The following is a 57,671-nucleotide window of genomic DNA, read 5'->3' on the forward strand; positions in this document are numbered from 1 at the left end:
AAATGATGAACGGACGTGGGATGTGGATACCGCGCGCCGCAAGCAAGCGTGTCACTTTGACTTGTGCCCAATCGAACCAGGAGAGACGCATCTCACCGTCTTTGAACTGGACCTCATCCTCAGCCAGATCTCCGCTGAGAGCTTTTAAGACCGTAATCCGCGATCCATTAATGACAGGCGCAAGACCTGCGATCAATGGAACGAAAAGCCCTACGCCAATTTGAACAATAAACGCTATTGGCACAATACGATACCCCAACAGGCTAAAACTTAACTTGGTTGCAATGAACTCGGCTAGTGCATATGCGCCTCGTCCACCCAAGGGAACGGCGATCAACAAAGCCAGAATACCGAACGCCATGATAAGCGTAAGATACATGCGGAAGACTTGCTTCCGTTGTCCGCCTACCAGCTTGATCACACCAATGTGGCGCAAATGTTGATTCAACAATGCGCTCAACGTATTGGCGATCAACGAACTGGACAACAAAACGATCAAAACACCCAGCGCCAGCAAAATACCCAACACAGCGTTGATCGTGCTTCCCAATGGGTGTTTATGTGTCTCAGAAAATCGAGAGCGGATAACATCGATGTCGCCTCCCTCGATCTTATCCTTTACCTCTCCGCCCACTTCACGAATGTAATGTGGATTGTCGCCGTCTCTTGGGACAGTCACAGGAGCGCTGTTGTACAGTTTTAGTTGCTCCAAGAAACGCAAGACACCTTTCATTATGTAGGCAAATGGGTCGGTGCTGAAATCGCCCACGCTCTCTTCACGGATGGGCTGTAGATCGTCGCCACCGTATGAGACAGTTACAAGGGCGCGGTTATATAACTTTGGCTGGCCCAAGTATTGCAAGGTATCAGTTGAGATATAGGCGAATGGATCGGCGAGAAAGTCGCCCGCACCAGCCGCCGTATCCTGCACGATGCCGACAACCGGCAAGGTCTTTGTGGAGCCATCGGGGAGCTGGAATTCCAGCAAATCGCCTACATTCACTTTCAGGGCTTCGAACGCGTCCTTTTCCAACAGGATTTCGCGCTTGCCAGGCATGGCGGCGCCTTCGATGGGTTTCAACAGATTAATGGTGTTGTCTTCAAAACTTTCGAAAGCGATCACATCGAACGTCGTCCATTTTTCCGTGCCGGGCAGACGCACACGCATATTGAACACACGCCGCGCCTCGGCATCTTCAACATCTCTCTGGTTTCGAATGGACGACAACACATCATCATCGAAATTGGACATGCGCATTTCAATATTTGCAGGGTTATTTGATGCATATGAAATACCCATGTCGTTCGAGATGATCTGGTAGGCACCTGCGATCACACCAATAGAGAACACACCCACTGCAATGGAAAAGACAACCAGCAGTGTGCGTCCCTTATTATCAATGAGATCGTGTAAAACTTTTCGCCAACGAGGTTTCATAATACTTGCCAGACCCAACAAGCCACCGGGCTTGCTGAATAGAATCCTTTACTGTAAGAGTTCAGTTATTTCTGCGCCAGAGTACGGCTTCAACATAACATCCTTGACACCACCGCGCAGGAATTGTGTAACCCGTTCCGGGTTGATCGCGGATGTGAGGATAACTGTCTTCGATGCAAGTCCAGCCGCTGAAAGCGCAGACAGGATATCGGTCAGGGAAAGAGACGCGATGTTTTCATCCACGAGGATCAGGTCAGCAGACGGGAATTTCTTTAGGTCAGTCGATTGAGTCAATTTGACCTTCGTCCCTTTGAGCAGTTCGGTAAAGAGCTTCGCCCAGTCATCGTTATCATCGATCAAAAGAATATTCTTGACGCTTCCCGTTTGAGGTGCTTCCATGTCAACATGAGTTGCGGGCATGACTATGGAAACCGTAGTACCTTTGCCTTCAATGCTGACAAGCCCGATACGTCCCTGTGATTGGGAGATAACGTGCATGGCGGCGGGCAGGCCGAGACCATGATGAGGAAGCCCACGCGTGGAGAAGAATGGCGACCAGGCTTTTTCTGCAACATCCTGAGGCATGCCTGTACCATTATCTTCCACCACGATCTCCAACATGCCGCGCTCTGTTGTGGGACGTGCAGTCACCTTCACAGACTTGGCACCTGACTCAGCGGCATTCTGCAAGACATTGCCAATCGCACGCGTGAGTTGTGTACCGTCTGCGATGACATAAGCCACCGCATCATCGATCTCAACCTTGAGCAGGTTTTCAGGAATATCACGTTGATGTGCGGCTGTTTGTAGAATATCCGCGAACAACACAGGCCGCGGACGGGCTTCACGTACGGCACCGATCAATTGTTCCTTCACTTGGATGATCTGTGTGGCGCTTTCTGAGATCATATCCAGATCTTCGCGAAGCGATTCCACATCCACTTGCCCATCGGCAATCTCTTCACGCAGACGCGCAACGGTGAGCGAGATGGGAAGTGTCTTATTGCCGATCCAATGAATGGCTTCGGTGGTCGCAGTGGTCAACGCTTCGAACACTTTGTTACGCAAGATCTCGTTATGCGCTTCCTTTAGTTCATCAATAAGGCGAGCATTGTTAATGGCAACAGCAAGATGCTCGGCCATGGTCAACAACGTAGTGACATCGTCATCGCTAAAGGCGCGTTCTTCAGAACTTTGAATGGTCACCGCTCCGAGAGCTTTACCGCCATAAATCAATGGTAGTGCCATTTCAGAACGCGTGTGGGGCAAATGCGGATTTTTGAAATGGACACGTTCTTCCCCAACATCCAAGGCAATGCGCGCCTCACCCATCGCAATACAGGCACCAATCATCGAGACAGTGCCGATCTTAAGTTTGTGACCTTCGGCAATCATTGCCTTGCCAGCCTTGCCATACCCAGCACGCAGTACAGCGTATTCGCCAGTTTCATCCAGCAGGAACACACCCGCATAATACAACCCATATGCTTCACAAATAATATTTACGGTATGCGGAAGCAAGGTCTCAAGATCAAGAATGGATGTGACTTCTTTGCCAACGCGATTGGCCGCTTTCAACAAGCGAGAACGGCGCTCAGCTTGCCGATGCAGATTAGAATTTTGAATGGCGATCGCCAACTGGTCCGCCATGGTTTGCAGAGCGGCAATATCCTCATCGTGAAATGCGGCTTCTTCGGTTGACTGCACGGTCAATGCACCGATGACATCCTCGCCTACGATCAATGGAAGCGCCATTTCAGAGCGCGTCTTCGGGAGGTGGGGGTTCTCAAAGAAAAACGCTTCCTGCCCAACGTCCAGAGCGATGCGCCCTTCGCGTCTGGCAATGGCCGCGCCAATCATCGAGTTTCCACCAATGGCAAGCTTATGTCCTTCTGCGATCATTGCCTTGCCAGCATTGCCACGCCCAGATTTGAGAACGGCATACTGCTTTGCTTCGTCAACGAAAAACACACCCGCATAATAAAAATCAAACTCATCGCAGATGATATCCACTGTGCGCTGGAGTAATTCCTGAGGATCCAAGATGGTGGTGATGTTCTTGGCGGCGCTCGCGGCGGCCTTTAATAACGTAGCATGTCTTTGAATATCGCTTGTCATGGTTGCCTCTTTTACTTGTTGTATCTTACTTTTCACTCAAAATCTTTTGGATCAATTCCACCAGGCCCTGCTCACGCCCTTTGACAAAGAACGCGCTCGCGCCACGTGAAACCGCATCCTTTGCGCGGCTTACTTCATCATACGCAGTCAGGATCACAACCGGTAGGTCAGCTTTTTGTTTTTTGAGATCATCCAACAGGTCCAGCCCGGCACCGGTTTTGGGGATCCCATCGAAACCAGGCATATTCAAATCCAACACCGCGATGTTGATCTCATTCTTGCTTTGCGCAAAAGACTCGCTCCCGCTTTTGCAATCGGACGCGGTCAATACGTCGAAACCTGCACGCAAAAGTGTCTTTTCAAGACTGCGCAGGATCAACCTTTCATCATCGACTAAAAACACAGTGGTCATTCATCCTCCTTGGCTATTCTTTTCAACAGGCAAACGCACAGAAAATGTTGCGCCCATTCCAGTTTCACTTTCCAACATGATCTTACCGCCATGCTGGTTAACGATCTGCATCACAGAAGAGAGTCCAAGCCCGGTCCCACCGCTTCCACCTTTTGTAGTGAAAAACGAAACCCAGATTTTTTCCTGAATTTCTTTTGGGATACCAGGGCCGTTATCTTTTATGGTAACCAACACAAAGTCCGGGTCTTCATCACGTTGTCCGTTCACACAAATTTTCGGGTCAGGCGTATTCGTCAACGCCTCCCAAGCATTCTTAATCAGATTATTGAAAACCTGCTCCACCTGTCGTGCATCCACATAGGCGTGCGGCATATCTTCCGACCAATTCAATTCCACAACACCATTCGGCAATCCCATATTCTCCACGGTGTTTGTGATCATCTCACGCAACGAAATCGCCGCGTCATTTCTCTGCCGCGCAGGGCCGATCAAACCTTCTTTGATATCAAGGATCGTCTTCGCGCTATTCTCTGCGATATCCAAATCTTCGATCAAAGACTCGATACTGACTAAAGCTCTGAGACGATTCGGCTTCATCGCGGACATCTCATCGAGCACAGCTTTCAGATCGATACCGGCCATCTCCGCTTCTTCTTTGATCGTTTCAACTGCTTCGGCCAAAACAGCATTTCCCAACGCTGATTCATCCAACTGTCCGATCAAAGCCAGCAGGTAATTCAAATCTTCGCGCACACGTTTGATACTACCGGGAATGGGTGCGGCCTTGTTCCCCACCCAGTGGATGGCTTCACCAGTAGCCGTAGCAATCGCTTCGTAAGTCTTTGTCCGTAACAACTCTGCATTCGCAACTGCCAATTTGTCCATTAGTTGAGCATTGCTCAAGGCAATGGCGATATGGTCAGCCATCACCTGCAGAGACGTAATGTCCTCTTCAGAGAAAGCCTGCAATGAATCACTTTGCACGGTCAGTGCGCCAAGCGCTTCCGATTTAGCGATCAGGGGCAGAGCCATCTCAGAACGTGTATCAGGCAAAAATGGATTCTTGAAGCGCGATTCCTCTCCAGCCGCATCCGAAGCGATCTGCGCTTGTTGCTTCAAGATGGCATTTCCGATCATCGAGTGGTCATCCACCGGCAAGCGGTATTTTTCGTCCATCATCTTTCGTCCAGCAGTACCGTAACCTGCCCGAAGCACAGCCCATTTCGAATCGCTTGATAACAGAAAGATACCGGAATAATAAAAATTGAACTCACTGCAAATAATTTCGACCGTATATTTCAACAAATCATCCAGATCCAAAATGGATGTGACCAACTGCCCCACACGGGCGGCTGTTTCAAGGAGGCGATGCCTGCGTTCGAGCATCGTAAACATGGTCTGATTTTGTTGAAGCAAATATTTATTGCGGTCGACCGTAGAGGTTAATTGACGGATAGTCCCTTCGAACTTTTCAGCCAGTTCCTGTTGATAAGCTTGCAGATGTAATTCTGGCTGTTCAAGCTTTTCAACCTTGCCGTTCAAATATTCTCCAACTTGCATCTTAAAATCATCATCGATCGGTTTAGGGATGAAGCCTACAGCACCTGCCGCTAACGCACGCTCACGGGCACCGTTCGAGAGATCGCCAGAAATAATGACAATGGGCGTATTGGGCAAAATCTTACGAAGACGTGTTGCCGCTTCGTTGCCGGTGATCTGTGGAAGGTTGTTATCCAACAAGATCAAATTAGGGTTGGTCTCTTCAGCAAGTTGCAAACCATCCAATGGGTTCGCGGCTTCAAGCACCACATAGCTTGGGGAAAGCAAACGCCCCACCAGCGCACGGGATTCGTCGCTGTCGGCAATGTAAAGCACCTGAGGAAGTTTGCGTGGGTCCGTCATGGATATAACGATTACTATTTCTTCTTGAACAGAGAGAAGATACCGCGATCCGTTCGGCTATCAACGGCACGATGAGCTTCCAATCGCTCTTGTACGATCTTGCCAACTGCTTCAGCTGTGATCGGGGACTCATCCATCACACGCTTGAAGTCCTCGCGGTTGATGGTCAACAATTCGACAGGGCCGTCGGGCGCGGCTCGCACATTTGCAATGGACTTGCCGCCACGCATCAATTCGATCTCACCAAAAAATTCACCTGGTCCCAAACGAGAAACAACGGTCTCTTCCTTCTTGCGATCCTGCAAGATCACTTCCACTTCGCCTTTGTGGATCATAAAGAAATTTTCAACATGCTCGTCACGAGAAATGATCGTTGCCTTGGCGGGATAGATTTGCGTTTTTGCGATCTTTGAGAACTCCATCATGTGACGATGTCTGAGCCACGGTAGGGACTTCGCGACGGTTTCGTTGATCAGTTCCCCATCAGCAATGATGATGTTGCGTGTGGTGCGCGATGTAAGAGAAGGGTCGTGCGTCACCATGACGACTGTCTTGCCACGTTGTGCCAGTTCTTCGAAAAGGTCAATAATGATGTTCGCGGATTTCGTATCGAGGTTGCCTGTCGGCTCATCAGCAACCAACAACGGCGGGTCACAGGCTAGCGCACGCGCAATGGCAGCCAGTTGTTGCTGTCCTGTTGAGACCAACACAGGCAGTTTGTTGGCAAATTTTTCAAGGCCAACCATCTCGAGCATTTGCATGGCTCGTTTGGGGCGCTCATCGAAGTCATAGAGTTCAGCGTAATCCATCGGGAGCATCACGTTCTCAAGCAATGTGAGCATCGGCATTAACTGGAAGAACTGAAACACGATTCCCAGGTTGCGTCCACGCCACTTCGAGCGTTGGCTTTCTGTAACATTCGTATAAATATCCGTACCACCGATGACCACACGTCCTTCAGTGGGATGGTCAATGCCTGTGATCATATTCAGCAGTGTGGATTTGCCGCTCCCAGACTTGCCAACCACCGAAACAAATTCGCCGCGATTGATCGTCAGGTCCACACCTTTGAGGACAGTGAATTCACCTGCCGCATTCTTGAATCTCTTGATAATGCCGTGCATGTCGATCATGGCATCAGCGGAGGTCATTGTATGTTGGACGGAAACAGCATTACGGGAGGCGCGACGCGAGGCCATCATTTCGTCTCCTCCACTAAGGGCAATGAGTCCAATTCCCCATCTGTAATCCTTAATGTGCGTGTAAATTTCGGGGCAAGGGATTGATCGTGCGTCACCATAATAATGGTCTTGCCGCGATCTTCCACGAGGTGTTGAAAGAGTTCAAAGATGTGATCGGCGGTCACCGAATCCAAGCTGCCTGTTGGCTCGTCTGCGATCAGAACCGGTGGATCATTGGCCAAAGCACGCGCGATCGCTACACGTTGTTGTTGTCCGCCCGAGATGAGGGCTGGGAGTTTATCGGCATGTTCTTCAATTTCCATGAGGCGAAGCAATTCGATGGCTCGCTCACGGGAGCGCTTGGGATGAAAGTTGCCACACAGATCCATGGGCAATGTGATGTTCTCGACAAGTGTCAGCATGGGAAGCAGTTGAAAAGACTGGAACACAACCCCCATTGTTTGGCCGCGCCATAGGGCGATCTTATCTTCTTCCATTTTGTGAACGGACACAGGCGAACCATTTGCATTGACTAACACTTCACCAGAAGTGAGATTATCCACGCCTGTGATCATATTCAACAGTGTGGATTTGCCTGCACCTGACTTGCCCACAATACCAACAAATTCACCAGCACTTACCTGCAAGTTAATACCCTTAAGTGCATCGAAATCGCCAGCCGCAGTGGAATAGACTTTCGCCACATTCTGCAGTTCGATCAACGCTGGTTTGTTCTCAGATGTGTTCTTATTGATAAATTTGGTACGCGAACTAGACACGAATAATCCTCAACTTGTTTTTCTGGATAGGTTAAAATACCCACCTAGGAAAAGATAATAGACAGTGTACAGTATTATAGGATGTCCATTATAATAAGGAAATTACTCCTGTCAATATTGCAGGATTAGAAACAGGTTAGTTGTATGCAGATTGAAAAGAAAAACAAAACAGACCGCCGTATCCAGCGCACGCGACAAGCACTCCGTGCCGCGTTGCTTGAACTCATCAAAGAAAAGGGATACGATGCCATCTCCACCGAGGAGATCACAGAACACGCCAATGTGGGACGCGCCACGTTCTATCTCCATTATAAGGACAAGGAAGATCTTTTGCTCGAGGAGTTTAATGAAATGGCAAACGAAAGGGTGCAAACCCTTTCTGAGATTCCATTCTCAGACTGGTTCCCGATTCAGGAAAACGAAAGTATTTCAACTCGCCCTCTGTTGATGGTCTTTCAACACATCAAGGATAACTCCGAACTCTATTACATCCTTTTGAAAAGCGCCAAGTCAAGCCGCATCGTTGAACGTATTCGCAAGATCAGTACAGAGGCGATCACCAAATTTGTGGAAGCCAAACTCAAGACCGATCCCCTCCCGGTCTTTTTCAATGTTCCTGTTGATTTCTTTGCCGCATACTTCAGCGGCGCCCTACTCAGCACTGTGGACTGGTGGCTGGATGAGGGGATGCACTACACCCCCGAAGAAGTAACAAAACTATTCCGAAGCCTTTTCTTCCAAGGTGCCAAAGAGACAATTGGCCTGTCTGCAAAATAAGATCAGTTCAACTTTAGGCGGATGAATAACCTGCCACTCGCAGTACGAATAACATCATCCGCATTAGCATTTCCCTTTTCCATACGGATTCCCATCGGCTTCGCGGATTGCGGCACATGACGCAGATATTCATACATGCGCGTTTCTACTGCTTTTGCATCCAACTCAAGTTCTGCAAATGCAGTAACAGGTTTTCGCTTTAACAACAAACTTACTTCTGCCCCACCTTGTAAGTTGCGCCACCATTTGCGGTCACGGCTGGTGATCACCCAAAGATAACCACCTTCATGATAATACCCAACAGGCGTAGTGTATTTCTTTCCTGTTTTGCGCCCTGTCACAGTGAGCAACATAATGCCGTCGCTCAACATTCCATGCAACGGTGAACGCAGGACCCAACTCATAAAATCATTTCCTTTCATTTGACAATACCCTCCGATACAAGGATTCTTTCTTCGTACACTAACCAGGTCAGTCCCACCAAATAGAGAATGCGCTGGATGATACCTTTATCTAAAACGAGAACATGATTTTCCGCCAAGCCGAACAACCCTGAAATACCCCCAATCAATAACAGAAAAACGAGACGAATCCGCCGCTCACGACTGGTGGAAACCGTCATAGTCTGCCAAAAGATTCCCAAGCTCATGGCAACCCCTGCAAGAGTAGCAAACAGGGAATGTAGACTCGCTTCTTGAACAGAATATGAAATCGCGGGGTCAATAGATGCGGCACAGAAAATTCCAGACATTAGGATGGACAACCCATAAATCGCGATGAAGAGTAAAAAATACAATTTATTATTCTGGCGAAAATAGGAATACACTCCTGCGGTCAGAATCAGTCCAAAACCAATGAAACCAGCCTGCATGATCCATTTATAGACATGTCCCTGCGAGCCCAAGTCGCTGATCGTGTTTTGCTCCCAACGATAATTCAGTGGAGCAAAGAAATGAGCGATGACGATCACAACAATAAAGAAGATCACCGCGATGAGAAAAGGTCTAGGTTTCATCTACTTACCTGTCTCACGCAGTAATTCCTTTCCACCCATATCAAAGCCAAAGGATAACTTCAAAGCATCCTGCGAGCAGACGGTGATACACGTCTGGCAGAGACTGCATTCTGTGGAAAGCACACGCTGATTATTCAAAACATAGTCGCTGACTCGAATATCCATGGGGCACATCTTTTCACAGGCATCACAGTCATTGCATTGGCCACTTCCTTGCCCGATCTTGATAAGCGAGAAACGCGATGTAACCTTCAATGGAACACTGACAGGACATACATATTTGCAAAAGGCACGATTGTCTTTGAGCGTATACGCCAGCACAATGCCTACGGTGTAATACAACAGGTTGCCGATGATAAACCAAGTCACAGCCACAGATCCTGTTGCCCCTTCACGGAAACCAACTACGTAGAGAAGAAGCAAGACAATGCCAAGGCTGAGACCAAAGTGCAGATAGCGGATCCAGCCAAACCGACGTGGGAGGCGTCCGCTGGGACGTTTGAAAGGAAGCAAGTCCAACACCATCACTGTCCAGCAAGCCCATCCACACCACATCCGCCCAAATAGAAGAGGGCCCACAATCTTGGCGATCATGTAATGGATAACGCCCATCTGGACCACGCCTGTGAGCAAGCCAAAGATAGCACCTTCGATTTGCACGTTCTCACGCCCCATAAAGATCGCAAACCCAACAAGGAAGAGTCCGACGAGAAATAGCGTAAGGCGACGCCCCACAGGTTTTTGTTTTTTGGGAAGCGCGGCATACAATCCGAGTCCAATCCCGAGCGATGTGCCAATGTACCCAAACATAATAAGAGGTTGGATGTATCCAGATGCAGTGAAGCCCCAAATAGCAACACCCCAAAACGCCAGCATGACCACGGCTGGCACGATCAGATTTTTAAATTGAAGGTCAAGTTTTGTAGTTAACATTCTGTCTCACCTTATTCGAGCCCTAACACTCGAATTGTTTTTTCGATCTCGACATCTATAAACGTTTCGACCTGATCACCCAAAAAGCCTGTGAGGTACCCATAGATGAATAGAGAGGTCATTCCATGCATCATGCTCCATGCATACAATGCCAGATGTGTAACAAGTGGGACGTAAGGTAACCCCATCTTCTTCAACGCATCATACTGGGACTTGAGGCTGGTCGGTAATCGAAGAGTAGCCAACTCCCCTGTGATTTTCCCTGCTTTATACGCTTCACCGATAACACCCTGTAGAGCGAGAAAGCTCCTCTGAGCTGATTCTCCAAGCTCAGGAGCAAATTGATATCCTGGTACCGGGGTGCCAAAAAGGAAGAGATATTTCTGCGGGTTATCTGCCGCCCACTGAAAGTAGGCTTTGCTAATGGCACGGAAACTCCCGACATGGTCGTTCTTATCGTATTCATTACGAGCACTTTCCAATGCATCACCAAAGGAAATGAAAGCATCCATCAACAATGCAGTGACCAAGGCGTCACGGTCTTTGTAATAGCGATACAACCCGGGGGCTGTCATCCCCATTTCACGCGCGATTGCACGTAAGGAAAGAGAGGCCGCTCCCTGCTCAGCCACCTGTTTCCACGCCGTGGATTTGATCTCATCAATCGTCTCTGTTCGGATTCGTTCTCTTCGGGTTTGTGTCATCGTCAGCTCGCTTTTTGTTTACAGTGTTTACATTTTATATCTATGTAAACAAAATGTCAAGAGGCGTCAACGCGCGGAGCATGCTCACATGTGTATTGATAAGTCAACAAGCCTTTGATCTCTATTGGACATCCCTGCTCTTTTATTGCCGTACGTAAATCAAGGAGATAAATCACGGGTCAAAAACCATGTGAAAGACTATAATAAAGTAACCCATTTTCGGAGGCTATCCATGTCGAACGTTTACGAATCAAAGCACCCGCTCGTCAAGCACAAACTCTCCCGATTAAGAGACATCAAAACCGAACCCAAGAAATTCCGTGAACTGGTGCGTGAGATCGCCGCATTGCTCGCCTATGAAGCGACCGCTGACCTTGCCACTATGCCACGTGAGCTGGAAACTCCCCTCGCCAAAATGACGGGTCAGGAACTTCAAGAGAAAATCGGACTTGTCCCGATCCTACGCGCAGGACTGGGATTAGTAGAAGGCTTCTGGGAATTAATGCCCAGTGCGGAAGTCTGGCACATCGGCTTGTATCGTGACGAACATACTCTGCGACCCGTTGAATACTACAATAAACTTCCCACTGAACCAACTGTTTCTGTTTGTCTCATTCTTGATCCCATGCTTGCGACAGGTGGCTCTGCTACAGCAACAGCGGAAGTGCTGAAAAAATGGGGCGTGAAAAAGATCAAGTTCGTCGGTCTCATCGCCGCGCCGGAAGGAATCAAAGCGATGCAAGATCAACATCCTGATATCCCGATCCACATCGCTGCCATTGACGAACGTTTGAATGAGCGAGCCTATATCGTGCCAGGGCTTGGCGATGCTGGAGACAGACAGTTCGGAACAGGATAAGCCAACATGTCGGTCAACATTGACGAATTAAATGCGTTCATCGTCCGAGCCAAAGCGGCAACGTATGTAGGGAGTGGAGAACACGCAAAGTCCTCTCGACCTGGCTCACACGACCTACACTTCACAGACGGCAAATGGTCATATCTCGACAGCTACTTCGGCGGGACAGATTTCATCGGCGAGGAAGTGGTGTACTTTGATGACAAACCCGTCTGGGCGATGAACTATTACGGCTACATCTTGCGTGATGACCTGCTCACTGCCGCACAGGCTGGGCAAATGATCAAAGCCAGCCTCTCACGTATGTACAAGGAAGGTCGCTTTTTGGGTGGCTTTACACACAGTGAAGATGGCTTGACCTATGTGGACACAAGTGACGGCACCGCAGATCATTTTCACGGACGGGAAATCATCCGTCGCGGAGAAGAGATCGCTTATGAATTGGTGTATCACGGTGGGTTGATCAAGGATTGAGACGATCAGCGTTTAATCGTTAGCAAGTAACAAAGGAAACACGTATGGCATACAATGAAAAACTTGCAGAACAAATGCGAGCCGCGTTTGGCGAAATTCCATTTGTCGAAAAGAAAATGTTTGGCGGTATTGGCTTTTTGATTCAGGGAAATCTGGCATGCGGTATCTATAAGGAAAACATGATCGTACGTGTAGGGCCAGAAAAGCGCGACAAACTCCTAAAGAAGCCACACACCAGTCTTTTCGACATTACAGGCAGGCCGATGAGAGGCTGGTTGATGGTCGAGCCTGATGGATGTAAAACTGCAAAACAAGTCAGCACATGGGTCAAAGAAGGTATCGAGTTTGCATTGACCCTCCCAGCGAAATAAAAGGACAACCAAAGGTGACGGTCATTTCGTAAATGACCGTCACCTTTTTGATAGTTTATGAAAGTCATGCTTCTGCGAGAGATTATGTCTCTCAACAATAACCCGACTCCACTTTCGTTCGAGGAAATGGAAGAACCGAAACTCAACGAAGGCGAAGTTTTGATTCGCGTCACTCGATGCGGAGTGTGTCACACGGAGTTGGATGAGATCGAAGGGCGAACCCCGCCTCCCCATTTGCCTGTGGTGTTGGGGCATCAAATTGTTGGAGTTGTGGAATCAGCTACCTTGCTGGCGGAAGAACAGGAGCAAACTTCCTCTATCCAAAAAGGACAACGCGTGGGCGTGGCGTGGATCGCGTCTGCTTGTGGACATTGCAAACACTGTCTCGCGGGAAACGAGAATTTATGTAGTGAATTCAAAGCGACGGGACGTGACGTCAACGGCGGATATGCCGAGTACATGAAAGCCCGTTCGGAGTTCGTTTATCCGATTCCCGATACGATTTCGGATTCAGAGGCAGCGCCGTTATTGTGCGCAGGCGCCATTGGATATCGGTCACTGCGACTGAGTAATATCCAAGATGGACAGAACCTCGGCCTGATGGGATTTGGTGGGTCGAATCATTTGGTGTTGAAGATGACAAAGCACAAGTATCCGAATGCAAAGATATTTGTGTTTAGCAGAAATAAATCGGAACAAGAATTCGCTTTATCGCTCGGAGCAGATTGGGCGGGAGGCATCGAGCAGAGTCCGCATGAGGCGTTGGATGCGGTCATTGATACCACACCAGTTTGGGGTCCAGTAAGTGAAGCGTTGAAACGTTTGGGAGCAGGCGGAAGATTGGTCGTGAATGCGATCCGTAAAGAGGAAACGGACAAGGATGTATTCCTAAAAATGGATTATCCTTCACAGCTGTGGATGGAAAAAGAAATTAAGAGCGTGGCAAATGTGACGAGGCAGGATGTACGTGAGTTCCTGCAATTGGCGGCGGAGGCGAAGATCAAACCTGAATATCAAGAGTATGAATTGAGAGATGCGAATCGGGCGTTGATGGAAATGAAACAAGGCAAAATACGCGGCGCGAAAGTGCTGAAAATTCAATGAGGTGAAAACATGGATGCATATGATCTAAAGTCGGTGAAGATGCCTTATCTGGCAGGTGTGGCATTGAAGTTATTTGTGTCGGCAGTGGAGGGACCGTTGAAGAGTTTGCTCATACCGAGCCTATTCGACAGCGCGGGCGTGAATTGGTTGCGTAAGCAACGATTTGAAGAAGCGACCACAAATCATCCGATCCATTTCACGGGGACGATACAAGAGAAAGCTACAGCCGTGGCGACTAGTGAATTGCCAAGCAAACCAAGCGTCACAAAAGGGTTTCATTTCACGAGTATCTTTGATGTTGCCCAAGCCTATCGTGACGGATCAACCACCCCTGAAGAAGTTGCGAAGAAGGTTTTGGAATCCATCGAAGCAAGCAACAAGCATGATCCGTCACTAAATGCGTTCATCGCTATTCGACGTGATGATGTTATGAGACAGGCAGCCGAAGCCACAGAGCGCATCAAAAAGAAAAAACCATTGAGCATCTTCGATGGGGTGCCCGTTGCGATCAAAGACGAACTGGATGTAACAGGTTACCCCACAACCTCAGGCACATCATTCTTGAAAAAAGTTGCCGATACAGATGCAACTGTTGTAGCGCGTCTGCGAAGTGTGGGTGCAGTGATTATCGGCAAGACAAATATGCACGAGATCGGTATCGGCGTGACCGGGCTCAACTCACAGCACGGCACCCCGCGCAATCCATACAATACGGGCCACTACACGGGCGGTAGTTCAAGCGGTTCTGCCACCGCGGTCGCATCGGGACTTGTGCCCATCGCTATTGGCGCAGACGGCGGCGGCTCGATCCGAGTCCCAGCGGCATTTTGTGGATTGGTCGGACTCATGTCCACCTACGGACGCGTGAGCGAACACGGCGCCATGCCTCTCGATTGGAGCGTCGCTCATATCGGACCATTGGCTGGTTCAGCAACCGATGCGGCACTCACCTACGCTCTGATCGCTGGCGCTGATCCCAACGATCCTATCTCACTGCATCAACCCACTCCCACTCTCAAAGGCTGGGACAACTTAAAACTCAAAGGCTTGAAACTTGGCGTGTACTGGAAATGGCTCCGTCACGCTGACCCCGAAGTGGTGGCCGCGTGTGAAGCCATGTTGAAACACTATGAATCAATGGGATGTGAAATTCACGAAGTCACCATTCCCAATCTCGAAGCAAATCGCATCGCTCATCTCGTCACGATCACAAGCGAAATGGCACAAGCAATGGACTCTGTCTATGACAACGCACATCGTTTCAAAGAACATGGGCTGGATACCCGCATGAACCTTGCGCTCGCACGCCAATTCACTTCCACCGATTATGTTCTCGCACAACGAGTCCGCACCCGCATGATGAATCACTTCCACGAAGCCTTCCAACAAGTGGATATGATCATCACACCCACCACCGCCATCGCCGCCCCACCGATCAAACAAGGCGCACTACCCGATGGCGATTCCGACCTCACTGTACTAACAGAGATCATGCGCTTCGTCACCACCGCCAATATGACGGGTCATCCCGCCATCACCTTCCCGGTCGGCTACACTCAAAAAGGACTGCCCATCGGCATGCAAGCCATCGGCCGCCCGTGGGATGAGGCTACCTTGTTGCGCATGGCACTCGCCGCCGAACAGGTTATCGAACGCAAAGCTCCGCAGGTGTATTACAACTTGTTGGATTAATTCATGACTCTCTTCAAAGACCCCGAAGGCAACGAGAAAAAGTATCTTCATAAATTTCTGGACTTCAACGATAAACGCGTCCTCGAAATTGGATGCGGCGAAGGGCGTCTGACGTGGCAATACACGCACGCCTCATCTCTTACCATCGGGCTGGACTCTGACCGAAATGCTGTTCGTGTCGCTTTGATAGAACGTCCAACCAAGCTAAAAGACAAAGCTTACTTCGCCAACTCTCAAGCCGAATATCTCCCCTTCCGCAAAGAGACCTTCGACATCGCTGTCCTTGCGTGGTCGCTCTGATGCATTCAACATGAAGGCATGGTCCATGCCTTGAATGAAATCCACAGAGTCCTTGTCCCTGATGGCGTCCTAATTGACCTGCGTCCTATGCTGGACAATTGGCATGTCGAGGTAGCATCGGCTCGTGAAGTCCGCGAAACGGGACGAGTGCAAGACTTCCCCATAGGGCTCGCAGACGATGCGGCCGCCAACAAAGCAGTGGCAGAGGCCGAAAGCAATGGATGGTTCAAACGGGAAAGCGAAGAATTCTTCCCGTTGTATTATTCATGGGATACTGCCAACGAGATCGAAGAATGGATCCACGACGAATGGGAAAACTTCATCGGCTTGGATGAAGAGACTAAACGATCCACCCGCTCTGCCTGGGCCTTGGGTGATGCAGATAGCCGCGTCCGTGTAAAGGTAAAGATGTTGCTCACGAGGTGGAAGGCAGTAAAATAAACGTAACACTATCGCGTCGAGCGGAGGGGATGCGTTCTTTTGCATCCCCGCAGACGAGACGCAGGGCTTCATGAAAACCTGCGCTTCGTCTGCGGGTCTCGATACGGGCTATCGCCCTACTCAACCCTCCGCTCAGCGCGAAATATCACAAAAGGAGTTCACCATGAGCGGAAAGTTAACAGGCAAGACGGCATTGATCACAGGGGCAAGCGCAGGGATTGGCTGGGCAAGCGCCTTGGCACTTGCAAGTGAAGGCGCAAACATGGTTGTCACCGCACGCAGACAGGAACGGCTCACAGAATTAGAGTCACTGGTAGCCAAAGCGGGCGGCAAAGCTATCAGCGTGATCGGCGATGCAAAAGAAGAGCAAACAGCCATCGCGGCCGTTGAAGCGGCAAAGAAAACGTTTGGCTCACTGGATATTCTCATCAACAACGTCGGCGTTGGGAACTATAAGAATCTCGTGGATACCAGCGCAGAAGATTACGACGAAATGGTGGACTCCAATGTCCGCTCGACATTCTTATTCACACGATATGCCACACCGGTGATGATCGCGCAAAAATCAGGGACGATCCTAATGGTCTCTTCGATGGCTGGGATCTATGGCTTTCCCGGAGAGGCCGTCTACTGCATGACAAAGTTTGCACAGGTCGGGTTCGCCCAAGCGCTCGATAAGGAACTTCGCCCACATGGAATCAAAGTCGGTGCCATCTGCCCAGGCGGAGTCAAAACCGAGTTCGCGCTTGGCAAAGGACGTACCGAACAAGGCGTTGCACAATCTGGCATGCTGGAGCCTGAAGATGTGGCCAGCGCCATTTTGTTGGCTTGCACACAATCGTCGGGTTCACGCATCATTGAGATCCAAATGCGCACGATGCATGAGGCACTAACCTAACGCCTCACCCATCTACTCCATACGGGTAATGGACAAATAATTTTGAAGGATGATAATTTGTGCCATTGAAATCTCAAGATGAATTGAGCACAAATATGACAATCATCATTACCCCTGAGCGCCCTGATACGCCTGATGCCGTCATCCTGATCGAAGAGCTTGAAGCACATCTCGAACCGCTCTACCCGCAAACAAGCCGTCACGGATACAGCGTCGACAAGCTCATCAAACAAGGTGTTTCGTTTTTGTCACACGCCGTCACAATATCCCGGTGGGATGTGGCGGCGTGCAATTTTATGGTAAGGATTATGGCGAGCTCAAACGTATGTATGTTCGCCCACGATTTCGCGGGCTGGGACTCGCCAAACTAATGCTCGAACATCTCGAGGTCCATGCACTGGAGAAGAACATTCCCATGCTTCGTCTCGAAACAGGTATTTATCAAAAAGAAGCAATCAATCTTTATGAACGCATGGGGTATCGGAGTTGTCCACCATTTGGCGAATATACCAACGATCCATTGAGTGTGTTCTTCGAAAAGAAAATTATGTAACGGTATTGCAGCTTGTATTCGCAACGATATCTAAAATCACAAACGCTCGCCCGAAATCGTATCGAAGAAATACAACCGTTCAGAGTCAATCGTAACGTGGATCAATTGCCCGATATGCAATTTCACATCCATTGGACAAAGGCCCGAATACGTGAATTGCCCCATGCGGACGTAAACGATCTGAACATGATGCACCAGATCAGGTTCAATCGCCTCTATCTCCGCTCGAAGCTGGATTCCGCCATCAGGCTGACTCTCCGCTGAGATCTTAATTGTCTCACACCTCAATCCAAGCGTCACTTGCTGTCCGTTTTGGACAAGTGGGAATATCCGCTCGGAGAGTGGAAAAGAATAATCGCCTAGAATCAACCGTCCACCAGAAATAGAGCCGCCAGAAAGTAGATCCATGGGCGGCAATCCCAAAAATCCCGCAACAAATAAATTGACAGGATTCTCCGTCAATTCCTGATATGTTCCCACTTGTTGAATTCCCCCAGAGTGCATGACAACAATTTGATCGGCGAGCGCAATGGCTTCCACTTGATCGTGTGTGACATACACGCTCGTAATTTCAAATCGATGCAGAAGACGTTTGATCTCGATGCGGGTTTGTACACGGAGCTTGGCATCAAGATTGGAAAGCGGCTCATCGAACAGAAATAATTTCGGCGCACGGACAATGGCGCGCGCAATCGCTACACGTTGTTTCTCTCCGCCGGAGAGCGTGCCGGGTTTGCGCGGGAGAAGATCATTGAAGCCGATGCCCATGAGCTGTGAAGTGTATTCAATGCGTTGACGGGTTTCTTCATCTTTGATCTCATGCATTTTGAAAAAGAACGAGAGATTGCCATTGTTGGTGAAGTTCGGATACAACGCATAATTTTGAAACACCATACCAATGTAACGATCACCCGGTGCAACGTCTTTCACATCTACGCCGTTATATAAGACCTGCCCCTTATATTCTTTTTCAATGCCCGCCAACACGCGCAATAATGTACTCTTCCCACAACCCGAGGGGCCCACAATAGCGAAGGTTTGTCCGTGAGGTATTGTGAGATTGACATCGTTCAACGCGACCACCCGACGGGATGCCTCGTCAGGCATATCTTCAAGATTGCGTTGTTTGCGTATCTCAAAAAGTCTATTTACCGGGTTACTCGGCGGGGCCGCATAACTAAAGCTGACGTTGTGAAGTTGTATTTCTGCCATACGTTCCTCGCAAAGATTCTATCACTCGCAAAAGACAAAACGAGTAAGACATAACAACCATTAAAAAAAAGATAACCCGTTTGGGCCAATCGAAAGAAATGCTATACTTGGCTCATAAGCTGGAATATATACAAGGTCTTGAAAAAAAGTTGAATACAAAATTTTAGCAGTGAGGTTAAACATGTCAGAAATTCGTCATTTATCTCTGGAAGAACTTGAAGCGGGCTTGGAGCATATTCGCCAATCACCAAAAGACAACGGCGCTCTGCAGATGATCGTGCGACGCCCTGAAGTTGACTCAAGGGAAGAGATCACAGAGGCTGAACTGAATACCGAGATTGGTCTGGTCGGCGACAACTGGAAGGTACGCGGCAATCCGCATACAGCAGACGGGTCGGCGAAGGTGGATGCACAGATCACACTGATGAATGCACGCGCCGTTACCCTGCTTGCCCAAAGCAAAGACCGCTGGGCCTTGGCAGGAGACCAACTTTACATTGACATGGAACTCAGTGATGAGAACCTCCCCGCTGGGACACGTCTCACCATAGGGACAGCTGTACTTGAAGTCACCCCTGAGCCACACACGGGGTGCAAGAAATTCGCCGAACGCTATGGCACAGATGCGACGAAGTTTGTCAATTCAAAAGAAGGCAAACGCCTGCATTTACGAGGAATCTATGCGCGGGTAGTTGAGGCAGGGATGATTCGGGTTGGAGATGTGGCTACAAAAAGTTAAGACAAATCATTCACTTAAACTAAAATTTCATAATGGATGCAACGAAACTAGAGCCGATGGTGTTATCTCCATGGGTATCGAAGACTAAGTCCAGTGTGGATATTACACAGCGGGCGGACTATATATCCACACTTTCCACAATAAGTTCTCTTCATGATGTGGCTGGGTCGAAAGTTAATTCATTTACTCGGAGACAGACGAAATGCCTGAACTCATATCGCACACGACCACATCGAAACAAAAAGAAGCTCACCCGCATGCCGCCTTACGTCGACGGGAAAATATCATCGGCCTTTTATTTCTATCCCCATGGCTTTTAGGCTTTGTCCTGCTCAAGCTGTTACCCATCTTGTTTACGTTTGGGTATTCATTTACCGACTTCAAGATGATAAGCCCTGACAAAGCAACCTTTGTCGGGCTGCAAAACTATATCCGATTTGCCACCGACCTCGATGCCTGGTCCAGCCTTGTTGGGTCGTTGGGATACTTTATGACAACGGTGCCACTTGAGGTACTGGTGGCGCTAGCTCTGGCGACCATTCTGTCAAGTCAGCGTATGCGTTTAAAAGCACTTTGGCGTTTGGTGATCTTCATTCCAAGCATTATCCCCGCCGCGGCTATTGCTTTCATTTGGGCAGGGTTTATCAACCCGGACTCAGGTTGGCTCAACCGTTTGTTTCTGATACCGATGGGATTGCCCCCACCGGTTGAGGGTGTTGGGGGCATCCCCGCCCTGACAACGATCATGGCGCTCTGGAGCATCGGTCCCAATTTCTTGATCATGTATGGAGCCATGCTACATGTCCCCAAAGATCTATATGAGGCGGCGCGCGTGGATGGCGCCGGTCCATTGATGCGTTTTCTCAACATCACAATTCCGATGATTTCTCCAGCAATATTCTTCAGCGTGGTGATCAGCCTGACGAGCGCTTTTGGCGGTTCACTGCTTCTCGACCGCGGCTATGTTTTTTCCCAAAGCCTCTCCCCCATGGATGGGTATATTGATCAGACCATGTTTTCGTACTTCTATGTGGGCTATGCATCAGCGCTGGCCTGGGTGATGTTTAGCGTCACAATGACCATCACGATCATCCTATTTCGGTCAGCCCGCCGATGGGTATATTTCCCAGAAGAGAGCAGACATGAATCTTTTTAAGCGCAAGCAGAATCTGGGTGAGCCAGTCTTGACTCTACGCCTGTGGCGTTTTACCGGGGCAGCCATTTTAAACCTCGTCTTCTTTATCCTAATGACTGCCTATTTATTACCGCTGGGTTATATGGCCGTTACCTCCGTCAAGGAGCCAGAGCAAGTTTCAGACGGGTTGGGGGCTCCATTGTATCCGGCCATTAATCCGCGATATCACTATCAGGATGGGGATTATGCGCTGATGGAGGTGCCCACCCCAGATGGCATAAAACAATGGGCAATGATCAACAGTCAGCAAACCACTTATGCGGAATTCATCGATCCGCAAAACCCGAACCGGGGTCCGATCCGTTGGGATGGAGACTGGCGCACGCTAAAAAAGGTGTACGTCTTTAGCCTTACTTTCAAGGCTTTTGAGGATTGGAAACCAGCCAACCTGCCACAGGGAATATTGAATTCGTTGATCGTGATCGGGATCAGCGAGATCGGCGTGCTGGTTACTTCGATCGCGGTCGCCTATGGCTTCTCACGCTTCCGCATTCCGGGAGGCAAGTGGTTATTGTTTCTGTTGATCGCTACGATCCTGATTCCCGACAGTATCACGATTCTCCCAACCTATATATTCTATATCAAACTCTTGAACATCTGGTTGCCTCGTGATGCATCTCATTTCCCCTGGCAATGGTTGCCATTGATCGCGCCGCATTTTTTCAGCAGTGCCATCTTCGTCTTCCTGTTGCGCCAGAACTTCCTGAGCATTCCGCGCGACCTTGACGAGGCGGCGATGCTGGACGGCGCTGGACCAATCCAAATCTTGATAAAGATCATCCTGCCACAAAGCATACCAGTAGTGACAACAGTGGCAATGTTGCATTTCTTTTACATGTGGAATGAGTTTCGCCTTTCCAGTCTGTATTTGACAAGTCACGCGAACCTTTGGCTACTCGCGTCTCGCCTGCAAAATGGCGCGCCCATTCCCGGCATCAATCCTGAGCCCGCCACACAAGCCGGAGCCTTGCTCCTGTTGATCGTGCCTGTGATCGTCTTGCTGGCATTCCAACGGTTCTTTATGCAGGACATGGTTGTTGTCGGGACAGAGAAATAACCCATGAACAAAATAACAGCATCGTACTCCGCAGTAGTATCCAAGAGTACAAGGAACATTGTGTTTCTCTGGCTGGCTTGGGGATTGATCGTGATCGGCTTCCAGGCGCTTGCATCGGCTCGCGTGCAACCGCAATGGCCTGACTTTTTTCAATTACCACTGCGGGATGATAAAGATCCCGCCAAATATCAGGATGGCCGCCCTTATTTGCTGGAACCGTTCATGAACAACCAGGTGTCTTGGGACTCGGAGCCTTACATCGGAATCTCCATTGGCGGATACGACGACCCTTGTCTATCGGTCACGTACAAATCCATACAAAACACAGTTGTACCTTGTACGGACACAAAAGATCGAGGAAACGAAGAACCCATACGCCTCAGTTATGCCTTCTTTCCGTTTTATCCACTATTGATACGTCTGTTCGCCATCCCACTCAGCCTGTTGAATCTCAACCCAATTGCTACAGCTACGCTAGCCGGGGTCATTATCTCAGCGCTGGGCACATTAGTAGCTATGCTGTCGCTGTATGACTTGACCCATGAAGCGCTCGGCGAAGAGGGAGGCATGCGCGCAGTGTTCTACTTGTTGATCTTCCCGACCAGTTTCTTTTTTGTGCAAGTCTACACAGAGGGACTGTTTGCGGGGTTGGCGTTTGGCTGTCTCGCGATGCTGAAGCGCAAACATCTGGTGATTGCCGCTCTGCTTGCCGCTACTGCCACAGTGACTCGCGCAGTAGGTGTAATGTTGATCATCCCAATGGTAATCAATTGGATCCGCACCAAAGAGTGGTATGAGCTCGACCTAGAATGGGATCAACTTTATTTCAACCGCCTGCTCTGGCGCCCTATCTGGAATGCGTTGTTGGCATTTACGCCTTTGATCGTTTACCTGATCTGGAAATTTTCGTATTATGGCGCTTCTTTTGACTATGTTGAGGCGATTTTCTTCGGGCGTGCCCCCCTTGAAATATCAAAAGGCTTTACCTACTGGGTGGCTACTTTTTACAACATGATCGCCGGCTTCACTCATTCACACGCACTAGGGCAGGCAAATATCATTGTGCCCACAACGTTCAGCGCCGATTACTTCATTGAGTTTTTCTGCATGGTGGTAGGGTTCGTCGCGATCCTGCGCTGTTTGAAAACAGACCCGGAAGTGGCTTGGTTCAGTCTGGCTACGTTCCTGATCGCGTGGGTTTCCGGCCCTCCAGGGATACACCGTTATTTATTAGCCGCCCCGGCAATGTTCATCACACTTGCTCGTTGGGGTAGAAACCCGGTCTTCGACCGTGCGTGGACCGTCACCAGCCTGCTGATGATGGGGTTGTTGGCCATGTTATTCGCGTTCAACTTTTGGGTTGCATGAAAAACAGGGTTATATGCTTGAGTTGGCAAGAGAATTAAACACTATGCAAATCAGACCGTTTGAAATCCAAGACCAAGAACAAGTCATCTCCCTTTGGAGAGAATGCAATCTCCTCGTCCCATCAAATGATCCGAAGAAGGACATTCAGCGAAAGTTGAAGGTCAACCCTGAATTGTTCCTCGTTGGCGTAGTAGATGACAAGATCGTAGCAACCATCATGGGCGGATACGAAGGACATCGCGGCTGGGTCAATTATCTGGCGGTATCGCCAGCGCATCAACGCAAGGGATATGGGCGGCAAATGATGGAAACACTGGAAACCAAACTCCGCGCGATGGGTTGTGCAAAAATAAATTTGCAAGTGAGAGAAACCAACCTTGTTGTTGTTGAATTCTATAAATCTATTGGATACAACCTAGATCACGTCATTGGCATGGGGAAGCGTCTGGAGTATGATAACTAGGAGTAAATTTTAAAAACTGAACGCGGAGCATCGACATGAACTACGGGAGCGAACCTCTTTTTGTTGTGCCTGAACATCTGGAAACGCGCTGGGCAAGCCCTGAGAACATGGACGGCAAGAAAGGTTTCGGAGGGCAATCCAACAAAGGGCGAAAAGGATCGCCCAGTATCTCCATCAAAGCAGGGGAACAAAGAATTCTTGCTCATGCCGAACATACCAGTGGAACCATCCGTCGCATTTGGATGACCATCAGCGATCGCAGACCCGTTATGGTACGCGGAATACGCATCGACATCTTTTGGGATGGGGAAGATCAGCCTGCAGTCAGTGCACCACTAGGAGATTTCTTCGGGCAGGGATTAGGTCGTTGCGTAACATTTGAATCGGCTCTGTTCTCCAACCCAGAAGGCAGAAGTTTCAATTGTTTTGTCCCCATGCCCTTTCGCACCGGCATGAAGATCGTTGTCACAAACGAAAGCGATACAGACCTGCAAGCCATGTTTTATGACATAGACTATACAGTAGGCGATCATCATGGTCCTGATGTCATGTATTTTCATGCGCATTGGAAGCGGGAGCAGACCACTACAATAAAACAGGATTATGAATTTCTTCCGCAGATCACGGGCAGAGGACGATTTCTCGGCGCGAATATCGGCGTTATCCCAGATACACAAACGTATTTCAAAACATGGTGGGGAGAAGGCGAATGCAAAATATTTCTGGATGGAGATCAGGAATATCCCACACTTTGCGGCACAGGGACCGAAGACTATATCGGGACTGGCTGGGGCCAAGGACAATACTCACATCTTTATCAGGGCAGTCACATAGCAGATGAGGAAAACTTCCAATATGCATTCTATCGCTATCACATTCCAGACCCCGTCTATTTCCATCGTGATATCCGAGTCGTGATGCAACAGATCGGAGGATGGGGACCCGAAAATTCGAGACAACTTAGAGATGCCAAAAGAAAACTTATTGGAATCAATGGTCTGCCTGTTGACCTTGATAAAGCTGTTGCGGATCAATGGTACGGGTTGTTTGAGAGACAGGACGATTGGTCAAGTTGCGCCTATTTCTACCTTGATAAACCTATAAACACACTGCCCGCCCTTGCGCCGGTACGTCATCGAACCACCGGGCTTCTCGATATTCAAGCTGGGTGGCCTTAACAAAACAAGAGTTTCACATGAGAGCTATCTTCCCAGTATTAATCAGTTGGAATACCATACGGCATTGGTAAACCGCATCATCCAGAGGATAACTTTCCCAATGCGTGGGATGATACGGATGTAGGGAATTACTTCGAGCGTCAATGTGAACGTGCGAAAGAATGGTTGCAGAGGCTTGTCGCTTTGCGTCTGTAGGGGCAGGCTCCAAGCCTGTATTTAAGCGGCGGCCAGCATCAGGCGGCACCTGCCGCTTGGGTGACGGTCCAACTATTTCGGTCGTGCATTTCGGTCGTGGGCGTGTTGGGACAAGTCCATGTGCAAAATAATCTTTTTTGGTCGACGGTTCAGTCCACGTGACGAACAACGTATTCAATCCTGTATTGACGATCCCGTCGTTGGTATTTCTTCGTACAACAGAACATATTACAAAAATACTTTAATATCATGACATAATATGCTAATTAATGTTTCAATTCACTAGGCAGAATGAAGAGTTTATGAAAAATTTTGTTATAAAATATCTCTTAGTTCTTTCGCTCCTTTGTCTTGCAACCTGGATAATGTGGAAGATATTTGGCTACCCATTAACAGGTATAGATGACGCCAATATATTTTTTGTCTACGCAAAAAATGTCTCAAGCGGATACGGTTTTGTGTTCAACATTGGCAGTGAAAAAGTAGAAGGTTTTTCATCGCTTCTATGGACGTTAATATGCGTGGTGGTGTTCAAATTATCCACTCGGCCCGAGGCGACACTGCTCACCGTCAATCTTCTTGCCATTACACTAGGTGTCACCATGTGCCTGTCATTTATCCAGACCACTCTCTTAAACTCAAACGATAATCAATACTCAAGGCAACTATGGTCACTAACTTTCCTGATCCTTCTTTTCACATCACCCACATACATAATATGGAATACGATCACATTAATGGAAAATGCGGTTTGGGGCACGCTTTTACTTGTCACCGCTATCTATGTTATTAAGAATGCAGACAATTGGATGATAACGCCCCTTCTGATCTTGTTGCTGTTAACAAGACCTGAGGCATTCCTGTGGGTGACGGTATTCACTCTGATTCTTCTAACGCAAAGAATCGCAGTATACGGGATAAGCAAGGCGTTAAAAAGAACTATATCAGTATTTATCATTGTTACATTGACTATTATCAGCCTGACTATTTTTCGACAGCTTTATTTCGGATATCCTCTCCCTAATACGTATTATGCAAAGGTTTCACCTTCGTTATCTTATAACCTGTTACAAGGGTGGCTATACTTCACCGAATATCTTATCTCAAGCCCAGTTGTTTGCATTTGTATTCTAGCCACTATTATGACAGGTGCGTACTCGATCTATACATTAACAAAGGGAAAACTCACTGCCAACAGGTTGCATTTCTTGCCTGTCATCGCCAGTACAGGACTTGCAATTCCATTCACCACAGGCGGCGACCACTTCGGTTCATTCCGTTTCTATCAAGGTGTCTACCCGATACTAATTCTGTGCTTAATCTACTTTACAAGTTCCATTCTGCCGCATTATAGTCACTTGAAATATGACGCGGACTCACTGCGGCGACAACGAATCGCTGTTGCTCCTAGCATAGGATTGTTACTTGTATCAAGTTTTATTCTTTATCAAATTAACACATGGAAATCGTTTATCGCGACATCTAACATGCCGGGGGAATTCGGAATCGCACAGGCAGGTAGGGAAGTCGGGGAATTTGCGAAAGAAACCTTCAGCATATTACCCAAATTACCAAGCATTGGCATGATCACTGTCGGAGGGGTGAAATATGCTTACCCGGGAGAAATCGTTGATTTGATGGGGCTTAATAATCTCCTTATGGCACACAATGGTGGCAATAGATTAGGGATGAAGAATCATGCCGCTTTTGAAAAAGTCACATTCTATCAATTGAAACCCGATATGGTTACACTTAAAATAGTATCTACTCAAGATTGGGAATACAGCGCAACCGAGTTGCAGATGTCATGGGCAAACAGCATACCTCTTAAAAGATTGTACGATGATTCTGCTTTTTTAGAACTGTACACATATGCCAAAATTATACGAGATGATGTCTCAATAGATAAAGCTCTTGTTAGCTGGTTTAGAAAAGATTTCTTAACCAGACTAGAGGCGAACGGCAATTTCAGCATAGATAAATATAAATACCCTACTGAACTGATTAATCCATAAGGGAGATCTTAATGGCTAACAAAAAACCTTCAAAAACAATTGACGAATACATCGCAGATTTTCCAAAGGAAGTACAGGACATTTTAAACAGGATCAGGACAACGGTCCGAAATGAGGCGCCTGATGCGGAGGAGACGATCACCTATGGGATACCCACGTTCACGCTTAAGGTGAATCTGGTCCACTTCGCGGGATTCGAATCTCACATTGGGTTTTATCCTACGCCATCGGGGATCAAGAAATTCAAAAAGGAAATATCTGCCTATAAGTGGGCAAAGGGCTCGGTGCAATTTCCACTCAACCAACCGATTCCCTACGAATTGATCCGAAAGATCACAAAGTTCCGCGTGAAGGAAAATTTGGAACGAGCGAAAGCAAAAGAGAAAGGGAAGAAAAAATAATTCTTCACCCCATCATGGACCTGACCATCTACACACTCGAGGAAGGCGTTGTATACATTGTGACAAAGCCTTTCCAGGATTACTACAATAACTCATTCAATGTTGGTGAGAAATTTACCTACGCAAGCAGGAATTTTTCTCCCTATCAAGGCGGGCATACCATTGTCTTCAAAGAGAGATCGCTCTATCTGCACGAAGAAGCTAACGTGAACATCATCGACGCGTTCCACGAATACTTCCAAATCCACGATGCATCAAAACGAGTGGCCAAGCCTACGCCATCACCTGCAAAGAAAAAGAATAGAATACTGGAAGAACTTGGGAACCTGGCCATCTGCCTGCTATTCGTAGCGGCTGGGGTTTGGATCGTATTCTTCAGCAACGAACAAAATAAGATCGTTGTTATTGTAGGTTGGTTCGGGATGGTCTTCTTTGGGCTGGGAGCGTTATTGTCCATTCGAGCAATGTTGAAATCGAAGTGGTAAACGGACTCTGAAACGGAATCACGGGCTTATAAATAACACACCGTGTGAATGGTTTAGCTAATCACCTTCACGGCTATTGTCAAAAGAACAAGGCAGGCGTATAGTAAACAGAAATTCTGCAATATAGATATACACAAAAAATCGCCAATTCGAATCCTACAACTATGCAAGGGACAAGAAACAATAAAACTGGACAATGGGAATTTATATCGAGGTAAAAACACCTGAGCATTTTTCCAGTTGGACGGCTTTGCCGTCCCCGCCCCAGCGCGGGTAACGCAAGCCGTTAGGTGGCTCAATATATGGAGGAAATGTTGGACTTAAACCATTACATTTTCAATGAGACTTTACTTAAATTGCCTAGCTCTATTCAGTATTCTGCTAGAGCGTTATTTGATATTCTTGACTCAAGTTTAGATCCACAAATTTCGATAATAGCAATACCATTTGACGCTCAATCAGAAACATTGGTTGCGAGAACAGAAAAGATTGAATGCGAACCTGCATGGTTTAAAAAGATAAAAAGTACAGTCACTGGGATACCTGAATACTATTTCGATAGTCTCGCGCCAGATATTCAGGGGGTGTTATGGCAAGAGAGGGTAAAAATAAAGCAAGCAGTTCAAAGAATTATAGATAAGAAAAGTAATACATCGGGATATAGAGGTTTTACAATTTTCCCTGATTTCCAGAAAAATCATTCTATGAGTATAGTATTGTATCTTTCGAAAGAAGCACTACTTTCACATTACTCCTTAAAAAGAAATTCAATTCGACCTTTCCCTGTCGAGACCTCGTTGATATATGAAGTAATAGATTGTTTTCTTCGTGAATGCGCATCTCCTGTTAGAAATCCTCATCTACGGGATAATGGAGAAGAGTTGTTACGCCAAGCTGGCTACTGGCTAATGGAGACACCAGGAAAAGTTACAGGACACCGTTCTTCTGAAAGTTTGTTTCACACGCTTAATATTATCTCATCAATGCGTTATGAAGGTGCAGAAGGAAGTGGAAAAATAATCATCAGTCCACGCAATCATCCAAGTATTGACGTTGCAGTTACTCTCAGAAATCCAGTTTCCTTGGCTAACTATCGAGGTGTCAGGAAATTGTTAGAAATTACATCTAGTGAAATTCAGCTTCTGTGCGATTCAAACAAAATCTATGGTATGGGATTTGCTGATATGCAATCCTATGACGAGAGCAAAGAAAATCTTTTCCACATAGAATTCACAGGACATCACATTTGGAAATTGTGCCATGCAAAAAATGAGCTGATGATAGTAAAGTATGGGAAGCCACGGTTGATAGAGAAACCGATAAGCACAGATTTGTTCTTTGAGAGTGCAAAAACAATTTTTTCCAATATAAACAGTAGCGATTTAGAATGTCTATGGAGTATCGTAGACAAAGCATCAAAACAAAAACATGGAACTATGATAGTTATTTCAGATCGTGCGAAGGAGGAGGCAGAAAGGCTAAGAAATCAGTCAACGCCAATACAAGCCAAAATTCTTCCCCCAGACTTAACGCTACCATTATCATCAATAGATGGTGCTCTGTTATTAGATACAAAGGCAATATGTCATGCCGTTGGTGTCATACTCGATGGAATTGCTACTGAGAGAGGAAATCCAGCTCGTGGAGCCAGGTATAATTCTGCAATTCGATACAGTGAATACGTTAAAACACAAAAACATGCTTGCTTAATCGTTGTAATATCAGAGGATGGAATGATTGATCTGATTTAATAATACAATTAACGCCGCCTAACACAGCGTGCAGCCCACGCTAGTATTCGGTCTTTGAGACCTTTCAACTGCCGTAGAGAGGCCCTCCTGACGATAGGCGATCCTGCTGCACGACGGTCTCCACGGACCTACCCGACATCGATCTGCCATGTCCTTCTTAAAGATACTACCCGACGCTGGGGATTCTGCGCACATCCCAAGCAGTTTCACACGCATTAGCCTTTTTCTGGCTGGACGGCTTCACCGTCCCCGCCCCAGCGCAGGTAACGCAATCCGTTGGGCGTTTTCGAATAATATGACAACCAGATTGAATCAAACTATTACACTATCAGATAGACGCAAATTAGGTTTCGCTGAATTTGGAGATGTGAAAGGACGTCCTGTTTTTCTATTTCATGGGCAACCCGGAAACCGTTTGTTTCGCCATCCTGACAACTCTATTCTTTTATCGCTTGGTGTTCGCTTAATTACCGTTGATCGTCCTGGCTATGGGCTATCCGATTATCAGCCTCATAGAAAACTATTGGACTGGGCGCAAGATATTGTTGAACTTGCTGAAGCATTAGGTATTGAATATTTCGCTGTTGTGGGTTTTTCAGGAGGTGGACCTTATGCGGCTGCCTGTGCTTACAAAATCCCGCACCGAGTAATAAAGATAGGGTTAGTGGATAGTGCCCCACCCATGACTGTGCCTGAAATAAGCAAGAAAATGCCGACACCGCTCCGCATCAACTATTTGCTGGCCCATTATGCACCAGCATTATTGGTATTGCTCTTCAAAGCCTATTGGCGTAGTTCTCGTCGCCGTCCAGAGGCATTCATTAATCTGGCGATGAAACAATCTTCGCCTGTTGACAGGGAAATCCTATCGAATCCTGATATGTACAACATGATGATTGATGTATGGAAGGAGAATATTCGGGTTAATAGCCAGGGTTATACACAGGACACAGAAATTCTGATGAAGGATTGGGGATTTTGTCTGCGAGACATCAAAACAGATGTATATTTATGGCAAGGCGAAGCAGACGTCAATATTCCCTCTGCATGGGCACGATACATGACTCAAGAGATACCCCACTGTAAGTCCACTATTTTTGCAGATGAAGGTCATTTTGTTTTGTTGACACATTGGCAAGAGATTATTCAGATCTTGACAAAAGATTGAAGATTTCAGTAATGAACAACCTTACGCCCAACAAAGCGTGGAGCCCACGCTAGTATTCGGTCTTTGAGACCTTGCAACTGTTCGGGCTCCTGATGAAATGGACATGGCGATCTTGCTGCACGACGGTCTCGCTGGACCTACCCGACATCGATCTGCCATATCCGCTTTTTATGATACTACCCGACGCTGGGGCGCTTCGCGTGGCGCGATTCCAAGCCTTTTTCTACGCCTCAGCATTTTCCCAGTCGGACGGCATCCCGCCGTCCCTGCCCCAGCGCGGGTAACGCAAACCGTTAGATTTATAAATGTCGCTACAGGAATCGGACGGTACTATAATTGTTTTAAGATCTTTTTGGAGGCAGTATGAATAGAAGCGATACGAGTCGAAATGTTTTTATGTTGAAAGGGCCCTTGGCTAAAAAAGGTTATGACTGGTGGTGGCATAACTTCACCGGGTATGCGAGGGATAACGGCGAACCCAAGACCTTCTTTATCGAATATTTTGTATGCAATCCTGCTTTGGGAGGCGATAAACCAGTACTCGGGCAGTTGGAAGCTAACAAAGCGAAAAATGTGCAACCATCCTATGCATTGATCAAAGTCGGATACTGGGGGAAAAATGCCCAACAGATCCACAATTTCTACAGTATTCGAGATTTTACCTATCAACCAAATGAGTTGAATGTAAAGATCGGCGATTGTGTACTAACAGAGAAAGTAATGAAAGGTGTATGCATACTTTCCAAAGAAGAAGCAGAAATACATCCGGAGTACATGTCTGGCTGGGGGGCAATGAGGTGGGACCTCACAATCGACAAGAAAATCGCATTCAATGTTGGCTACGGAGCAGGACCCTTCGTAAGAAGCCTCAACGCATTTGAAATGTTCTGGCATGCAGAAGGTATTAAGACCGAGTATTCCGGTGAAGTCATTCTTGATGGTAAAGTTTATGATGTATTTCCTGAGCGCTCTTTTGGCTACTCCGATAAGAACTGGGGATCTGATTTTACTTCTCCGTGGCTGTGGATTAGTAGTTGCAATCTGGTTAGTCTCATCTCGGGAAAAGTTCTAACAGATTCCGCCGTAGAGTTTGGAGGTGGAAATCCTAAGGTGTACGGGCTATCACTAGGAAAAAAACTTCTTGGGTGCCTGAACTACGAAGGGAAGGTCTACGAATATAACTTCTCTAAATTTTGGACCGGATCAAGCATAAATTTTAATTTTAGAGAGACGCAGGATAAAAATGAGTGGACTGTATCAGCAGTCAACAGCAATTCCAAGATGGATTTCTTCTTAGAATGTCCAAAAGACGAAATGCTCCTGGTGAACTATGAGGCTCCAAATGGTAAGAAGCTACACAATCGACTCTGGAATGGCGGAACTGGCTATGGTGAAATCAAGCTCTATGAAAAAAGCGGAAATAAATGGAAGCTCATGGATCATATTTCAGTTAAGAACGCTGGTTGTGAGTACGGTGAGTACAGCGATGGAATCTAACATCTAGATCAACCTAATGATTTTGATTCGCAAAGCCACAAGCTATTCAGACATTTGACGCTTACGATCATTACACAGCCAAAGAAGGAATTCTTGAAATGGAATTAAACACACTGAATGCCACTGGCTACAAGAATCGCCAAGTCCCCAACACCTTCCTTTTTTGAATGACAATCGTTTCCAAAATACAACATGCGCAGGGTCAACACCTTTGTTGATCCTGCGCATGTATGATTTCGGGTTTATACTGCACTTAGGTATCGGCATCTTTCCACGGAGTATAAAATGCTGCCGTTCTTTCAATTTGTACTGCGTCGTTTTCTGGTTATCCCAATTTCGCTCTTTGTAATTACCTTGGTGATCTACGGAGGCGTGACGCTCACACCTCCGGAAGCAAGGGCGGACTTGTACATGCCTAAAAACTTTAGTCCCTACGCTACACCTGAAAGAATTGCAAAAATAAAAGAACTGATCATCCAACGTCATCATCTTCGTGATCCGTTCCCTGTGCAATATTTTTATTGGGTACAGTCCCTATTGAATAGCACGTGGGGGTATAGCCCTTCCATGAAGGAAGAAGTGTTGCCTGCTCTTTTACAGCGTACACCCGTGACATTGGAATTGACATTGTGGTCAATGCTGGTAATTTTCCCATTAGGAACGATCAGCGGCTTAATGGCAGGCTGGAAACGGCAAAGTAGATTCGACCAGCTATTTCGCGGATTGGCCTCATTCGCATCATCCATGCCAACGATTATTCTGTCACTGGTCCTGTTATCGGTTTTTTACATCAATCTTGGCTGGTTCGCCCCCGGCAGAATAAGCACATCTCTCGCGCCGGAGCTGTTAAGAGAGGGTTTTGCCTCGTATACAGGCATGCTAACGATCGACAGTTTATTGAACGGACGGGTGGACATCTTTATCGATGTATTGAAACATTTGGTCATGCCGGTATTCACATTGAGTCTGTATTACTGGGCCACATTGGGGCGTGTGACACGCGCCAATGTAATGAGTGAGCGCAATAAAGGATATGTTAATGCAGCATACGCACGAGGGCTATCTGACCAAGGTGTTATATGGAAGCATGTTTACCCAAACATACTTCCCCCTTCGCTTGTCACATTAGCGCTTTCAGCCACCTCCATTCTGACGGGGGCTTTTGTTGTCGAGATCATCTTCAACTTTAATGGGGTCTCTCACATCATAGTTTCGGCCATGAACAACATCCCTGATGCACCTGCCGCACTCGGGTTTACGGTTTATAGCGTTATTATGGTGTTGCTATTAACATTTCTTTTGGATGTTCTCCAGGCACTTTTTGACCCTCGTGTGCGGGAAGGTGTAATACATTCATGAGATACCTGCACCGTTTTTTTTCACATTGGCAAAACTGGCTGGCTGTTATATTGTTGCTCGGCTATTTCATAACAGCCATTGCTGCGCCAATCATCTCACCGGAAAATCCAAAGGACCCAGGAGCATTTCCGCATATCACCGAGGGGCTTGTCAAAATCGGCCGCCCATGCCGCCAAATGAAAAAGCTCCATTGGGCACTTTGCCGAAAGATGTCGATGTGCTTCATCCGCTTGTATGGGGCGCTCGTGACGCTTTGAAATTTGGCTTGATCATCGCGATCAGTGCATCTATTCTGGGCACCTTATATGGAGCAGTAGCAGCTTTCATAGGCGGGCGATGGGGCAGTCTGATGATGAACATCGCAGACACGTTTCTTGCTGTCCCTGCCATAGCATTTCTGGTTCTTCTACAACAGTTACTAGCTACAACAATTACCTCCTTGGGGGGAATGTATTTAAATTCAGCAACCACAGGCTGGCAGATATATATTGTCGGTCCAATGACACCCATCCGTTGGCTATTGGAACATATCAATCCTTTGATGTTCACGTTGATCATCCTTTCGTGGATGCCTTTTGCACGCCTTGTGTATTCAAATGTAATGCTACTCATGCAGACTCAATTTATTATGGCAGCCCGTATGATCGGCGGTAGTTCATTTTGGATAATCCGTAAACACCTTATCCCTAATTCTTTTACTCCTGTGTTGGTTTTGGCTGCGCGGGATGTAGGCGGTATCGTGCTTTTACAAGCTACTTTTACATTCATAAATATGGGCGGCGAGTCGATTTGGGGAGAAATGCTTGCCCAAGGAAGGAACTGGGTTATAGGCCCGGGCGGTAATATGCTTACCTACTGGTGGGTATATTTACCTCCAACACTTGCCATCATGATTTTTGGCATTGCCTGGAACATGCTTGGGGATGGTCTCATCGACGCTCTTGACCCGGAAGCATCTGTGTCAGACAACAAGTTATTCAACGTGTTTAAACTGAAAAAGACTATCAAAGAGCCTATTCCCCCATTTACTTCGAAACAACCTCTCCAAAATAAGTTAAACTCTCCATCGACCGATGTAGGCTCTCGTAAACCACTAGTATCCACAAAGGTCGCCTTAAATAGACCACCCGAATCGGACCCAGTACTTCAAGTAGCACATGATGCCCTTGTAAAGGGCGATCTTGAAAAGGCTTTAAATGCCTATTCTTATTTAACCGCACATGAAAGACAATTAGATATGGTTATCCTTGACCTGGTTCAAGTTGTGCGCCTTTTTGCAAGTGATGCTAACACATGGAAGATATTGAGCGATGCGTTGACAAAGTCAGGTAATCATGAACATACAGCCAATTCATATGAGCGTTTGCTTCGAGTAGCGCACGATGCTTTGACAGAACGCGACCTTGAAAAGGCTTTGGATGTATACTCTTTCTTGATTGCGCATGACAGACAAGCGAACGAAGTTGTTCGAGACATGATTGAAATTGCACGTCATTTTTCAGAACACAAACGTGTATGGAAGATACTGGGAGATGCACTAACTCAGACAGGTAACCATGAGCTTGCAGCCAAATCTTATGAACATTTTAAGGAAATGAAATGATGAACACTAATACCATAGACGCCTTTGGTTTCAAAAACCAAAAGGTCCCCAACACCTTCATTACACAACCAACTCCAGCACAGCATTTGGGTATTATCCTGCCCGGCTATCGTCACTCTGTAGATATGGCGGATATGCATTACGCGGGCCGAATTTTGCTTGAACAAGGAGCCGATCTGCTACGGGTGGAATACGTCTACTATCAAACAGATTTCATGGAACAACCCGCCAGCGAACAGAACAAGTGGATCGCTGGCGATGTTTTTGCAGTTTGCAACGCCGCGCTTTCACAGCGGTCCTATGATCGCATCACTCTGGTTGGCAAATCTATTGGCACAATAGCATTGGCGAATCTTTTGACCGACAGTCGTTTTCAAAACGCGACTTGCGTATGGTCAACGCCATTACTGACCCTTGAATGGTTGCGGGAACGCATAGAGCAAGTCCATCCACGCTCCCTGTTCATTACTGGGACGGCCGATAAATTCTATAAGCCTGAAATCCTTAAACATCTTGAAACCGTGACGAACGGACGCACCGTTGTCATTGAAGGCGCAAATCATGGTTTGGAAATCCCTGAAAGTATTTCAGCATCACTAGCGGCATTGGGTCAAATCGTGCAGGCGCTTCAAGAATTTCTAGGCGAAGACACAAACCATTAGGTGGCTTAATGCCAAACTCCCCTTCTCTCGTTATAGGCGTGGATTCTAGTACGACGGCATGCAAAGCGGTTGTGTGGGATACCCACGGAAACGCCATTGCCAGAGGATATAGTTCGCTTTCTCTCATCACACCTCAAGCTGGCTGGCATGAACAGTCGGCCGAATCATGGTGGGCGTCAACGCTTCAAGCAATCCGTCAGGCAGTGGGCCAGGTAGACAGGGATCAAATAAAGGCTTTGTGCATCGCACACCAACGCGAGACGTTTGTCCCTGTGGATGAGCAAGGCCAGCCATTGACCAACGGCATTCTCTGGATGGATGAACGGGCTCGTGAACTTTTGCCGAGTCTGGAACAAGCCTTCGGTCAGGAGAGTTTCCATCGCATCACCTGGCAAGCGGCTCTCGGTCAATTTGACCATTGCCAAAATCGCATGGATCAAAGAACACTGGCCCGATATCTTCGCTCAAGCTTACAAGTATCTGGATGTGCATAGCTTTTTAGTTCACAGACTAACAGGGCTGTATCGCACCGGCTGGGGATGCGCTGACCCAACCGGCATGTTCGATATGCAAAACAACTGCTGGGCTGAGGCTTTGTTGAGTCAGATCGGTGTCAGTGTAGACCAGCTTCCTGATTTGCACCCAACTGGATCGGTTGTGGGAACCGTCTCTTCATCCGCCGCTGAAGATTGTGGTTTGCCAGCAGGCTTGCCTGTCGTAGCGGGCATCGGTGATGGTCAAGCGAGCGGATTGGGCGTCAACATCACATCGCCGGGCGATGCGTATTTGTCATTGGGCACTTCGGTCATCTCAGGAACATATAGCGGTCAATATGTATTCGACCCCGCCTTTCGCACAATGACCAGTGGAGTACCCGGATCATACCTGCTCGAAACCGTGTTACTGGGAGGCGGGTACACCCTTTCATGGTTCATGGAAAAGATGGCGAACCAGCCAGGGCAAGACCTTGCACAACTTCAGAATTTTTACGATCAGGCCGCAAGTGTGGTGCCGCCCGGTAGCGACGGATTGGTGTTGGTCCCGTATTGGAACAGCGTTCTTGGTCCGTATTGGGACCCGGCGGCCAGCGGCATTATTGTGGGCTGGCGCGGTGTTCATCAATTGCCGCATCTCTATCGAGCAATTCTGGAGGGGATAGCTTTCGAACAGCATTTGGAAACGCTCGGCGTTGAAAAAGCTTTGGGACAATCTGTGCAGAGATATATTGCCATGGGAGGCGGAGCGCAAAGCGATCTGTGGTGTCAGATCATCGCAGACATCACCAACAAACCTGTTCTTCGCTCTGTGACTCAGGATGCCACTGCGCTAGGCGCTGGGATTCTTGCGGCGACTGCTGTGGGGTGTTTTGCGGATGCCCGTCAAGCGGCTCAAGAAATGACCCGCATCCTGCCTCAGCCAATTGAGCCTGATGCCTCCCGACATGTTTTTTACAATCGTCTATTCGAAGAAGTCTATCGCCCTCTATTTCCTTCTCTGCAACTGTATCTGGATCGTCTGGCTTCCATTTCAAATTTCAATCCATCGGCTTGAAATTCTGCTTTCAAAACAGCGGGCTTTGTACAACAAACGCTCGCTAATACATACTTTAAGGACTCGTCATGAAAAAGATTGGTTTTATAGGCTATGGTCACATGGGCAGTGTGTTGCTCAATAGCCTTTTAGCTACGCGGACAGTGGAACCTTCACAGCTGATCGTCTCAACCCGAACCCGAAGCAAACTCGATGCTTTGCAAACGCAGTATCCAGCAATTGAGATTGTGGATGACAACCAAACAGTAGCAAAACATAGTGACCTTGTCTTTCTCTGCGTGGGAACGTATCAAGTTAAATCTGTTTTGATGGAAATCCAGACTAGTTCAAACGCAGATATGCACTTGGTCATCATCTCTGGCGGGTTGGAGATAGGGAGTGTTGAAGAACTTATTCGTGGGCCGGTCACCAAGATCATGCCCACGCTTCTGGCAGAGGTACAAGAAGGAGTGACCTTGGTTTGCCATAACCATCTAGTAGATGCCAACGCCAAGGATCGTTTACATCGATTATTAAGCAGTTTTGGCGTTGTAAAAGTGATAGAGGAAAACCAATTTGAAATAGGCGCAGACTTTACGAGTTGTGCGCCCGGTCTATTGGCGGCCCTATGTGATCAATATATTCGCGCTGGAATAAAGCACGGAGATTTCACCTACGAGGAAGCTCAAGCAATGCTATTGGAAAGTCTATACGGGACAGCAAAACTCTTACGAGAAACAGGCGAAGGGTTTCAAGCCCTGATCGGTCGAGTAGCAACACATGGAGGAGCCACAGAAGGCGGAGTGGATGTTTTGAAAGAAAGTATGCCTGATGTTTTTGAGCAGGTATTTCACGCAACGATGCAAAGGCATGAAAACCGAAAACAAGTAACTCGAAAACAATTTCAGGGAGAGGCTTAATCAACTATTGGCCAGTATACAAAACCAGTTTCACTCTAACGAAAAGGTTAAAACACTACACTACATCCATCCCTGTGATACGTGTAAGTAATTTGTGAATTAATAACGTGGGCAACACCAGCAAAACATGAATTACTGAACTCAGGCCCAAGATCACTGCTACAGAGCTGAGAAAGCCGCTAACGATTGGGGCCACGGTATCCAACATCCACGGGCCTGCACCGACCAGCAGAGCAATGGCAAATAGCACGCCCACCGAGATCACCAACTCCAACCACGCATGGCGGTCTGATTCAGAAGGCATCATCGTGCTACTAACCGCAAAGGTCAGATAGAACCAAAGGTAAAAATCCTTCACTTGCGGAAGAAAACCAAGCCCCATCCAGAACATATTGAGTTGACCATTACGAAGTGTATCCCACAGCACGCGCATTTCCAGTTTATAGACCGAGACGAACGCCACGAACAACGTCCCGATGATCAACGGTGCGGCACCAATCAACGAATCGCGCACAATATCGGATTTGGCAGTTTCCACATAGCCAAGTTGTAATCGTCCGTTCGGCAGAGCGCGTGGAATCACGGAAAAGCCCCCCGTTGGCACGCGCAAGATCTTCGCCATCAAAAAATGGCTAGCCTCATGCAGAAACACCCCCGGTAAAAAGATGACTTGAAAGATGCCAATAGTCAAGCGCTCATCACGTGTGAGGATCAGGAACACTGACTGTATCTCACGATGCAAAAACCGCTGAAGATAGATCAGCGGCACTAACATCAACACAAACCAGATAAAACCTGTGAGTTGGGAGAGCATGTTCCCCAATTGTAACAAGAGACCGCAGACCAGTGAAAATCTACGGTCTGCGGTCTCTTGTCAACGGTCTATTACTTCACCGCCGCTTTCGTGATCGCGACAAAATCATCAACCTTCAGGCTTGCGCCGCCCACCAATGCCCCATCAATATCGGGCTGTTGGAAATATTCAGGCGCGTTGGCCGCGGTCACCGAGCCACCATATTGGATTCGGATCGCCTGCGCCACATCTGCACCGAACAACTCGGTCAATGCTGGACGAATGACCTGGGCATGAACACTATTGGCATTCTCCGCGCTGGATGCTTTACCGGTTCCAATCGCCCAAACGGGTTCATACGCAACTACAATGCGCGAAGCGATGGCAGGGTCAACATCAGCGAAGCCCAAAGCAATTTGGCGGCGGACCACTTCTGAGGTCCGATTTGACTCGTATTCGTCCAGCGTCTCACCGACGCAGACGATGGGCGTTAAGTCAAATTTGAGCGCGGTACGAAGTTTCTTGTTCACAGTCGCGTCGGTCTCACCGAAATAGGTGCGGCGCTCCGAGTGACCGATGATGACGTAGTTACAAAACTCCTTCACCATGTTCGGGGCGACCTCGCCGGTGAACGCGCCCTTCTCCTCCCAGTGCATATCCTGCGCACCGACCCCAATATCGGAGCCCGCAAGCATTTCAGAAAGCGCAGAGAGCGATGTGAACGGCGGACATAACACTTTCTCAACGTTCGCGATCGCGCCCAACGGAGCGCTCAAAGCTTTGACAAGTTCGCGTGCCTCAGCAACGGTCTTGTTCATCTTCCAATTTCCAGCAACAATGTTTTTTCTCATTTGAGTAACCTCTTCAAAATTTCTTCTACACAGTTTCGCATTCAGACTTACATCACACGGTCTGAACTTAATGTCTTTTATATTTTACATGACAACACGGCACAAAAATCACAACAAAGCAAAATTGGTATCATTTATTGCAATGGCTTAATATTGTACGAGGCGCCTGTGGCATCAAGCGTGTATTGCACTTCGAAAGGATATTCGTCACCCGAAGCGCAAACTACGGTCCATTTTTCGAACCAAACGCCATTGGCATCTGGTTGTTGAAGTACTTCAATCGTCGAGCTTGAGCTCAAGGGCTGATCACAACCTAAACCGATCGAGGCAGGTACGATCACATTCCAAGTGTCATTCTTGAGAATGTCGTTGCCTAAACCGCCCGCAGGAGGGCCATCAGAACTAATAACCGAATCTTCTGGCTGTGTCGGGGGGAATACGGTGGTGGAACCATTCGCCCTGAAAAAATAGTACCCCGCACCTGCCGCCACAATACAGCAACAACAAAGGACAATTATTGCAACAACTACTATGATCAACGTTCGATTCTTATTTGCTGGCTTTTCTTCTACCAAAACCTGGTTTTCCATTTTTCCTCTAATTTCAAAACCCATACATATAAAAAGTGGAGCAGAAAGATATTGCTCCTTCTGCTCCATTCACAATCAAATCGTATTTTATTTATCTTGCAATGCCGCAACGCCGGGCAATTCTTTTCCTTCGAGGAATTCAAGTGAAGCGCCACCGCCAGTAGAGACGTGAGTCATCTGCTTGGCAACGCCGGCTTTCTTGACCGCACTGGCGCTATCGCCGCCACCGATGACGGTGATGGCCTTGGATTCAGCCAGCATTTTCGCAAGGGCAAATGTCCCTTCGGCGAACTTGGGCATTTCGAAAACGCCCACTGGCCCATTCCACACTACGAGCTTGGCATCGCTCAATGCGGCCTTGTACAACTCGATGGTCTTGGGGCCCACATCCAACATGCGCCAACCGGCAGGAATGGCTTTCACATCCACAACCTGTGTGTTCGCTTCCGCATCGAATTTGTCAGCAATGACTGCATCCACAGGCAGGATCAACTTGCTGCCAGATTTTGCCAAAATACCTTTGGCAATTTCGATGGAGGCTTCTTCCACAAGACTGTCTTGCATGTTCAGTCCCTGTGCGGTGAGGAAGGTGTTCGCCATACCACCACCGATAATCAACTTATCGCATTTGGAGAGCAGGGTTTCAACAACAAGGATCTTGTCACTGATCTTCGCGCCGCCCAAAATAGCTACATACGGATGTTCAGGATTCGCAACTGCGCGCCCGAGATATTCCAATTCTTGTTCCATCAGGAAGCCAGAGACAGCAGGCAGGAAGCGCGCAATGCCTTCCGTGGAGGAATGAGCACGATGCGCGGAACCGAACGCGTCATTCACATAGACGTCTGCCAACGCCGCCATTTTCTTTGCCAACTCGAGATCATTTTTCTCTTCGCCAGCATGGAAGCGGGTATTCTCCAGCATGATGACTTCGCCGGGTTTCAAGGCTTTCGCCATCGCTTCTACTTCGGGGCCAACGCAATCTGGCGCCATCTTCACAGGACGATTCAACAGCGCAGATAAGGCTTCCGAAGCGGCGCCCAGGCTGAACTCCGCGGATGGACCGCCCTTGGGGCGTCCCAAATGACTCGCAAGCAGGAGTGAGGCTCCCTGATCGAGAACGTATTGAATGGTCGGCAATGCGGCCTTGATACGTTTATCATCGGTGACTTTTCCGTCAGCCATCGGCACGTTGAAATCCACGCGCATAAAGACGCGTTTACCCTTGAGGTCAATATCTTTTACAGTTTTCTTGTTCATGTTTCCTCTACATGTAAACAGGTATACATAGAAACAGGTACACAGATCTTGAAGGACTTGTGTACCTGTCTACTTGTTTACAAATTACCTTCTACTACAGGCTCTTCGCCATCAACGCCGCGAGATCTGCGGTGCGGCAGGAATAACCCCATTCATTATCGTACCAAGTGACGACTTTGATGAAGTTGCTCTTGTCCTTGCCCAAAACAGAGGTGAAGGGCAGGTCAACAGAGGAGCTATAGGAACTGCCTTTGAAGTCCATGCTGACCAAGGGTTCGTCCACGGCTTCGAGGACACCCTTGAAGCGGGGTTGCTTGGCGGCATCACGGAACATCTGGCGCAGTTCTTCCGTGGTGGTCTCTTTTTCAACTTCAGCGGTGAAATCGACAACAGAGACGGTCGGGGTCGGGACGCGCAAGGAATATCCATCGAACTTGCCCTTGAGGTCAGGGATAACCAACGCAACAGCCTTGGCGGCGCCGGTAGTGGTCGGGATGATGTTCAAACCGGAAGCGCGAGCGCGGCGCAGGTCAGAATGCGGCATATCGAGCACCTTCTGATCGTTGGTGTACGAGTGAATGGTGGTCATGAAAGCGCGCTTGATGGTGAGTTGGTCATGCACAACTTTAGCGGCAGGAGCCAAGCAGTTGGTGGTGCAGGAAGCGTTCGAAACTACATGATGCTTGGATGCATCGTATTTGTCTTCGTTGACGCCCAATACAACGGTCAGGTCTTCGCCTTCTGCAGGAGCAGAAATGATGACTTTCTTGGCGCCACCAGAGGTGATGTGATTCACAGCACCTTTGACAACTTTACCCTTCTTGTTCACGCCGTCTTCCTTGATGGTGAACAAACCGGTCGACTCAATGACAATATCGATGCCAAGTTCGCTCCACTTGATGGCGGCAGGATCGGTTTCCTTGAAAACTTTGACTCTCTTACCATCGATCAACAATGCATCTTCCAAAACTTCAACTGTGCCGTTAAAACGTCCGTAAGTTGAATCGTACTTGAGCAAATGACCCATGGTCTTCATGTCGCCGATGTCGTTGAACGCAACGACTTCCAATTCATTTGGATACATATCGCGGATCGCCTTGAGAACCTGGCGGCCGATACGACCAAATCCGTTAATACCTACTTTTACTGTCATTTCTTCCTCCGAAGTAATTATGATGATGTACGCACAATAGGGTAACCCCTATGGCTTTTCATATTGGATGTGTACATTTTACACGAACTATTTTATCACACGCGCGACTAAGAATAAATAATGACAAATGTAACATTATTCCAAAGGCCCGGTATACTCATCCAGGATCTGGGACAGGGTTTCAGCCAGCTTTTTTGAGTCATGTCGCCAGGGATGCCCCTCATCCACAAGGTCGGCACAGCGGACGCGCGAATCAGACAAGGTCTTTTCATCAACCCGCACCCACTGCGAATCGTCATTCAACTGGCCACCGTAGTTGTCATTGCACAACACCACGTCAAACAGACGGTCGCCCACATGCTCCTCAAGGGCACGCACATGGTCATAACACGAAACCAGCAGGTCCGTTTCACCCGTCTGTGTGGCGATGTTGCTTACATATACTTTGACGGCACGACTGGCCTGAATTGCACCAAATAGGTCATGCACCAATAGGTTTGGGAGAAGGCTGGTATACAAACTTCCCGGCCCCACTACGATCATATCAGCGCGTAATAATGCTTTGATGACTGGCGGATAGGCCGGTGCGTCGTTCGGCTCCAGCCAAACACGGCTAACCCTGCCTGCCATTTTAGGGATTCGGCTCTCTCCCTCCACCCGAACCTGATTCGGCGAATGAGGCAGTTGCATATCTGCGACCAGCTTCACATTATGCAAAGTGGACGGTAGTACCCGCCCGCTGACGGACAATACCTTACCTGATTCAGCCACCGCACTTTCGAAACTGCCAGTAATTTCAGCCAAAGCCGTGATGAACAAATTCCCAAAAGAGTGTCCATCTAAATTCCCTGCGCCGCTAAAACGGTATTGAAAAAGTTGCGTAAGCATCTGCTCGTCGTTTGATAGGGCCGCCAGACAATTGCGAATATCCCCCGGCGGTAGGATGCCAAAGCTTTCGCGCAAAAGGCCAGACGACCCGCCATCATCTGCTACAGTGACGACCGCTGTCAGGTTTCGAGAATACAGCTTCAATCCACGAAGAAGCGTGGCGAGGCCATGTCCACCGCCGATGGTTACGATGTGCGGTCCACGTTGGCGGAGACGGTAATTGGTGAGTTCATCCACAACCGCATGACCCGGGCGGACGTAAGGGCGCAACAGTGATGCATTACTTTTCCAGATCCCGTAGGCGACCAGCCAGACGCCCAACCCACCGAATATCAAAACGCGTAGAAAACGCGGCAAAAAACGGAGCGACGCCACCGAAAGAAAGGTCAAAAGCGAAGGGTTGGTCGAATCGGTTCGGTATAGTTCAAGAAGAAACATCGCCAGCCCCACCCCTAACATAGTGACGCCAGCCAAGGTCACAAAATACCAACGCTTGACGCCCAACCCCGGCGCAAACCAACGCCCGATCTCTCTCAGGTTTCTTAGAAAGTTATCTTGTTTTGAATTCATTTTCATCTCTCGCGAGGAGTTTAGCACAAATCAAGAACAGATGGGAAACGGATAGCGCCCATCATCTGTTTATCTACTTCAAGCCCGCTTTCCCGTTATAATTGCGGGTATGAGCCAAACTATAGCCATCGATATCGGCGGAACGCACATCCGCGTTGCCGCTTATGAGTCAGCCAGCACTACTCCCATTGCACAACACAAAACCAAGTCTCTGGCACATACGCCCGGAACATTTGACCGTCTTGTCAAAGCCATTGAAACCATCTGGCAAGAAGGCAAGGTGGATGCCATCGGCATTGCTTCGCCCGGCCCGCTTGACCCACACACCGGAGTTATCCACGATACGCCCAACATTCCCGAGTGGAAGAACTTCCCACTCGGCCCCAAACTTTCTGAGCACTTCGGCGTGCCGGTCCGCTTGGATAACGATGCCAACATGGCCGGTCTGGCCGAATGGCAATTCGGAGCCGGGCGCGGGCATCACGACCTCGTATACCTCACGATCAGCACTGGCATCGGCGGTGGCGTCATCAGCAATAACCACCTTCTCCAAGGGTATCGCGGCATGGGCGCTGAACTCGGTCACATGCTGATAGACCCCAACGGTCCTCTTTGCGGGTGCGGCCATCGCGGACACATCGAAGCATTTTCCTCCGGTCCTGCCATCGCGCGCTACGTCAAAGAACAGATCAATGCGGGACGAAAAACATCGCTTCCAACGGACCCGAGCCTGTCTGCCGCGCAAATAGCCGATGCGGCACGAGAGGGCGATCCGCTTGCGATCGAAGGCTTTACACGCGCAGGGAAGTATCTGGGCATGGCCGTGGCGAATTTCCTCGCAGTCTTCGACCCGTCCATTTTGGTGTTCGGTGGCGGGGTATCACAAGTTGGCGATCTATTATTCAAGCCGTTCGAAGAAAGCCTGCGTGAGAATGTATTCCATCAGGAATACTTGAACGACCTCACGATCACACAAGCCGCATTGGGCGATGACGCCGGTCTGCTCGGCGCGCTCGCCTTGGCACGAATGCAAAGTATCTAGTTATGTGCAAGGCAAGACTATACACACCTCCTCTGTGGATGGCGACGAAGTGGTGGACAGCCGACAGGGATGTATAAGGTCCGTTAAACAGAAACAGCTTTCGGCTGAGAAAGCCGCGTGGCATTTCGTCACGAAACGTTTATCAAGTTGGAGTTAGCAACCTAGCTTCTGTTTTACCGTTCCAACATCCAAAGAAGGAGTACAAATGAATAAGTTAAATGTCCCAGGGCCCAAGTCTCTGGCTATGATCGAACGCGATAAGAAAGTGGTTTCATCGTCCTATCCACGCGGATATCCATTCGTGATGGATCACGGCAAAGGCGTTGAAGTATGGGACCCAGATGGCAACCGTTTTATCGATATGATGGGCGGCATTGCTGTTGTTTCAACAGGCCACACCAACCCAAAAGTTGTAAAGGCTGTGCAAGAAACAGCTGAAAAATTTCTGCACATTTCATCCGATTTTTATCATGAGAGTTGGATCCGCTTGAGCGAGAAGTTGGATGAGATCGCGCCGTTCAAAGAAAATGCAAAAACCTTTTTGACCAATTCGGGAACCGAAGCGGTTGAGACGGCGATCAAACTCGCAAAATTCAAAACCAAACGACATAACTTCATTGGGTTCTCTGGCGCCTTTCATGGGCGCACAATGGGCTCGGTGGCATTCACAGCCAGTAAGCCACACTATCACCGCGGGTTTTATCCATTGATGCCAGGCGTGACGCATGTGCCATTCCCTGATCCGTATCGCCCGATATTGGAACGTAAAAAAGGTGAAGATTATGGCGAGACCGTTGTCCGTTACATCGAAGAGGAAGTGTTCGCGCATAACGTACCCGGCGATGAGGTCGCAGGCATCTTGGTCGAGTCCATTCAAGGCGAAGGCGGATACCTCGTACCGCCGGACGGTTTCTTCCCTGCGCTTCGCAAACTCTGCGATAAATACGGTATCCTGTTGATCACAGATGAAGTGCAAAGCGGCATGGGGCGCACCGGCAAATGGTGGGCCATCGAACATTGGGGCGTGGAACCCGACATCATCACATCAGCAAAAGGTATCGCTTCAGGGTTGCCATTGGGCGCATGTATCGCGCGAGAATCCGTAATGGACTGGCCGAAAGGAGTCCACGGCAACACATATGGCGGAAATCCCATCTCATGCGCCGCTTCGCTGGCAACGATCGAGTTGATCGAAGAACAATACCTTGATAACGCAAAAGAGGTCGGTCAATATACGCTGGAAGCATTACAAGAAATCCAAGCACGCCACACATCCATCGGTGATGTGCGTGGCAAAGGCTTGATGATAGGCATTGAATTTGTAAAAGATAGAAACACCAAAGAAGCCAACGAAGAACTCCGCAACAGGATCGAAGATATTGCCTTTGAACATGGGTTGTTACTGCTCGGTTGCGGTAAATCCGTGATCCGCCTTGCACCGCCGCTGTGCATCACAAAAGCAGAGATGGACGAAGCTTTGGAGATCTTAGAGGGCGTAATCACGATGGCAGAAAAAGAATAAGACATCGAAGTACTCAAACGAAAAGGCGGCGGTCATTTTGAAATGACCGCCGCCTTTTTACTTCAGGAAACAAATCTTATTTTATACGGCTCACATCCACAAGAAGCGCACGGACAACAATACGGTTCAGATATGTACCGCTCTTCTCATCATAATTGTCGCAGGTGACGAGCGTAAGATATGGCTTTTCCTCATGCGCAAGCACTGAAATGTCATTCGGCTTAACCGCTGTATTCGACACAACTTTATAGGTGTAACGATATCCGTTGTTGTAGACAAAGATATACTCACCGCTCTTCACAGATTTAAGTCTGGAAAATACTCCAGCCTTGCCATCCTTGTTGACTGAATGTGCGGTCAGAACGCTGTTCCCTTCCCAAGTGGGATATGCGGTTCCTTCCAACCATCCGGCCTGATCCTGCAACCAGGACACGTCCCAGTTCCCATCCTTCAGCGCAACACCAGAGATTCCAGCCTTTACGTTGATCACAGGAATCTCGATCGTTAGACCGGTCGGGCTATATGCTTGTTGCGATGCACGATCTAATACCGTGACCTGGTTTGGCGCAAAGCCTGTGACAGGGATGAGGAAGGCGCCTGCAACAACAGGTGGTCGTGGGTTACTAGTAGTACCACCACCTCCCCCTCCACCGCCGCTACCCAAACGTGTCAGCGTGAACGTGTCACTATCATCATACACATTGATCAGGTCTTGTGGGTCAGCTGGATCGTAATATCTTTCTGTAGCAAATATATTGGCAGGATTAGAGAAGGATGTCGGTGTAGTTTGGTCACCGGGCATGCTTGACCATTCGACGTTAGCAATATTAGTCACACTTCCATTCGCAGGGATGGACGCATTGCCAATCACACGGAAACGAACCTGGCCGTTGCCACCATTACGTGTAAAGACATCCCATCTGGCACGGATGGTCGGTTGTGCTGGATTGGAATTATCAAATGTACATTCAACTGGGTCTTGTGCGCCGATTGTACAATCAATTGAACCGGCGATGTAGTCCAAGCCGGTTGGCAGAATATCTGTAACAACCACGTCAAAGGCATCCGTTGAGCTATTCGTCGTATGCGAGATGGTAAGGGTAAACGTGGCTTCTGAACCATTAGCAATGAAATTGACGTTCGCAGTTTTCTCGATTTGAAGGTCCGGTTCAACGATAGTCACATTGACCTGCGCCGGAGTAGTACTACCACCAGTCCAACTAAACGCAGCAGAATTGTTCAATGTCGTACCGTCTTCATTTGTGCCAACATTGAGAACAATGGCACGGTAAGTTACTGTCAGCGTCGCATCGGACTGTCCGTTATTTGACAATGTACCAAAATTGAATGTAACAATGCGATCGACATCCACAGGCTGGCCCGTATTATCCGCTGTCGGGTTGGCACAGATTTGGGTGAAAGAACCAACCACATCGGTCGTCAGACCCGTAGAGTCGATAGAGTCACATCCTACAAAGGCAAGTCCACGCTCCATTGTGTCCACAAGTTGGAAGTTGGTAAAGCTGCCTCGAGGAACAACGACACTCACCTGATACGTGACAATTTCACCAATGGCAACATTTGTTCCGGTGGTTGCATCCAAATTAGTGTCAGTAATGGTCTTGTTTGCACTACTTGCGTTCTGCTGTTGGAATACACCTGCATCCCAAGTCAGGTCATTCTCACCAGCAATCAGCGTCGTCGTAGCGGTTACGCCAGTTGTGGTATTGGCATCGCTATCTGCTGTATCGTCGCCGCCTTGATTCTGCGGGCTGAATAAATATCCTGTAGGGGCCACAAACTCCACGTAATAATCGCCAGGAATGAGATTACTGAACAGATATTGACCGCCGTTCGTCGTGGTTGTAGTTGCAATCACGGTTCCATCACTGGCATGGAGTCGGACAGTCACGCCATTGATACCAGCTTCGCCGCTATCTTGAATACCATCGGCATCGAGGTCGTTCCATACGAAGTTACCTAATGAAGCTAATGGTTGATGTACACCTGCATCCCAAGTCAGATCGTTCTCACCGGATGTCAATGTGGTTGTAGCAGTTACACCTGTTGTGGTGTTTGCATCGCTGTCAGCCGCATCGTCTCCACCTTGATTCTGTGAGCTAAGCACATAGCCAGTCGGAGGGATAAATTCCACATAGTAATCACCCGGGGTAAGGTTATCAAACAGATACAAGCCACCACCTGATGTTGTGGTTGTTGCAACAAGTGTCCCTGTGCTTGAATATAGGTTCACCGTCACGCCATCGATACCTGTCTCGCTACCATCTTGAATGCCATCGGCATCCAGATCGTTCCATACACGGTCGCCCAACGAGGCTGGTTGATATACACCCGCATCCCAAGTTAGGTCATTCTCGCCAGCAACTAAAGTGGTTGTTGCTGTAATACCGGTTGTGGTGTTGGCATCACTGTCTGTTGCATCATTTCCGCCTTGATCCTGCGGGCTAAGCACATAACCAGTCGGAGGGATAAACTCCACATAGTAGTCACCCGGAGTGAGATTATCGAATAGATATAAACCGCCACCTGATGTTGTGGTTGTTGCGACAAGTGCCCCTGTGCTTGAATATAGGTTAACCGTTACGCCATCAATACCAGTCTCGCTACCATCTTGAATGCCATCGGCATCCAGATCGTTCCAAACGCGGTCACCCAACGATGCTAGTGGTTGTTGGAATACACCGGCATCCCAAGTCAGGTCGTTCTCACCAGCAACCAAAGTAGTTGTCGCTGTAATACCGGTTGTAGTATTGGCGTCGCTATCTGCCGCATCATTACCACCTTGATCCTGCGGGCTAAGTACATAACCTGTCGGAGGGATAAACTCCACATAGTAGTCACCGGGAGTGAGATTATCGAACAAATACAACCCACCACCTGATGTTGTAGTTGTTGCAACAAGTGTCCCTGTGCTTGAATATAGGTTCACCGTCACGCCATCGATGCCAGTCTCGCTACCATCTTGAATGCCATCGGCATCCAGATCGTTCCAAACACGGTCACCCAACGAGGCTGGTTGATATACACCAGCATCCCAAGTTAGGTCATTCTCGCCAGCAACTAAAGTGGTTGTTGCTGTAATACCGGTTGTGGTGTTGGCATCACTGTCTGTTGCATCATTTCCGCCTTGATCCTGCGGGCTAAGCACATAACCAGTCGGAGGGATAAACTCAACATAGTAGTCACCCGGAGTGAGATTATCGAATAGATATAAACCGCCACCTGATGTTGTGGTCGTTGCGATCAGTGTCCCGGTGCTCGAATATAGGTTTACTGTCACACCATCAATACCAGTCTCGCTACCATCTTGAATACCATCGGCATTCAGATCATTCCAGACAAGATCGCCCAACGAGGCAGTAGCTGCAGACAACACAACTAATGTATCAGTAGCAGGTGAGTTATTGGTTGCTCCTTCACTAGTGCTCAAGCTTCCTGTAGGAATAATGTTTTGATAAGAGCCGGGTACATTGCTTGTTACAGCCACAACAATCGTACAAGAAGAGCTGGCGTCTACAGATCCGCCTGTAAGTTGGATATTCTGGCTACCTGTTACAGCAGTTAATGTTCCGCCACAATTATTTACAGGTGCCGGAGCTGATGCCCCGGCAATCATTAGGCCTGTTGGCAATAATCCAGGAAGAGTATCGCTCAATCCCATACCAGTGAGAGGAATGTTCCCTGTGTTTGTAATAGTAATCGTCAAAAGCGAATACTCGCCCGTATTGATCGGGTTGGGAGAAAATGACTTACTAACGCTTGCACCAGGCAAGTTGGTAAGGGAAGCCTCAGCGGGCTGTGGATTCCTTGCGCCATTGGTGGTTGTCACAGCATTTGCGAGAATCGTGTTTGTGAGATTGCCATTCACCGTCATGGTGATACTAAGGGTCAGAGTACAACTTTCAAATGGCGCCAGACTGCCGCCGCTGAAGCTAAAAAATCCATCGTCAGGTGTGGCAGAAATTGCACCACCGCATGTCCCTACAGAGGGATTAACAGGGTTAGCAACGATCATTCCTGCTGGCATGTTATCGGTAAATGCGATTCCAACCAGGTCTGCATTGTTTGGGTTGACAAGTTGAACACTCATCGTTGAAGCAGAACCGCCGAATACAGTCAAGGGATTGAAGCCTTTCACCACACCAATGGAAAGATCGGTGATCGTAAAAGGCGCCACAGCATCAGCGACTGGATTGATTACTGTACTAGTCCCTTGAATTGTTCCACTAACATTTACAACCGGGATGGTATTGAAACCAGAACCGGCCCCTCTACCCTGCACATTAACCGTGATCGTACATAACCCGGGGATCGCTCCAACTTGCGCTGGAATTGTCCCGCCCGCCATACTAATCGATTGAGCACCCGGCACCGCCGTGATAACTCCGCTTCCACATGTAGTTGTCGCGTTTGGCACAGGTGCAACCACTACACCGTTTACAGCATCCCCAGGGAATGTATCAAGCAATGAAACATTGATCAGTGGGCTACTATTTGTATTCGTCAAAGAAATAGTCAATAAAGAAATACCATTAGGCCCTACCACATCGGGCGTAAACTCTTTAGTGACAGAAAAATCACTCGTTGCTTGAACAGTCAGATCTGTGGTAATCGGCCCTGGAAGGGTTTGTCCCTCATTATTACTTACATTGGCAGGGTTAATAGTATTTGTATAAACGCCCGCTACTGTGCTTGTTACATACACGTTAATCTGGCAGGTTGCCCCGGCAAGAATGGCCCCATTAGTTAAAGAGACGCTGGAAGAACCAGTAACAGCCGTAAGCACAGCAGATGGGCCGCAACTTGCAGAAAGAGAAGATGGGCTTGAATTACTGATCGTCACATTTGCAGGAAGATTATCGACAATAGAGAAGTTCGTCAGGTTTGAATCTGCAGGTGCTGTAACAGTAATAGTTAACAGCGAATTTTCACCAGGTTGAATCGTATCAGGGGTAAAAGTTTTCTGAGCGCCAACGCCAGCACCCGTTGAGTAAATGGTAACCGGTGCGGTCGCCGGAAGTATATTTGTAATCCCTTGGGTTGTTGTCATTGCACCTGCAGGAATCGTATTTAAGAAAGATTCCGCTGTTGCGTTTGCAGGCGCTGTGACTTGAACGGTGATAGTACATGTACCCGGAGTAGTTGTCGTCCCAGCTGGGACTGTTCCTCCAGTCAAAGTGACTGTGCGCGGCAAGGTGGTGGATGCTGTCCCACCACAGGTTGTATTAGCAGAACCAGGCACAACTGTTAGGACAGTTCCCGGTAATACATCGGACAGATTTACACCAGTAAGAGGCGTGGATGTCGGATTTTGAACTGTAATCGTCAGAGTAGTCGTACTACCCGCCTCAAAATTTTCAGGAGAAAAGGATTTCGCCAACCCAACTCCCTGAATATTAAGCGGAGCCAATGCCGGTCCCTGGTTCGTCACACCTTGATCTGTTTGAACCGCACCTACAGGAATGGCATTGACATATGCCCCAGGCGTTGTTGATGTCACATTCACGGTGATCAAACATACAGAACCTGGAGCAACAACAGCATTATTCAACGTAAACGAACCAGAGCCGCTAATCGCTGTCAATGTAGCGGAAGCTCCGCAACTATTAGTCGTTGCTGAAACAGGGTTCGCCAAAACAACGTTTGCAGGAAGGTTATCTGTAACCGTTGTTTGCGTCAAAGCAACATTAGGGTCTGCATTATAGATTGCAAGAGTTAACTGGCTGGTTTCCCCTACCCACATAGTATTTGGTGTAAACAATTTTTGAATTAATGGAGATTGAACTGTTCCCACACGCAACGTAGCGCTGGCGGGAGTAGTATTCGTTATGGTCCCGTCTCCACCTGTACCGCTCAATCCATTTGCGGGAATCGTATTGATCAAGTTGCCGGGCGTCGTTGATGTTACATCAATAGAAACCGTACAGGAACCGGGTGTTGAACCAACTTGGGCAGGTACACTCCCGCCACTTAGTGATAGCGATGTTCCGTTTGCAGGTGCAATGACTGTTCCATTGCAGGTATTGGTTAAATTAACCGGGTTCGCAATTGAAATACCGGGCTGAACACCTACCAGGTTATCTGCCCAAGCAGCATTGCTCATCGGGAACAAATTGGGGTTGAATATAGTAACGCTCAACCGGGATATTCCACCAGATGTAATAGAGATCGGGGAGAATTCCTTATTAATTTCAGCCGAAAAGGAAAGGGTCTGAGCTTGAACTCCTTGCGGAAAAAGGACCATTGAAAAAGCCAATACAAACAGGAGCACACCCCGCAAGTAAGACTTCACGTTAGGAATTATAGAATTTCTTTTCATTTACAAGACCTTTCCAGTCAACATTGCCATATAAAAATTACCACTTTACATTTCTGTAAGGATTGTAGTGTTTCGGAGTTGAATTGTCAACTATCGAGACGATCGAAAAAAAGCCGTCATTTTCCCTTACATTCTTGCAAAGTGAATTACAAGACGATAATAAATCACACGAGTTACACCTCTTTTGGTCAATATCAAACAAGATAACTCTTCTTATATTTTGTATATATCCCAGTGATAAAATCCCTTCATGCTTCCCGATTTCCGCGTTCGACAACGTGACTACCTACTTGAGCTTTCTCGCGCCCTCACCCAGGAACTTGATCTGGAAAAGTTACTGGCACGCATTTTGAAAATTTCCATCGAAATGCTCGCGGGGCAGGCCGGACTCATTGCCCTAAAAGAACAGGATGGCTGGCGCGTCGCAACTGCCCATGGAATTGCTCCAGCGTTCTTGAGCTATTTGACTCCGCTGTTGGCTGAAGAAAATGTCCGCGAATTGGATGTACGTGAGCTCAACCGTATGTTGAAAGAGCTGACCTACACAGCCAGTATGGGACTCCTCAATGGCACAGCCCTACCCCTCGCTGCACACGGACAGGTTATCGGCGTCATTTTCATCTTCCGCAATTATCCCGACCTCTTCACACAGAACGATCGCATATTGCTCCAATCCTTTGCGGACCAGGCCGCCATTGCCGTATACAACGCCCGCCTCTATGGACAAGTCTCTTTTGAGAAACAACGCCTCGACGCGCTCCTCGACTCAGCCGCAGATGGTATTTTGATCCTCAATGCAGACTTCACCATTGAACGCGCCAACGATGCCTTTGAACGTATCTACGGAAAAACACACGACGAACTCGTCAACCTTCCTCACGATGAAGTGATACGGTGGGCAGGAGATCCACAAGGTTCCACTTTAAAAGAAGCGATCTCAAATGGCTGGCCACTGACCCCAAATGCCACCTTGTATGTAGAAGGCGATCTCAAACGTGACCTTCCTACTCCACTCCCTGTTGGCGTGACGTACGCCCCATTGATCTCGCAAGACGGAAGGATCAGGAACATAGTTGTCAGCGTACGAGACATCACACACTTCCGTACAGCAGACGAGATCAAGGCAACCTTTATCTCAATCGTCAGTCATGAGCTTCGTACGCCTGTCGCCCTCATCAAGGGATATGCATCCACGTTACGGCGCGATGATGCCAAATGGGATAAAGCCACGATCAGCGATTCGCTTGCCGTCATCGAAGAGGAGGCAGATCGCCTCAGCAAGATGATCGATGATCTGCTCGATGCATCTCGTTTGCAAGCAGGTGGGCTGAGTCTTAACCGTGCTGATGTTTCAGTACCCATTCTTGCCAAACGCATTGCTGAACGTTTCGCCACACAAACGAATAAGCACACGATCACCACTGACTTCCCCGAAAACTTCCCCATCATCCTCGCAGACGAAACACGCATCCAACAAGTCATCTCCAATCTCGTATCGAATGCGCTCAAATATGCGGCAAAAGGCGAGATCAAGATCAGCGGACAGGTGCGCCCAGAACAGGTAATCATTTGTGTTTCAGATGAAGGGCCTGGCATCGAAGCCAAAGACTTACCACACATCTTCGACCGTTTCTATCGTTCGACGAAAGCTGTCAAGAACACCAAAGGAGCAGGGTTGGGACTTTACCTCGCACGTGCCATTGTGGAAGCACATGGCGGCCGTATCTGGGCGGACGCACCTTCCGCTTCAACCAACAACCCGAAGCTGGATTCGGGTGCGAGGATCTGTTTCTCCCTTCCACGTTAATTTGTACTTTGGACTCAGCCAGCTTTTCTGGAGCGAGCAAAAGAGAACGCTGTCAGGGTGGTAAAATCCATCGGAACTGAATCAGCCAACCCTGAGTCTGAAGCGGAACTTAATCCAAAAAATAAAAATCGGAATTCTAACAATGCCACAAACACAAATCGCATGTCCAAATTGCCGTCAAATGATCGCGGCGAACGTTGAGCAACTCTTTGACGTGACGCAAGACCCACAAGCCAAGCAGAGACTGCTCGGCGGCGGCTCGAATGTTGCACGCTGTCCGCATTGCGGATATCAGGGGCGGCTGGCAAGCCCGATCGTGTACCACGATAATGATAAGGAATTACTTCTCACATTTTTCCCGCCCGAGTTGAACGTGCCGTTGAACGAACAGGAAAGAATTTTCGGCCCGCTCATCAAGAAAGTGACTGAAAGCCTGCCCGCTGAAAAACGCAAAGGATATTTGCTCAAGCCTGTTCCCAACCTCTCCTATGAATCAATGATCAAGTTGATCCTTGGCAAGGACGGCGTGACACCCGAAATGCTGAAAGAACAACAGGATCGCGTGCAGGTGATCGAGAGACTGATTCAAGCCAGCTCGAAAGACGTGCGAAGCGAGATCATCAAGCAGAACATTAACTTGTTCGACGAACAATTCTTTGCCTTATTCAGCCGCCTTGCGCAAAGCGCCGCAGGGAGCGGACAGCAACAGATCGCGCAATCCATGGTCGCTTTGCAAGACCAACTCCTTGAAGAGACCGAATTTGGCCGTCAGTTAAAGGAATCGGTTGGCGAGCTGGAAGCTGCCACCAAGACATTGCAAGATGTAGGCAAGGGATTGACGCGTGAGAAATTGCTGGACATCGTCCTTGAATCACCAACCGATGCCCGCTTGCGTGCCTATGTAAACCTGGCTCGGGGTGGCATGGACTATCAGTTCTTCCAACTGCTCACTGAGAAAATCGAAAAAGCTTCCAGCGAAGATAAAGCGAAGTTCGAGTCAATGCGCGAGAAATTGCTCTCTTACACCAGTGACATAGATAAGCAAATGGAAGCACGCTACAAGCAAGCGCAAGACCTTGTAGAAAGCATTCTTGCGCAAGATGATGTGGTCAAGGCCATACAGGATAACGCACAGAACATTACACAAGATGTAGTGGACATTGCCAATCAGATGTTACGTCAGGCTTCGGAAAAGAATGATTATGCCCGCATGGGTAAACTGCAAAAGATGATCGAGTTCCTACGGCAGGCATCTACCCCACCAGAAGTGGAGTTTATTGAGCACCTGTTGGATGCACCCGATGACGCCACTCTTGAGCAGATGCTGGAAGCCAACAAGGATCTGGTCAATGACCAATTGATGGAAGCCATGATCGGGTTGGTGGCACAAGTAGACCAAGCCGCTGAACAGGGCAACCCTGAGGCACAAGCGCTGAGCGAAAAACTCAGTAAAGTGTATAAGATGGCTATGAAATTTTCGATGAAGAAGAATTTAGGATGAACCTAAAAGGCCCTAAAGGTTTGAGAAACCTTTAGGGCCTTTTTCTTATCGCAAACCTTCAAACAAATCAGTTTCCACTTTCCTTCCCCCATTGACCAAACTGAATGCCCGATAAAAAGTCCCTTGCATGGCAAGGACGGCTGTCGCCGCATCTTCATGCATTTCAGCGAGAGCACCAAGTGTTGGGAGTTGACTCTGGTGGCATTGGATCACCCGCCACGCGGCGTGGCAATGCTCAGCCATTTCAATGCGGGTTGTGACCATCCATTCTTTCCACGGGACTTCACCGCGCAATTGATCGTCCACAGGGAAGGTCATATCGCCCATAAAGGGTGCGACAAGATTGATAAAGCTCTCGCCGTCCACCATGTAGTAGAGTTTGGAAACGCGATGTGATGGTGAGCCTTCTGCGTCTTTGTAATTCGCGTCCGCCGCACAGACAATTGCCGCTGATGCAAATTGCCCGATGGCGATGTGATCGGGGTGACCGTAGTTGCCGTCGGGAGGGAATGTCACGATCACTTGCGGCTTGATGCGCCGAATATGTGTGACGATCTTGCTGATCGCTTCGGTGTGATCGGCATTGTCCACATCACCATCAATAT

At 48.3% G+C, this 57,671-nt stretch carries 49 protein-coding genes and 2 pseudogenes (2 of these 51 running past the window's edge); 31 read left to right on the top strand and 20 right to left on the bottom strand.

Going from position 1 to position 57,671, the window contains the following annotated elements; genetic code table 11:
- The 6 genes in view from IPP66_19270 to IPP66_19295 are tightly spaced (at most 48 nt apart) and all read right to left on the bottom strand, a layout consistent with a single transcriptional unit that may run on beyond the window.
- Positions 1-1,438 carry the 5' portion of an ABC transporter permease gene (locus tag IPP66_19270; GenBank protein ID MBK9927416.1) on the bottom strand. Its footprint begins 1,133 nt before the window's first position, so the window shows 1,438 of its 2,571 coding nt (coding positions 1-1,438); it begins with the start codon at positions 1,436-1,438; its stop codon lies off the left edge, out of view.
- Positions 1,439-1,486: 48 nt separating this feature from the next.
- Positions 1,487-3,556 (bottom strand): GAF domain-containing protein, encoded by a 2,070-nt coding sequence (locus IPP66_19275; GenBank protein ID MBK9927417.1) that lies wholly within the window; start codon positions 3,554-3,556, stop codon positions 1,487-1,489.
- A 25-nt stretch (positions 3,557-3,581) separates the two neighbouring features.
- The gene (locus IPP66_19280; GenBank protein ID MBK9927418.1) at positions 3,582-3,968 is read right to left on the bottom strand and encodes a response regulator; all 387 of its coding nucleotides are present in this window, start codon (positions 3,966-3,968) and stop codon (positions 3,582-3,584) included.
- Positions 3,969-5,870, bottom strand: a complete 1,902-nt coding sequence (locus IPP66_19285) for a response regulator (GenBank protein ID MBK9927419.1) — start codon at positions 5,868-5,870, stop codon at positions 3,969-3,971.
- Positions 5,871-5,884: 14 nt separating this feature from the next.
- Positions 5,885-7,072, bottom strand: coding sequence for an ATP-binding cassette domain-containing protein (locus tag IPP66_19290; GenBank protein MBK9927420.1), 1,188 nt, complete (start codon positions 7,070-7,072; stop codon positions 5,885-5,887).
- Positions 7,069-7,806, bottom strand: a complete 738-nt coding sequence (locus IPP66_19295) for an ABC transporter ATP-binding protein (protein ID MBK9927421.1) — start codon at positions 7,804-7,806, stop codon at positions 7,069-7,071. Before IPP66_19295 ends, IPP66_19290 begins: the two co-directional genes overlap by 4 nt.
- Before the next feature lie 168 nt (positions 7,807-7,974).
- Here IPP66_19295 and IPP66_19300 point away from each other — a divergent pair, with 168 nt between their 5' ends.
- Entirely contained in the window at positions 7,975-8,607 is a 633-nt protein-coding gene (locus IPP66_19300) for a TetR/AcrR family transcriptional regulator (GenBank protein ID MBK9927422.1), read from the top strand.
- 2 nt (positions 8,608-8,609) lie between these two features.
- On the opposite strand, the gene IPP66_19305 is transcribed toward IPP66_19300, so the two are convergent.
- From IPP66_19305 to IPP66_19320, 4 genes are read right to left on the bottom strand one after another with little or no spacing between them, the layout of a single operon-like run.
- Positions 8,610-9,029, bottom strand: coding sequence for a nitroreductase family deazaflavin-dependent oxidoreductase (locus IPP66_19305; GenBank protein ID MBK9927423.1), 420 nt, complete (start codon positions 9,027-9,029; stop codon positions 8,610-8,612).
- A complete protein-coding gene (locus tag IPP66_19310) occupies positions 9,026-9,622 on the bottom strand; it encodes a DUF998 domain-containing protein (protein MBK9927424.1) in 597 nt (198 codons plus the stop codon). The genes IPP66_19305 and IPP66_19310 overlap by 4 nt, the downstream gene beginning before the upstream one ends.
- Entirely contained in the window at positions 9,623-10,555 is a 933-nt protein-coding gene (locus IPP66_19315) for a 4Fe-4S binding protein (GenBank protein MBK9927425.1), read from the bottom strand. It lies immediately after the preceding gene.
- A gap of 11 nt (positions 10,556-10,566) precedes the next feature.
- Positions 10,567-11,259: a TetR/AcrR family transcriptional regulator gene (locus tag IPP66_19320; GenBank protein MBK9927426.1), complete on the bottom strand. Its 693-nt coding sequence runs from the start codon at positions 11,257-11,259 to the stop codon at positions 10,567-10,569.
- A gap of 232 nt (positions 11,260-11,491) precedes the next feature.
- On the opposite strand from IPP66_19320, the gene upp reads away from it, so the two are divergent.
- The 9 genes and pseudogenes from upp (at position 11,492) to IPP66_19365 (ending at position 17,951) form a co-directional block, all read left to right on the top strand.
- Positions 11,492-12,118 (top strand): uracil phosphoribosyltransferase, encoded by a 627-nt coding sequence (gene upp / locus IPP66_19325; protein MBK9927427.1) that lies wholly within the window; start codon positions 11,492-11,494, stop codon positions 12,116-12,118.
- Between the two features lie 6 nt (positions 12,119-12,124).
- Positions 12,125-12,592 carry a hypothetical protein gene (locus tag IPP66_19330; protein ID MBK9927428.1) on the top strand — a complete coding sequence of 156 codons (468 nt, stop codon included), beginning with the start codon at positions 12,125-12,127 and terminating at the stop codon, positions 12,590-12,592.
- 44 nt (positions 12,593-12,636) lie between these two features.
- Complete coding sequence (locus IPP66_19335) at positions 12,637-12,963, top strand: TfoX/Sxy family protein (protein ID MBK9927429.1); 327 nt, start codon at positions 12,637-12,639, stop codon at positions 12,961-12,963.
- Between the two features lie 57 nt (positions 12,964-13,020).
- Positions 13,021-14,067 (top strand): zinc-dependent alcohol dehydrogenase family protein, encoded by a 1,047-nt coding sequence (locus tag IPP66_19340; GenBank protein ID MBK9927430.1) that lies wholly within the window; start codon positions 13,021-13,023, stop codon positions 14,065-14,067.
- A gap of 9 nt (positions 14,068-14,076) precedes the next feature.
- Positions 14,077-15,759: an amidase gene (locus IPP66_19345; GenBank protein ID MBK9927431.1), complete on the top strand. Its 1,683-nt coding sequence runs from the start codon at positions 14,077-14,079 to the stop codon at positions 15,757-15,759.
- Positions 15,760-15,762: 3 nt separating this feature from the next.
- Positions 15,763-16,059, top strand: a complete 297-nt coding sequence (locus tag IPP66_19350) for a class I SAM-dependent methyltransferase (GenBank protein MBK9927432.1) — start codon at positions 15,763-15,765, stop codon at positions 16,057-16,059.
- A 30-nt stretch (positions 16,060-16,089) separates the two neighbouring features.
- On the top strand, positions 16,090-16,500 hold the full coding sequence (locus IPP66_19355) for a hypothetical protein (GenBank protein ID MBK9927433.1): 411 nt from the start codon (positions 16,090-16,092) through the stop codon (positions 16,498-16,500).
- Between the two features lie 163 nt (positions 16,501-16,663).
- Complete coding sequence (locus IPP66_19360) at positions 16,664-17,398, top strand: SDR family oxidoreductase (protein MBK9927434.1); 735 nt, start codon at positions 16,664-16,666, stop codon at positions 17,396-17,398.
- Positions 17,399-17,493: 95 nt separating this feature from the next.
- A pseudogene (locus IPP66_19365) lies at positions 17,494-17,951 on the top strand (GNAT family N-acetyltransferase).
- Positions 17,952-17,987: 36 nt separating this feature from the next.
- Here IPP66_19365 and IPP66_19370 read toward each other — a convergent pair.
- Positions 17,988-19,163: an ABC transporter ATP-binding protein gene (locus IPP66_19370; protein ID MBK9927435.1), complete on the bottom strand. Its 1,176-nt coding sequence runs from the start codon at positions 19,161-19,163 to the stop codon at positions 17,988-17,990.
- A gap of 181 nt (positions 19,164-19,344) precedes the next feature.
- Between IPP66_19370 and IPP66_19375 the strand changes: the two genes are divergently transcribed.
- From IPP66_19375 to IPP66_19400, 6 genes are all read left to right on the top strand, one after another.
- Positions 19,345-19,902 carry an MOSC domain-containing protein gene (locus tag IPP66_19375; GenBank protein ID MBK9927436.1) on the top strand — a complete coding sequence of 186 codons (558 nt, stop codon included), beginning with the start codon at positions 19,345-19,347 and terminating at the stop codon, positions 19,900-19,902.
- Positions 19,903-20,104: 202 nt separating this feature from the next.
- Positions 20,105-21,058: a sugar ABC transporter permease gene (locus IPP66_19380; GenBank protein ID MBK9927437.1), complete on the top strand. Its 954-nt coding sequence runs from the start codon at positions 20,105-20,107 to the stop codon at positions 21,056-21,058.
- Positions 21,045-22,154: a carbohydrate ABC transporter permease gene (locus tag IPP66_19385; protein MBK9927438.1), complete on the top strand. Its 1,110-nt coding sequence runs from the start codon at positions 21,045-21,047 to the stop codon at positions 22,152-22,154. Before IPP66_19380 ends, IPP66_19385 begins: the two co-directional genes overlap by 14 nt.
- A 3-nt stretch (positions 22,155-22,157) precedes the next feature.
- Positions 22,158-23,522: a hypothetical protein gene (locus IPP66_19390; GenBank protein MBK9927439.1), complete on the top strand. Its 1,365-nt coding sequence runs from the start codon at positions 22,158-22,160 to the stop codon at positions 23,520-23,522.
- Positions 23,523-23,565: 43 nt separating this feature from the next.
- Positions 23,566-23,985 (top strand): GNAT family acetyltransferase, encoded by a 420-nt coding sequence (locus IPP66_19395; GenBank protein ID MBK9927440.1) that lies wholly within the window; start codon positions 23,566-23,568, stop codon positions 23,983-23,985.
- Positions 23,986-24,020: 35 nt separating this feature from the next.
- A complete protein-coding gene (locus IPP66_19400) occupies positions 24,021-25,163 on the top strand; it encodes a DUF2961 domain-containing protein (protein ID MBK9927441.1) in 1,143 nt (380 codons plus the stop codon).
- A 13-nt stretch (positions 25,164-25,176) separates the two neighbouring features.
- Here the strand turns inward: IPP66_19400 and IPP66_19405 are convergent, their stop codons facing one another.
- Positions 25,177-25,536: a hypothetical protein gene (locus IPP66_19405; GenBank protein MBK9927442.1), complete on the bottom strand. Its 360-nt coding sequence runs from the start codon at positions 25,534-25,536 to the stop codon at positions 25,177-25,179.
- Between the two features lie 124 nt (positions 25,537-25,660).
- On the opposite strand from IPP66_19405, the gene IPP66_19410 reads away from it, so the two are divergent.
- The 11 genes and pseudogenes from IPP66_19410 to IPP66_19460 all read left to right on the top strand — a co-directional run bounded on the left by IPP66_19410 (position 25,661) and on the right by IPP66_19460 (position 38,749).
- A complete protein-coding gene (locus IPP66_19410; protein MBK9927443.1) occupies positions 25,661-27,373 on the top strand; it encodes a hypothetical protein in 1,713 nt (570 codons plus the stop codon).
- A gap of 11 nt (positions 27,374-27,384) precedes the next feature.
- Positions 27,385-27,774 (top strand): DUF1801 domain-containing protein, encoded by a 390-nt coding sequence (locus IPP66_19415; GenBank protein ID MBK9927444.1) that lies wholly within the window; start codon positions 27,385-27,387, stop codon positions 27,772-27,774.
- Positions 27,775-27,788: 14 nt separating this feature from the next.
- A complete protein-coding gene (locus IPP66_19420) occupies positions 27,789-28,259 on the top strand; it encodes a DUF3601 domain-containing protein (GenBank protein MBK9927445.1) in 471 nt (156 codons plus the stop codon).
- Between the two features lie 302 nt (positions 28,260-28,561).
- Positions 28,562-30,010, top strand: coding sequence for a DNA integrity scanning protein DisA nucleotide-binding domain protein (locus tag IPP66_19425; GenBank protein ID MBK9927446.1), 1,449 nt, complete (start codon positions 28,562-28,564; stop codon positions 30,008-30,010).
- Between the two features lie 307 nt (positions 30,011-30,317).
- A complete protein-coding gene (locus IPP66_19430) occupies positions 30,318-31,178 on the top strand; it encodes an alpha/beta hydrolase (protein MBK9927447.1) in 861 nt (286 codons plus the stop codon).
- Between the two features lie 363 nt (positions 31,179-31,541).
- Positions 31,542-32,675 carry a hypothetical protein gene (locus tag IPP66_19435; GenBank protein MBK9927448.1) on the top strand — a complete coding sequence of 378 codons (1,134 nt, stop codon included), beginning with the start codon at positions 31,542-31,544 and terminating at the stop codon, positions 32,673-32,675.
- Positions 32,676-32,960: 285 nt separating this feature from the next.
- A complete protein-coding gene (locus tag IPP66_19440; protein MBK9927449.1) occupies positions 32,961-34,034 on the top strand; it encodes an ABC transporter permease in 1,074 nt (357 codons plus the stop codon).
- A 166-nt stretch (positions 34,035-34,200) separates the two neighbouring features.
- Positions 34,201-35,637, top strand: a complete 1,437-nt coding sequence (locus IPP66_19445) for an ABC transporter permease (GenBank protein MBK9927450.1) — start codon at positions 34,201-34,203, stop codon at positions 35,635-35,637.
- On the top strand, positions 35,634-36,299 hold the full coding sequence (locus IPP66_19450) for a hypothetical protein (protein MBK9927451.1): 666 nt from the start codon (positions 35,634-35,636) through the stop codon (positions 36,297-36,299). Before IPP66_19445 ends, IPP66_19450 begins: the two co-directional genes overlap by 4 nt.
- Positions 36,300-36,307: 8 nt before the next feature.
- Positions 36,308-37,850, top strand: a pseudogene (locus IPP66_19455) (FGGY-family carbohydrate kinase).
- Between the two features lie 68 nt (positions 37,851-37,918).
- Complete coding sequence (locus tag IPP66_19460) at positions 37,919-38,749, top strand: NAD(P)-binding domain-containing protein (GenBank protein MBK9927452.1); 831 nt, start codon at positions 37,919-37,921, stop codon at positions 38,747-38,749.
- Between the two features lie 55 nt (positions 38,750-38,804).
- On the opposite strand, the gene IPP66_19465 is transcribed toward IPP66_19460, so the two are convergent.
- The 6 genes from IPP66_19465 to IPP66_19490 all read right to left on the bottom strand — a co-directional run bounded on the left by IPP66_19465 (position 38,805) and on the right by IPP66_19490 (position 44,854).
- Positions 38,805-39,563, bottom strand: coding sequence for a hypothetical protein (locus IPP66_19465; protein ID MBK9927453.1), 759 nt, complete (start codon positions 39,561-39,563; stop codon positions 38,805-38,807).
- Positions 39,564-39,634: 71 nt separating this feature from the next.
- Positions 39,635-40,393 carry a triose-phosphate isomerase gene (locus IPP66_19470; protein MBK9927454.1) on the bottom strand — a complete coding sequence of 253 codons (759 nt, stop codon included), beginning with the start codon at positions 40,391-40,393 and terminating at the stop codon, positions 39,635-39,637.
- A gap of 134 nt (positions 40,394-40,527) precedes the next feature.
- Positions 40,528-40,983, bottom strand: a complete 456-nt coding sequence (locus tag IPP66_19475) for a hypothetical protein (GenBank protein MBK9927455.1) — start codon at positions 40,981-40,983, stop codon at positions 40,528-40,530.
- A gap of 87 nt (positions 40,984-41,070) precedes the next feature.
- Complete coding sequence (locus tag IPP66_19480; protein MBK9927456.1) at positions 41,071-42,243, bottom strand: phosphoglycerate kinase; 1,173 nt, start codon at positions 42,241-42,243, stop codon at positions 41,071-41,073.
- 94 nt (positions 42,244-42,337) lie between these two features.
- On the bottom strand, positions 42,338-43,396 hold the full coding sequence (gene gap / locus IPP66_19485) for a type I glyceraldehyde-3-phosphate dehydrogenase (protein MBK9927457.1): 1,059 nt from the start codon (positions 43,394-43,396) through the stop codon (positions 42,338-42,340).
- Between the two features lie 135 nt (positions 43,397-43,531).
- Entirely contained in the window at positions 43,532-44,854 is a 1,323-nt protein-coding gene (locus tag IPP66_19490; protein ID MBK9927458.1) for a YvcK family protein, read from the bottom strand.
- A 109-nt stretch (positions 44,855-44,963) separates the two neighbouring features.
- Here IPP66_19490 and IPP66_19495 point away from each other — a divergent pair, with 109 nt between their 5' ends.
- On the top strand, positions 44,964-45,896 hold the full coding sequence (locus IPP66_19495; GenBank protein MBK9927459.1) for an ROK family protein: 933 nt from the start codon (positions 44,964-44,966) through the stop codon (positions 45,894-45,896).
- Between the two features lie 205 nt (positions 45,897-46,101).
- A complete protein-coding gene (locus tag IPP66_19500) occupies positions 46,102-47,418 on the top strand; it encodes an acetyl ornithine aminotransferase family protein (protein ID MBK9927460.1) in 1,317 nt (438 codons plus the stop codon).
- Between the two features lie 76 nt (positions 47,419-47,494).
- Here the strand turns inward: IPP66_19500 and IPP66_19505 are convergent, their stop codons facing one another.
- A complete protein-coding gene (locus tag IPP66_19505) occupies positions 47,495-53,758 on the bottom strand; it encodes a sortase (protein MBK9927461.1) in 6,264 nt (2,087 codons plus the stop codon).
- A 250-nt stretch (positions 53,759-54,008) separates the two neighbouring features.
- Between IPP66_19505 and IPP66_19510 the strand changes: the two genes are divergently transcribed.
- Both IPP66_19510 and IPP66_19515 read left to right on the top strand, forming a co-directional pair.
- The gene (locus tag IPP66_19510) at positions 54,009-55,565 is read left to right on the top strand and encodes a PAS domain-containing protein (protein ID MBK9927462.1); all 1,557 of its coding nucleotides are present in this window, start codon (positions 54,009-54,011) and stop codon (positions 55,563-55,565) included.
- A gap of 142 nt (positions 55,566-55,707) precedes the next feature.
- Positions 55,708-57,066: a hypothetical protein gene (locus IPP66_19515; GenBank protein MBK9927463.1), complete on the top strand. Its 1,359-nt coding sequence runs from the start codon at positions 55,708-55,710 to the stop codon at positions 57,064-57,066.
- Between the two features lie 45 nt (positions 57,067-57,111).
- Here the strand turns inward: IPP66_19515 and IPP66_19520 are convergent, their stop codons facing one another.
- Positions 57,112-57,671, bottom strand: the 3' portion of a protein-coding gene (locus tag IPP66_19520) for a PIG-L family deacetylase (protein MBK9927464.1). 253 nt of this gene lie beyond the right edge of the window; 560 of the gene's 813 nt are visible here — the last part of the coding sequence; its start codon lies beyond the right edge, outside the window — the gene reads right to left on this strand; the stop codon is at positions 57,112-57,114.

Source organism: Candidatus Defluviilinea proxima (assembly GCA_016721115.1).
Lineage (GTDB): Bacteria > Chloroflexota > Anaerolineae > Anaerolineales > Villigracilaceae > Defluviilinea > Defluviilinea proxima.

What these genes read in the sequence shown, in the direction of transcription:
- IPP66_19275 (MBK9927417.1), bottom strand. Translation starts at nt 3,556, where the DNA reads ATGACAAGCGATATTCAAAGACATGCTACGTTATTAAAGGCCGCCGCG.
- IPP66_19280 (MBK9927418.1), bottom strand. Translation starts at nt 3,968, where the DNA reads ATGACCACTGTGTTTTTAGTCGATGATGAAAGGTTGATCCTGCGCAGT.
- IPP66_19285 (MBK9927419.1), bottom strand. Translation starts at nt 5,870, where the DNA reads ATGACGGACCCACGCAAACTTCCTCAGGTGCTTTACATTGCCGACAGC.
- IPP66_19290 (MBK9927420.1), bottom strand. Translation starts at nt 7,072, where the DNA reads ATGATGGCCTCGCGTCGCGCCTCCCGTAATGCTGTTTCCGTCCAACAT.
- IPP66_19300 (MBK9927422.1), top strand. Translation starts at nt 7,975, where the DNA reads ATGCAGATTGAAAAGAAAAACAAAACAGACCGCCGTATCCAGCGCACG.
- IPP66_19305 (MBK9927423.1), bottom strand. Translation starts at nt 9,029, where the DNA reads ATGAAAGGAAATGATTTTATGAGTTGGGTCCTGCGTTCACCGTTGCAT.
- IPP66_19310 (MBK9927424.1), bottom strand. Translation starts at nt 9,622, where the DNA reads ATGAAACCTAGACCTTTTCTCATCGCGGTGATCTTCTTTATTGTTGTG.
- IPP66_19315 (MBK9927425.1), bottom strand. Translation starts at nt 10,555, where the DNA reads ATGTTAACTACAAAACTTGACCTTCAATTTAAAAATCTGATCGTGCCA.
- IPP66_19320 (MBK9927426.1), bottom strand. Translation starts at nt 11,259, where the DNA reads ATGACACAAACCCGAAGAGAACGAATCCGAACAGAGACGATTGATGAG.
- upp (MBK9927427.1), top strand. Translation starts at nt 11,492, where the DNA reads ATGTCGAACGTTTACGAATCAAAGCACCCGCTCGTCAAGCACAAACTC.
- IPP66_19330 (MBK9927428.1), top strand. Translation starts at nt 12,125, where the DNA reads ATGTCGGTCAACATTGACGAATTAAATGCGTTCATCGTCCGAGCCAAA.
- IPP66_19335 (MBK9927429.1), top strand. Translation starts at nt 12,637, where the DNA reads ATGGCATACAATGAAAAACTTGCAGAACAAATGCGAGCCGCGTTTGGC.
- IPP66_19340 (MBK9927430.1), top strand. Translation starts at nt 13,021, where the DNA reads ATGAAAGTCATGCTTCTGCGAGAGATTATGTCTCTCAACAATAACCCG.
- IPP66_19345 (MBK9927431.1), top strand. Translation starts at nt 14,077, where the DNA reads ATGGATGCATATGATCTAAAGTCGGTGAAGATGCCTTATCTGGCAGGT.
- IPP66_19350 (MBK9927432.1), top strand. Translation starts at nt 15,763, where the DNA reads ATGACTCTCTTCAAAGACCCCGAAGGCAACGAGAAAAAGTATCTTCAT.
- IPP66_19360 (MBK9927434.1), top strand. Translation starts at nt 16,664, where the DNA reads ATGAGCGGAAAGTTAACAGGCAAGACGGCATTGATCACAGGGGCAAGC.
- IPP66_19370 (MBK9927435.1), bottom strand. Translation starts at nt 19,163, where the DNA reads ATGGCAGAAATACAACTTCACAACGTCAGCTTTAGTTATGCGGCCCCG.
- IPP66_19375 (MBK9927436.1), top strand. Translation starts at nt 19,345, where the DNA reads ATGTCAGAAATTCGTCATTTATCTCTGGAAGAACTTGAAGCGGGCTTG.
- IPP66_19380 (MBK9927437.1), top strand. Translation starts at nt 20,105, where the DNA reads ATGCCTGAACTCATATCGCACACGACCACATCGAAACAAAAAGAAGCT.
- IPP66_19385 (MBK9927438.1), top strand. Translation starts at nt 21,045, where the DNA reads ATGAATCTTTTTAAGCGCAAGCAGAATCTGGGTGAGCCAGTCTTGACT.
- IPP66_19390 (MBK9927439.1), top strand. Translation starts at nt 22,158, where the DNA reads ATGAACAAAATAACAGCATCGTACTCCGCAGTAGTATCCAAGAGTACA.
- IPP66_19395 (MBK9927440.1), top strand. Translation starts at nt 23,566, where the DNA reads ATGCAAATCAGACCGTTTGAAATCCAAGACCAAGAACAAGTCATCTCC.
- IPP66_19400 (MBK9927441.1), top strand. Translation starts at nt 24,021, where the DNA reads ATGAACTACGGGAGCGAACCTCTTTTTGTTGTGCCTGAACATCTGGAA.
- IPP66_19410 (MBK9927443.1), top strand. Translation starts at nt 25,661, where the DNA reads ATGAAAAATTTTGTTATAAAATATCTCTTAGTTCTTTCGCTCCTTTGT.
- IPP66_19415 (MBK9927444.1), top strand. Translation starts at nt 27,385, where the DNA reads ATGGCTAACAAAAAACCTTCAAAAACAATTGACGAATACATCGCAGAT.
- IPP66_19420 (MBK9927445.1), top strand. Translation starts at nt 27,789, where the DNA reads ATGGACCTGACCATCTACACACTCGAGGAAGGCGTTGTATACATTGTG.
- IPP66_19425 (MBK9927446.1), top strand. Translation starts at nt 28,562, where the DNA reads ATGGAGGAAATGTTGGACTTAAACCATTACATTTTCAATGAGACTTTA.
- IPP66_19435 (MBK9927448.1), top strand. Translation starts at nt 31,542, where the DNA reads ATGAATAGAAGCGATACGAGTCGAAATGTTTTTATGTTGAAAGGGCCC.
- IPP66_19440 (MBK9927449.1), top strand. Translation starts at nt 32,961, where the DNA reads ATGCTGCCGTTCTTTCAATTTGTACTGCGTCGTTTTCTGGTTATCCCA.
- IPP66_19445 (MBK9927450.1), top strand. Translation starts at nt 34,201, where the DNA reads ATGCCGCCAAATGAAAAAGCTCCATTGGGCACTTTGCCGAAAGATGTC.
- IPP66_19450 (MBK9927451.1), top strand. Translation starts at nt 35,634, where the DNA reads ATGATGAACACTAATACCATAGACGCCTTTGGTTTCAAAAACCAAAAG.
- IPP66_19460 (MBK9927452.1), top strand. Translation starts at nt 37,919, where the DNA reads ATGAAAAAGATTGGTTTTATAGGCTATGGTCACATGGGCAGTGTGTTG.
- IPP66_19465 (MBK9927453.1), bottom strand. Translation starts at nt 39,563, where the DNA reads ATGCTCTCCCAACTCACAGGTTTTATCTGGTTTGTGTTGATGTTAGTG.
- IPP66_19470 (MBK9927454.1), bottom strand. Translation starts at nt 40,393, where the DNA reads ATGAGAAAAAACATTGTTGCTGGAAATTGGAAGATGAACAAGACCGTT.
- IPP66_19475 (MBK9927455.1), bottom strand. Translation starts at nt 40,983, where the DNA reads ATGGAAAACCAGGTTTTGGTAGAAGAAAAGCCAGCAAATAAGAATCGA.
- IPP66_19480 (MBK9927456.1), bottom strand. Translation starts at nt 42,243, where the DNA reads ATGAACAAGAAAACTGTAAAAGATATTGACCTCAAGGGTAAACGCGTC.
- gap (MBK9927457.1), bottom strand. Translation starts at nt 43,396, where the DNA reads ATGACAGTAAAAGTAGGTATTAACGGATTTGGTCGTATCGGCCGCCAG.
- IPP66_19490 (MBK9927458.1), bottom strand. Translation starts at nt 44,854, where the DNA reads ATGAATTCAAAACAAGATAACTTTCTAAGAAACCTGAGAGAGATCGGG.
- IPP66_19495 (MBK9927459.1), top strand. Translation starts at nt 44,964, where the DNA reads ATGAGCCAAACTATAGCCATCGATATCGGCGGAACGCACATCCGCGTT.
- IPP66_19500 (MBK9927460.1), top strand. Translation starts at nt 46,102, where the DNA reads ATGAATAAGTTAAATGTCCCAGGGCCCAAGTCTCTGGCTATGATCGAA.
- IPP66_19505 (MBK9927461.1), bottom strand. Translation starts at nt 53,758, where the DNA reads ATGAAAAGAAATTCTATAATTCCTAACGTGAAGTCTTACTTGCGGGGT.
- IPP66_19510 (MBK9927462.1), top strand. Translation starts at nt 54,009, where the DNA reads ATGCTTCCCGATTTCCGCGTTCGACAACGTGACTACCTACTTGAGCTT.
- IPP66_19515 (MBK9927463.1), top strand. Translation starts at nt 55,708, where the DNA reads ATGCCACAAACACAAATCGCATGTCCAAATTGCCGTCAAATGATCGCG.